We start from the raw sequence: 57,200 nt of genomic DNA, 5'->3' as shown, positions 1-57,200 counted from the left end.
CCACCTTGGTATTGCTTATAAATAATAGAAGCAATCAAGTCGGTACTAAATCCTGGGCCCCCCTTAGTCATTGCCCACACTAAATCAAATGAACGTAACCCACCGATAAAAGCTAGAATAATAACAGAGTTCATGGCTGGTCTGCTTAATGGAACAATGATATTCCAAAACTTATGGAACGAGTTTCCACCATCAATGGCTAGAGCCTCATAATAGTCCTCTGGAATAGACATGATTCCTGCGATAAAGATGACGGTTGCCATCCCTACCCCTTTCCAAACATCTACTAATGCAACAGATAGTAGAGCAATCGTCGTGTCTCCTAACCAATCCGGCCCTGTAATTCCTACAATCTTCAATGCCGTATTAATCAGTCCTTGCGTTGGATGCATCATCATCGCAAAGGCCATCCCAACGGCAATCGTACTTAAAAGGGTTGGAAAGAATACCATAGACCGTACAAACCCGATCGTTTTTAGCTTTTGGCTTAAGAAGACACCTAGTAAAAGTCCTAAGATTACCTTTAACGTACAAGTCACTATTGCGTAAATGATCGTATTTTTAAAACCAATGTTTAACGAAGGTTCTGTTAAAAAAGTTATGAAGTTTTCAAGTCCGATAAATTTCCAATCTGTGAGGGTCCACCATGTCATACTAAAGAAAAATGACATGATCGTGGGCAGTAGGAAAAACACGAAGTATATAATTCCTGCGGGCAATAAGAAGTAATACGTGTACGAGCGATTGGTAAGCTTTGTCATAATGTATTCCCCTTTTCTAGTCTGGTTAGATTAGAAGCCCTGTCTCAATGGACAGGGCCTCATCTCATTTAACCAGCTGATTACCAGCCTTCAAGGCCAAGTTGTTTTGCTTGTTTTTCAACGTCTTTATCGTATAGTTCAGCTCCAGCTTTTGCGTCAGAAATACCGCTTCCTACTTCAACAGCAATTTGAGGAAGGTTCGGACCCTTAACAGGACTTAAGAATTCTAGAGCAGGTGCTGTTTTTCCAGATTCGAAGAATGGGATCATATCTTTTACTGCACCATACACATCATCGGAAAGCTCCACTCCTTTAACTGCTGGAGGTCCTTGTGGCTTAATCTTTTCGTTGTAGAGATCAATTCCTTCTTGCGATACAAAGAATTCCATCCATTTCTTTGCTTCTTCTGGATGCTCAGTGTTTTTATTAATATAAACACCACCTGGTACCCAGACTGTTAATCCATTCTCATCTGCACTATCACCTGGTTGAGGAAAGAATCCAATATTATCTAATTCCTCTGCGTAATTCGCTGATAACATAGGAAGAGCGAAGCTTAACATTGGGTAGTGTGCGCCTTCCCCTTCAGCTAACTTCTGTAATCCTGCTTCATAACCAGTAGCAAGGAAATCTTCATTTAAGTACCCTGCATCAAACACTTCAGCTAACTTTTCAAAGCTACGAAGTGCTCCCGGTGTCTCTGCAATTTTTGCCTTATTTGCTGTGAAATCCTCTGCAAACGTTGGGTGTTGTTGAAGCACATTGTAATTATCTGCAAGTACGACAACTTGTGCTGTCCAAGAGTCTTTGTAAGAACCGATAACTGCTGTTTTTCCAGCTTCTTTTATCTTTTCATTATTAGCCATTAGCTCACCCCATGTTTTCGGAACAGATAGGCCTAGCTCTTCATAAATCTTTTTATTGTAGAACCAGCCTCCTGCCATAAAGCTAGTCGATGGAATACCGTAAACTTTTCCGTTTGAAGACAATGCGTCCTTTGCATCATCCATAATGGTTTCTACAAAAGGTTCTTCTGAAATATCTAAAAAGTTCTGCTCAGGGTTCAATGCTTGGAAAAGAGAACCTGAGTTATACGCCATTAAGTCAGTCATGTCTCCCGTTGCTAAGCGTGTCTTAACGAGGTTGTCTCCTTCTCCCCCACCCGGACGTAATTCATATTCGGTTTTAATGTCATATTTTTCTTCGATCGTATCTGTTACCGCTTTCATTCCATCCAAGTTTGTTTGGTTATCAACGAGGATGGTTAGCGTCACTTGTCCTGAATCTTCTTCTTTGTCTCCTGAAGCACTGTCGTTGTTGCTGCTGCAGCCTGCCATAATTCCTGCGAATAACGCGGCACTTGATAGCACGGCAAAAATTTTCTTTTTAGCCTTCATCTTTTAACTTCCCCCTTATATATAATGATGACCTAAAATCCAATGACAGCTGTCTCGCTTCCTTGTAGGAAGATCAGATTCTATTTTTATGTTTTCCTAGGTTGTTGTCCTTGGATCTATCTTTATTGTAAGTGCTTTCATCGCAATTTTTAATTGTCTCATTTTTTTGATTACGTCCGTATTTTTTGTTTATGTATGAATTTTTCGTACAAAAAAGTCCTGTTCCATTGAACAAGACTATTTCATTTCCTTAAATTGACCTGGCTTGATTCCGACATGCTTTTTAAAAAGCTCGGAGAAATGTCTATAGCTATGATAACCAACTAACTCACTTACCTCAGCAACCTTTTTCCCCTCCGTCAAGAGCTGCTTTGCTTTTTCCATTCGTAACTGAGTTAAGTATTTGATATACGACTCACCCATCTCTTCTTTAAATAAAAGGCTAAGATAGGTTGCGTTCATTCCCACATGCTCAGAAACATCCTGAAGGGTCAGATCTCTAGTAAAATTCGCTTGGATAAAGGAACAAGCACGTTCAACCGCTTCATGCTTATAAGTAGACCGAATAGTAATAGAAGCATCCATGATCTTCTCCAGTTGATCGAAAACCCATGAGAACATATCCTCCTTTGTTTGACATTTGCGAATATCAAGATGCGGCATATAGGTTGGCCATGTTTTATTTGGGTCAAACCCGGTCTCTTTTAGTACTTCTAAACCGAGATAGACAAGCTTTAGGATATCACGTTCAATGACGTCCGGATGAATCCTCCTGCTTTCGATTTGACTGATTAAAGTATTCAGCTGTTCCAGTAATCCCTCTTTATCACCTGCTCGGATATGGAACATAACGGCTTGTTCATGTTTCGATAAGTCGGTGCTATAGCTTGGATGTTCACCAATATCCTCGAATCGATACCAATCTAGTTCATTCATAAACTGGGCGTATCTAAGGGCATGGAGGGCTTCATGATAACTTTTATGGATGTCTAGGAGGTTGGAATATATTTTTCCCGAGCCTACGGTCACTCCAGCCTCTTCCGACCATTTCCTTAATGTCCCCCATAAGTTCTCTTCATCTTTTACCAAATGGCACAGTACCAACAAATTCTCTATTCCATTTTGGAGAGGTATCATTCGATGGTCCTCAATCGGTTCAGGGAGTGGAACAGGTGAGGAAAGGGCCAGAACAGTTACCCCTTCAAGCGTTTTTTCCCCTTGGCCAAAAAGCTCTCTCCACTGTAACACATCACCTTTTCCAAGTAATAAATGTAACGTCTCCTTCTCTAGCCTTTCTTTCTGACTGTTATCTTTTAACACATTGACCGTTTCTTGTTGAGTGATTCGGGTGAGTGTTTTTTCTAAGGCTTCTTTGATGATAGGTATCGTAATTGGCTTCTCTAAGTAATCTACTACACCTAGCCTTAAGGCCTTTTTCACATAGTCAAACTCATTGAATCCACTGAACACAATACATTGCGTCTCAGGTGCTTCCTTTATAATCTCTTCAATAACTTGTAATCCATCTTTTCCTGGCATTCGAATATCTGTAAAAACGATATCTGGTCGATGCGCGTGAAAGATTTTCAGGGCCTCTTCCCCATCAGCAGCAGTTCCCACTAACTCAACATCATACTCAGCCCAATCAATCATTCGTTCTAGACCCTTTAGTACGATAAATTCATCATCAAAAATGACTGCCTTCCGCATGCTCTTGACCCCCTTTAAACTCTCGAAAACGAATTTCTACTTTTGTCCCTTCGTTCACTTTACTTGTAACGGTAAGCTCACTCTCTTCGCCATAACAGAGGAATAAACGCTCCCTCACATTTTGCATACCATAACCCGTTCTAGTGACATCGAGGTCTGCAATTCCTACCCCATCATCCTCTACGGTAAAAATAACCCAACCGTCCTCGAGGCGACCGGTTAATGTAATCGTTCCTTTTCCTACCTTAGGCTCGAGACCATGATAGATTGAATTCTCCACTAATGGCTGAAGAAGTAATTTAAGAATTTCTTTATCTAATAGAAGTGGATCTACTTCCTCCACATACATAAAGCGGTAATTAAATCGTAGGTTTTGAATCGTTAGGTAGTGTTTTATATGCTCCAGTTCTTTGGAGACAGGAATCATATCCTTCCCATTATTTAAGCTTAGCTTAAAGGTTTCTGAAAGGGCCACGGCCATCTTTGCTACCTCATGATTATTTTCTAGCTCCGCCATCCAATACATAGAATCTAGAGTGTTATAAAGAAAGTGCGGCTTAATTTGCGCTTGTAACGCTCGAAGCTCGGCCTCTCTTTCTTTTAATTGCACACGGATTAATTCCTCATTCAACGCTTTATTCTCACCCGTTATTTTTTGAAAGGTTTGCCCAATCGCTCCGATTTCATCTGTTGGGGTATCGGTTTCAGACGGGTGAATCATTCCATTCGTCCAATCAGCTGCCATTTTTCGTAACCTCATAATCGGATTCGATAGAGTTTCCGATAATAAAAATGAAAAGACAAACGCAACAATGGCGATGACTGATGCAATGGAAATCGTCACATTCCTAATTTGATTCGACTGCTTTAATAATTCCTTTTCATTAATCACGTGTGAAAAAGTCCAACCCGTCATGCGATTTTTGTAGTCAGTGACAATATATCCTTCCTTTTTCAAGTCCTTTAATGGAGAGTCGGATTGCTCACTTATTTGAAAGGAACTTGGATATCGATACACATCACGCATGATTCCCTGATCATGGTCAAAAATAAGGAAGGCACTATCTTCACTCTTTTTAAATACCCTTGAAAAAATCGATTTGTTAATATTCACCACTAATATCCCTGTAGTGGCAGGATCGTAAAATTCCCCTGGATCTTTCAATAGTTTGACAGAGGAAAACGTTTTGGCTGATTTATTTCCTTGAAGCACATTATATCCGTAAAAGATCGCCTTCCCATCTTTCTTTACAACTTCTTTATACCAATCTGTATCTTGTATATATTCGTGAAAGCCACCATTTCCATACCGCCCGTAGCTTTCTGACTTTCCATAACACATCCCTTGGAATTCTACATTAAAGATACATACCGACTCGATATCCTGAGTGTCTATAAAACTGCTAGCAATATGATCCTGCAACCGTCTGAGGGACCCATTGTCTACTAATCTCCCACCAGCCACATCAAGCGAAACACTTTCCTTCAACTCTTTTTGAACATCCTTATTCCAAGTGATGATTCGTTCCATATTAATAATGTTGCGGAATAGTAAGTCTGCTACCTCACTCGACGTTTCTAAATGATTTTGAATGGTGGATGTCTGATTCTCGATTAATAGATTCTTCGTAATATTAAAAGAAACAAACCCCAAACCCATTAATGGACCAATGGAAAGAGCCAATATTAAGATAAAATTTCTATAGCGATATTTTTCGTTTTTAACTTTTTTGATAAGCGCTTTCATTTTTATCATCACCTTTTGAGCGAAGAAGTTGTCGAATCTTTTTAAGTAACTATAATACATAGATTTCGGGAATGCTATCGTTTTTTTCAATAAAAAATCTGTCCGAAATTACATTCGGCCAGTACTTTTGTTGCTCTAGAGAGCCATTTAACCCGAATTCAATCACTTTTGAACAAAAATGTTTTCCTTTGAGCTCCTCTTTAGGTGTTTATTTGCGATTCTGATAATTTATTTGCGATTCTAAAGATTTATTTGCTATCCTGAAATTTTATTTGCGATTCTAGAAATATATTTGCTATCCTGAAAACTTATTTGCGATTCATGATTTTTATTTGCTATTATCGGAGCTTATTTGCTATCTCTCATTCCCTTTATTTTTCCAGTCACTTAATTTTCAAAATCCATCAAAATGATTGATTAAAAATGATTAATGACTCCAACAATAAAGAGCTTACAGACATGACCTGTAAGCCCTTACCAAAATTAATATACTTCTTTCCACTCCGCAATATTGCTCGCATCAAATTTGAACGGATCGCCTAGCATGATTTGCGTGCCATCTCCGTCTTCCACTACTTCCTTCTCACCAAGGTCACCAGCTGTGAACTTGTCGCCCACTTTTCCAGTAATCGTTTCGTTCACAAGAGCATCCGCTGCGTATCCTGCTAAGTATCCTACATCAATTGGATTCCATAGGTACATCCAATCACAGACACCGCTTTCAATATACTCTGCCATTTCACTAGGTAAGCCAAGACCTGTTAAGTGAACCTTATCTTTTAATCCTTTATCTGTTAATACTTTTCCAGCAGCCGCAATCCCAACTGTGGTAGGTGCGATGATTCCTTTTAAATCTGGGTATGATTTTAACAGTGCTTCTGTTTCAGACACACTCTTGTCTCGTAAGTCATCACCATATGCTACTTTTACAAGTTCAATATCTTTATATTTTGGATCCTTTAATGTTTCCTTCATTTGCTCAATCCAAGCATTTTGGTTCGTTGCCTGAGAGGTTGCACTAAGTACGGCAATTTGTCCTTTTCCGCCAATCATTTCAGAAATGGCTTCAATTTGTACACGTCCAATCGCAACAGGGTCCGCTTGGTTTACGTGAACCATACGGCTTTGCGCGTTAACAGCAGAGTCAAGAGAGAGAACTTTAATGCCTTGGTCCATTGCTTTTTTCAAGGCTGGTTGAAGAGCATCTGGATCATTTCCTACGATTGCAATGCTATCCACTTTTTGCGAGATCAGCTCTTCAATCATTTGAATTTGAGCTTCAGCTGTTGGCTGGTCTGGAGCTTTTAAAATCGCTTCATGTCCAAGTGCCTCAATGGCTTGCTTAAACCCATCCATTTGTTTTTCCCCATAAGGGTTACCGGTGTTTTTAAAGACGATGGCAAAACGCTTCTTCCCATCCTTGCTACCAGAATCGCCAGATCCCTCGTTTGAGGATGTTTGCGAACAGGCCGCAAGCATTGAGAATACTAGAAAAATTGACAAAAATCCTAGGAACAGCTTTTTCATTTTGTTCTCCCCTTTTTTGTATTGATTTATTTATCTACAAACAGTCGTTGACTGCATTGTATTTATCCAGCGATCTGTTGGTCTTGACTCTTCGGTGGCTTTCCTTTTGCCTTCGCTTTTGGTTTTAGATTAGGAACCATGACTGCTACAATGAGCAACAGTCCAATAATGATCATCAGCACTTGCGCGGGCATATTGATTAGTCCCAGTCCATATCGTAAAAATCCGATGAGGAAAACAGCGATAATGGCACCAATCATTTTTCCTTTCCCACCAGCTGTACTAATCCCACCTAACACCACCATCGCGATCACATCTAACTCGTATCCGAGCGCCACATTGGGTCTTGTACTGCCCATTCTTGATGTTAAAAAAAGAGCCGTAATGGCCGCCATCACACCAGCAAGCGTAAAGACGATTATTTTGATTTTATCTACTTGAACACCCGAGAAACGACTGGCTGTTGGATTATTTCCAATGGCGTATATTCGTCTCCCAAAGGTCGTTTTGTGCAGCAATAACCCAAACAGCACAGCCATCACAACAAAGGCAATCAAGATAAACGGTACGCCGCCAATATATCCCCAACCTAAGAATCCAAACCATTCAGGGAAAGAACCGGCTGATTGATCTTCTAGAATGATATAAGCAATTCCGCGATAGATAATCATCGTTGAGAGCGTAACAATAACGGCTGAAAGCTCCTTAAACCTTACAATCAAGAGCCCATTAATCAGACCGCAAACAGCTCCCACTGCTAGGCAAATCACAACCGCTAACTCCATCGGAACGCCTAAGGTATACAAATGAGCCATCACGACCGAAGCCAAAGCCACTGTAGATGAAACAGAAATATCAATATCACGTAAAATCATAATCATCACCATCGGAAAGACCATAAATGCTTTATCCAGGAACGTCATGGTTGCATCCCGTAAGCCAACACTATCTAAATAGAAGGGTGATAGATTCGTATTAATGACATTAACAACTAGAAACAATAGGATGAGCATCCATTCCCACTGTAGGAAGAAGCCTTTCCATGAAAATGGTTTTTTGTTTACCTGATCCATTGTTAGATTCTCCTCCTCATGAGAGCATTCATATCTACTCCTCGTTTCACAAGTGCATTTAAGACAACAGCGATGAGGATAATGGACCCCTGTATTCCTGTCTGCCAGAAGGGAGAAACATTAATTAACGGAAGGGCATTATTCATAATCCCAATTAACACCGAGCCTAGGATAATTCCTGAGATTTTCCCCGATCCTCCCGCAATATTTACTCCACCAAGTACGCATGCAGCAATGACTGTTAACTCATAACCAGACGCTGTATCTCCTTGTGCAGAAGCGAATTTCGATACCCACAACACTCCAGCCAAACCAGAGAGACCACCCATGATCGTGTAAACAAGCCAGATAATTTTATCATGGTTAATTCCGCTTATTTTTGCTGAATCTGGATTGCTTCCTACCGCATAAATTTGTCTGCCTGTTCTTGTATGATTGATAAAATAGTAGAATGCTACATAAATGAGTACAGCGATTAAAATAAGATTATTGATTCCTAAAAACGAACCCGTTGCAATGCCTTTAAAGCTATCTGGCATTTGATGAGCACTCACCCACTGTCCACCGCTCACCATAAAGGTAAGACCACGGAAGATATACATCATCCCCAGTGTTGCGATGATGGGAAGGACGCCTCCCTTTGAAATAATCGCCCCTAAGATGACCCCACTGACCAACCCAATAAAAGTTCCTAATAAAATGGCCAAGATGGGGCTCAGATTCGGAAAAGCTCCCACCGTTAAGGCAGCAATCATTCCTGATAAGGCAAGAGTTGCCCCGATAGATAGATCAATTCCTCTTGTGATAATAACGAGCATCATCCCCACCGCAAGAATGCTTAAGATTGCCGTATTCGTAATCATGTCATTTATGTTTTCCAAGGTTAAAAAGCTTGAATTTCTCCATTGAATGACGACCGATAGGATGATAATGAAGCCGAGTAATCCGACCTCACGGAACTTTGCGATATTTTCTATGAGCGTTCCTTTTTGTCCATTATTTGCAGTCATACTTCTCCCCCCTTATAAGCCGGATGCCTCGAGCGATTGACCGTCTGTTGGTTCCTTACTCGCCATCGCTGCTTCAAGAATTGCTTCCTGTGTCGCCTGCTTTGCTTGAATTTCTGCTGTAATTCTTCCTTCTCTCATCACGAGAATTCGGTCACTCATACTGATCACTTCTGGCATCTCCGAGGAAACCATGATGACGCCGTATCCTTGTGCAGCCAGATTGCTGATAATTTCATAGATGGCCGACTTTGCTCCAACATCGACACCCTTCGTAGGCTCATCAAGGATAATAATGTCCAAACCCGTCATCAAAAGCTTTGCCACAGCCACCTTTTGCTGATTTCCCCCTGAAAGAGAGCTCACCAAGTTGGCCACACTCGGTGTTTTCACATTCACTTTTTTTGATAGATTGTTAGCATACTCGTCTTCCTTCTTCCGATTCATCCACCCTTTTTTGGATATTAAAGGCAAGGAGGATAAGGTAATATTTTTATCAATCCCCCATGAAAGAATGAGTCCTTGCTGTTGCCTGTCCTCAGGCAAGTATCCTATTCCTTTGTTCATCGCCTGAAGCGGAGTTTGAATGGTTGTTTCTAGCCCTTTGACAAAAATTTTTCCTTTGTCTGCCGGCTCTACACCAAAGATGGCTTGACATACCTCGCTTCGTCCCGCTCCAACTAGTCCGGTTATCCCAATGATTTCCCCCTTACGAAGCGTAAAAGAGACATCTGCAAAAAAGCCTGTTTTCCCTAATCCCTCGACTCTTAGTACTTCGGGTCCAATAGAAGCTTCTACTTTTGGAAACAACTGCTTAATTTCTCTTCCAACCATCGCGACAATTAAGTCTTCATTGGAAATATCATGAACACCCCATGAGCCGATATATTTGGAGTCTCTAAAAACGGTTACCTTGCTTGCCAATCGGTACATATCCTCGAACCGGTGAGAAATGAAGATAATCGATGTTCCACTATCTCTTAACTTCTCCGTTATTCGATAAAGATCTTCACTCTCGTTTCGACTCAAGGCTGCCGTTGGTTCATCCATAATGATGATTTTGGCATTTGTGGACAAGGCTTTTGCAATCTCAACCATTTGCTGCTGTGCGACACTGAGCGTTCCCATAATGGTTTTGGCATCAAAGCTTGCACCTAATTCCTTTAATAATCGGTTGGCTTCCTCATGCATTTCCTTCCATCGAATTCTTCTTGTCCCTTTTTGTATTTTTTCGTGACCCATAAAAATATTTTCCGTTACACTTAAGTCAGGGTAGCAGGTCACATGCTGATAGATAGCAGCAATTCCAACTTTTTGCGCTTCTGTTGGATTTTTAAAATTGACCTCTTTTCCATTCAGGAACATCTGCCCTTCATCTGGCTGATGAACGCCGGTAATGACCTTGATAAAAGTCGATTTCCCCGCTCCATTTTCCCCCATTAATGCATGAATCTCTCCCGGCCCTAACTGAAATTGAACATTATCAAGTGCTTTTACACCTGGAAAGGTCTTCGTAATCCCTCTCAGTTCAAGAACAAAATCAGACATGTCTTTCACTCCTAACCCCTTTTCGTTCTCTATGATCAATACCACTCAACCTTGTGTTGTATACGCTTACACATAGCTTACTTGTTCCTCTCCTATGCGAAAAGGAGAGAATCTTCGGGTAGGGGGGATATTCTTCGGGAGTTTTTGTAAAAATGAAAAAACCTCCCGGATAGGAGGTTTTTTACGACTCGGTTTTTATTTTATCTTTAAATTTAGATGGCACTTCCCCGTAATACTTTTTAAATAACTTACTAAAATACTTTGTGTCTGCGTAGCCAACTTGCTCTGCAATATCATAGATTTTAAGGTCCGTAGTTATAAGGAGCTCCTTCGCCTTTTCTATCCTCGTTTTGGTTACATAATCAAGAATGGTTTCTCCGGTCTGACTTTTAAAATACTCACAAAAATACGTGGGATTCATCGGGATCTCACGAGCAATCTTTTCTATGGTGATATTTACACCCAAATGTAATTTAATCCACTTCTTCGCGATATGAATGGGATCAATTTCATTTTGCTGGATACTATTTTTTCTTATTTGAAAAATTCTTGTCAGCCATCTAGACAGTTCCTCTCGTAAACTCGAAAAGCTTGTTGCCTTCCTAGTGAATTGGATGGCTTCTTGGATAAGGCTAACATCTCCTTTATTACTAGAATCCTTTAAGAGAACGTTGACCAGTTGAACGGAAAGGGATTGTATATACTTCTCTATATCTTGAGGAGACGAAAGACTTTTAAGCTCAAGTAAGTACTTCTGTAATAAATCAAATGCCTCCTCTTCCCTTTCTCCTTCCAAAGAATGAACTATTTTACTGATGACGGAATCCATGCCCTTTATTTCTTTGCCTTTCACAGCTGTTAATTGCTGAAGTTGAGAAAACGTAAAGACTTTATTTCCACCATATAATAACCGGAGTTGCATGAGCGTTTGTAAATGGTTCTTCATGGAAGAAATGAGGGATACCTCCTGAAATTCATCACTTACGGCCAAAGTATGCGTAGACGATCCAGATTGTTTCAACTGAATTTGCAGTTCTCTTGCGACATCCTGCTCCCCTTCATCACCCTCCGTAAGAATCCAATACGTTGACTCTTCTCCTTTCCAAAACCAATACCTACACTTCTTTTTAAATACCCGGTGAATCGTATCCTCAACCGTATTTTTCCATTCTTCTATGGATCCATATTCAAGCGAATGATCCAAGGCTAGATAATAGAGTTTGTAAGCTCCATACGAAAATTTCTTCGTCCACTCAAGCTCCGATAAATCGATTTCCTTTTCTTTTGTCAAATCACTTAGTTGCTGACTTTGCTTTAGAAAGAGTAGTTCCGCATCGGTTTCTTCGTTTTTCTCTTCATCAAGCCATTTTTGTTTTATTTTTGCTTTTACCTTCCCTAACTGCTCTTTGAAATCTTCCCTAACAATCGGTTTAACCAAATAGTCAACGGCTCCTGCACGGATGGCTGTTTGTAAGTATTTAAAATCATTGAATCCGCTAATAACAACCGCTTCAAAGGAAGCCCGTTTTCTTAATGTCTCAATTAAATCCAGTCCATCCATTCCTGGCATTTTAATATCTGTAATTAATAAATCAAAGGCAAACGCCTCTTTTTCGTAGGCATTCAATAATTCAAGCGCACTTGAAAAACTTCCAATAACGTGAAAATCATCTTCATTACTTTGAACTAATCGTTCGATTCCCCTGCGAATTCGATTTTCATCATCCACGACAAGTGTTAGTATCTTTCTAATTTGCCCTCTCCCCCTCATTAAGCAAATCAATTGGTAGCAAAGGAATCCGGATCGTTACCTCCGTCCCAATACCTCCCTTACTCTCTATACGAAGTCCATATTGTTCTCCAAACATCATCGTGATTCGACCATGAACATTGATCAGTCCAAACTTCGAATCTCTTCGACCCATTGGATCCATTTGTAAATATTTACTCAATTCAGCCATGACGTCTCCATTGATTCCGGGACCATTATCTTTTACTGTAAAATGAATCTCTTGGTCTTTTATTTCTATAAAGATTTCCACTTTAAATTGATGAGAATGATCTAGTCCATGCTTCATACAATTTTCAACGATCGGCTGAAGAATGAATTTCGGAGTTAAAAACCTCTTCGTATCCATATGATCTTGAATAGAAAACTCAATTCGGTCCTCAAAACGAATTTTCTGTATCGTCAAGTAATCTTTCATATGCTGCACTTCTTGATCAATGGAAACCATTTTCTCTTTATTGCTAATGGAAAAACGGAGCATTCGTCCAAGAATCGATACCATGTCGACAACCGTATCATTTTCCCCTTCCTCTACCGCCATCCCAATTGTCTCTAATGTGTTGTACATAAAATGTGGATTGATTTGCGATTGTAGCGCATATAGCTCCGCTTCTTTCTGCTGAAGCTTGATTTGGTAGTTCAACCGTATCAAGTCTTTAATTTTTGCCACCATGGAATGAAAGCTTTTTGCTAGCATCCCTACTTCATCGGAACTATTACTCGTTACGTCCACCTCGAAATTCCCTTTTTCCACTTCCTTCATTTGATGAGTTAATCGATGAATAGGACGTGAGACGGTCCATGCTAAAATAACAGAAATGAGTGTCCCAAGAAGGATAATAACTAGAAATACAATGATGGTCGCATTTCGGACAAGGTCCGTTCGTTCGGTTAAATTTTTCAATTTTACACTATGTAGTAACACCCAGCCATCTGGCCCAGCACGACTAATGCTGATCAGTCGATTTTCCTCTTCTCCGGTCGTTCGAAAGCTTCCATTAATCTCAGGATATTTTTGAAACTGTTCATCCATTAAACCAATCTTTTCCGAATCGGTATGATAGATCATTTGACCTTCTTCACTTAAAAGAGACAAATCAGCATTATTAACCGTCTCTAGATTTTCAACCACATTGCTCATAAAGCTTAGGTCGACGGCAATAAACATCGTTCCGAGGTTCATCCGGTTCTCTGTATCTGTTATTTGCCTCATTAATAGAATATAAGGAGGATTTCCTTTAAATGATAATGGCACCTGACTTGGCAAAAGAAAGGATTGTTTCCCTTTTAACTCCAGATCCTGTCCGAACGGAAGCATATCCTCTCCAAAGCCCGAATAAGGAATCTTCGAACTTTCAAACAGTCGATTTTTTGATAAAATAAACGCGCCTAACACATCCGCCTCTCCATTAATATAGGTGCGTGTTAAATAACTATTTACGATAAAGCGATCTTGCAGCAGTGATGATTTATTTTGATAGGAATCTTTTCTTAGCACTTCGATGACTTGATTGGAGTTGTAAAGAAGATCTGGAAGTTGTTTGACGTCAGCTAAATAGTAATCGATGCTCTCATTTGCTTGATCAAGGACCTTTGGGATATACTCACCCACCTGCTCCTCAATCGATTTCGTATATTGAGAGTAGGCAACATAGCCAATGAGACTCATGGGAAGAACCGTTAGCAGCATGTACGTAAAGATTAGTTTGGTCATTAAGCGATAGTTCTTAAAGCTTCTCCACTTAAAAGTCATATTGATCCACATTTTCCTTTGTAAAATCCATGGGTTCGCCCATAATCACCGTGTCTTCTATAACGTGTATCCTCCCTACCTGAGGGACATCTTGTTGATTAGAGGGGTGGACCCCATCGACTAGATTCGTAGCCAGGGCGACTGTTAAATATCCTAATTTTTTCGGACTCCAAAGTGTCACCACTTGTGCGGCACCCACCTTTAAGTATTCGTTCATTGGGTTCGGTGACGACAAGCCTACAACGGCCACTTCTCCCATCTTTCCTTCTTCCTTCACTGCCTGAGCGGCTGCAGGTGGGCCAACGGAAGAATTCCCGATAATCCCCTTGATATTCGGATACTTCACTAGCAGATCTTTGGCTAGCATATACGCTTTATGTGGATCATCATCAGAGGCAACCACTTCAACAAGCTCCATATTCGGGTAATAATCTCTTTGCTGAACCTTGATCCAGTTAAGCCACACATTTAAATTGGCTGCTGATTTTGAACCAGTAATAATCGCAAATTCCCCTTTTTCATCCACATTCCATGCGAGTGTGTCCATTAGATGTCTGCCCAACGTTTCCGGGTTCACCATATTAATAAAAAATTCCCTAGAGTCAGAATGTGTGTCAGAGTCCCATGTGATCACCTTTATGTCCTTCCTTTGGGCTCTTTTTAATACGGGGACCAGTTTGTCTGGATCATTGGCAGAAACGGCGATCACATCCACTTTTTGATCAATAAGCTCTTCAATCACTTTAATTTGCTGAGTAGAATCGGCTACTGTTGGACCTTTATAAATGACCTTCACACCAAGTTCTTCCCCTGCCTCTAATGCCCCTTCTTCCACCGCATTAAAATAAGGAATATTCACGAGCTTAGGTACAACAGCGATCGTATACTGACGTTCCTCTATTTTCTCTGTCTCTCCTTTTACATCCCCTTTAGAATAAACCACTTCAAATTCACCTTTGTTGTTAGTGGTGTTGGTGCAACCGCTTACAAAGACAAGAATAAACAAACCAACAAGCGTCATCGTCCTTCTTGCCATTCTCTCTTCCCCCTTAGAGATCTATATATTCATAATTTTCTATCTAATTTCTTTCATTTTAGCACAGCCTATCCCTGTTTACACTACTAAGAAAAAGGTGTTCTCTATTTTGAACACCTTTTTCTTTGCTTTCCTAATCAGGCTGTCAGTTAGACTCTGAGTTGGTTATCGAGGCCTTTGCTGTCCGAATCTACCCCTCTTTCGGACTCAAAAATTACTTGCATCCACTTTCCTGGCCGATTCAGTCCCTCTTTCGGACTCAAATCTTACTCGCATGAACTTTCCTGGCCAAATCGGACCCTCTTTCGGACTCAAATCTTGCTCGCATAAACTTTCCTGGCCGAATCAGACCCTTTTCGGACTCAAAACCTACTCGCATCAACTTTCCTGGCCAAATCGGACCCTCTTTCGGACTCAAAACCTATTCGCTTGAACTTTCCTGGCCGAATCAGACCCTCTTTCGGACTCAAAACCTACTCGCATCAACTTTCCTGGCCGAATCGGACCCTCTTTCGGACTCAAAACCTACTCGCATGAACTTTGCTGTCCGAATCCACCTCTCTTTCGGACTCAAAACCTACTCGCATGAACTTTCCTGGCCAAATCGGACCCTCTTTCGGACTCAAAACCTACTCGCATGAACTTTCCTGGCCGAATCGGACCCTCTTTCGGACTCAAAAATTACTTGCATCCACTTTGCTGTCCGAATCCACCTCTCTTTCGGACTCAAAACCTACTCGCATGAACTTTCCTGTCTGAATCGGACACTCTTTCGGACTCAAAACCTACTCGCATAAACTTTCCTGGCCAAATCGGACCCTCTTTCGGACTCAAAAATTACTTGCATCAACTTTCCTGTCCGAATCCACCTCTCTTTCGGACTCAAAACCTACTCGCATGAACTTTCCTGGCCGAATCGGACCCTCTTTCGGACTCAAAACCTATTCGCTTGAACTTTCCTGTCTGAATCGGACCCTCTTTCGGACTCAAATCTTGCTCGCATGAACTTTCCTGTCTGAATCAGACCCTCTTTCGGACTCAAATCTTGCTCGCATGAACTTTCCTGTCTGAATCAGACCCTCTTTCGGACTCAAATCTTGCTCGCATGAACTTTCCTGTCTGAATCGGACACTCTTTCGGACTCAAAACCTACTCGCATCAACTTTCCTGGCCGAATCCACCTCTCTTTCGGACTCAAAACCTACTCGCATCAACTTTCCTGTCCAAATCGGACCCTCTTCGGACTCAAATCTTACTCGCATCAACTTTCCTGTCCAAATCGGACCCTCTTTCGGACTCAAAACCTATTCGCTTGAACTTTCCTGTCTGAATCGGACCCTCTTTCGGACTCAAATCTTGCTCGCATGAACTTTCCTGTCTGAATCAGACCCTTTTTCGGACTCAAATCTTACTCGCATGAACTTTCCTGTCTGAATCGGACCCTTTTTCGGACTCAAATCTTACTCGCTTGAACTTTCCTGTCCAAATCGGACCCTCTTTCGGACTCAAAACCTATTCGCTTGAACTTTCCTGGCCGAATCAGACCCTCTTTCGGACTCAAAACCTACTCGCATAAACTTTCCTGGCCGAATCAGACCCTCTTTCGGACTCAAAACCTACTCGCATGAACTTTCCTGGCCGAATCGGCCTCTCTTTCGGACTCAGAATTTACTTGCATCAACTTTGCTGTCCGAATCTACCCCTCATTCGGACTCAAAAATTGCTCGCATCAACTTTCCTGTCCAAATCAGCCTCTCTTTCGGACTACTTTAAATAAAATACCTCTCGTAAAGGTTGGATCGTTTCCGCTTCTTTAAAATCGAAAGATCCTTTTACCATTTTTGAGGTGATGGCATTCCAACGATTACACGCCTCACTCTTTGCGATATAAGCAAAGGCAGCTTCTACATTTTCACATTCAAAGCAATAAAAGAACTGTGTTCCATTTTGAAAGATGGAATAGTTAGTTATACCTGCTTTGCTATGCTCCTCGATAACCTCCTGCCATGGTTCTAAATGCATGTTTACATACTCTTCTAAGCAATCTTCTTTGATTTCCCATGTCCATGCAAATTTATTACTAGCTTCCATGTTTCATAACCTCCTTTATAGTACGACTGTATGACAAGCCATTAGTTCCCCGACTTTTTTAAATAAGGAAGAATTTTCTCCAATCGACAACGCACAGTGATGGGTTGGTGCTTCTTGGAACCATCTCTCCATGTACACGTCTGGATGCTCCTTAAATTTTACTGGTGTTTGTGTATTCCCAATTCGCATGATAGGGCCGTTTGTAGACATTCCTTCGCTGACAATCATCTTTAGCTTTCCATCCCCAGTTTGCGTGACATTTAGTGTGGTAATCGCTCCCGTTTTAACCTTTGCTTCCACACTAACTCCCGATCCTTGCTTTCCATGGTATAGTCCCATTCCACGGAGGATCGGTTTTCCCTCTGAAATAGCTAAATGGAATGGCCCATCATGTCCGAGTAGAATCGTTTCATCCACATAATCCACTACGACAATTTCAGAAAAGCTTCCACCTGTCCCAAGAATATCGCATACTTTCATAGCTATGGCTGTTTTTAAGTCACCCTCACCTGAACAAGGGATTCCTTTCGCCGTTAACAATGAGTGACCGACGATAAAACCTGACTGAAGCCTCTCGTATTCACTGTTAGGTGCTCCATGATAATAGTACGTGAGCGCATCGAGGTCGAATTCCTTCACTAACTTTTCTTGAGCAACAGCCACCTTACATGACCATTCAAGCTGTTCTTGAGTTGGTTTTTTTGCAATTGGATCGGACGGCGAATCTCCACTGATTTCAAAGAAAGTTGTTACTTCATCCATTTTCTGTTTTACCTCTTTGGCAGTTACATCTTGAAGAATACGGTTCAAATCGCACATTTCTAATACTTCTACATGTAGGCCCGTTTGTGCTTGAATCATTGTAAAATCACTATACATATCTAGCATCCCGCTATATGTGTTTCCTAAAAAACCGAAACGACTATGTCGCAATGTGCGAGGAACGGCAGCTGCTCGAACCCATTCGGTAATTTGCTTCCAAGCAGCCACCGCTTCTTTTCGTTCACTCGTGTTCTCATTCGTCAAAGAAATTGCTGGAGTGTAATCAAGTCCAAGCAAACCATTCACCACTCGAAAGGGAATGCCACTACGGTTAAAAGCATTGGCGATTTCAGGAGTCGGGCAGGCACCACAATGGGCAAGCCATTCTCCTGTAGTGGTCGACTCATAATTGATTCGTTCAGTTGGTTGTAAATTCAAAATCACGGCTGGTGCCTTACAAATTTGGTGAACAGGAAGAATGGCAGAACTTGTTGAGTATGTACCTGAATGACAGAATACCAGATCAACATTTTTCTCGTTGAACCACTCCCCCGCACGTCTTGCTGCTCCCTCCGAATCTACCAACCCAAAATTAAAGACTTCGCTGTACACGCTCATCTTTTTTTCAATAAAGCTACCGTACTCAATCAATCTTTCCTTTAATCCTTCAAACTGTCCCCAATACGCTTGCAGACCAATCGTATATAATCCGACTCTTGCTTTTTTTGCCGCTTTAATAGGTGATAAAAACTCCATACTAATGCCCCCTTTAAACTCTAAAAATACCACTCAACCAAATGTATTCGCTTACAAACAATAAAAAACAAAAATCTAGCATAGAATTTTGTCTTTGTTTGGTAACGTTTGTCGATTCTATTTCAAAATGATTAAAATCTAGTATAATTATTTTAAAGAATTACTAAATTTCTTAACTAGGAGTTTACTTACCATGGACAATATATCTCTTGAATTATTACTATTAAATCAAATAGATAAAAAGAAGAAGAAAATGGTTGAAGTAGCTTCTATTACAGGTATGGATAGCTACCAAACATTAAAATGTAGCCAGGAGTTAGACGAGCTATTAAACCTGCATATGAAACACTTTTCTCTAAAGGGAAGTAATGCGTTTAACAGTGCTTCTTGACTCCAAGAACTCGTTCAGGATTATTCCTGACTTTATTCTGATTTAAATCGACAAAATTTTACTAAAATTTCTCAATAAAAAGATAGTAAGGCTATTCATCAATCCTTACTATCTTTTTTCATATCATTCAAATTATCTTGTAAATGCAGCAGGTACTCCACCATCTACAGTAATCATACATCCTGTGGTCTTATCTGATTTTGAAGAAGCGAAGAAGCAAATAGATTCTGCAATATCTTTCGGATAAATATTAACTAGTAATGTCGTACGCTTGCGGTAGTGTTCTTCTAATTGATCTGGCTCAATTCCGTAAGCTGCTGCACGCTCTTCACGCCATCTAGATCCCCAAATAGCAGATCCTTGTAACACTGCATCTGGAAGAACAGAGTTCACACGAATGCCGTACTCTCCGCCTTCCGCAGCGATACAACGAGCTAAGTGTGTTTCAAGTGCTTTTACTGAGCTGTAAGCTGCTGCGTTTTTCCCAGCGTACACTGAGTTTTTCGAACCAACGAACACCATGCTTCCACCAATTGCTTGCTCTTTCATTTGCTTGAATGCTTCACGAGCAACAAGGAAATAACCAGTTCCAAGTACATTCATGTTTAAATTCCACTCTTGTAGAGTTGTTTCATCAATTGGGCTAGAAGTAGCAAGTCCTGCATTGTTCACAATAATGTCTACGCCACCAAATGCTAACGCGGTTTGATTAAAAGCAGCTTGAACCGCCTCTTCATTGGTTACGTCCATTTTCACAGCAAGTGCGCGGTTTGCCCCATATGTCTCATTGATTTCAGCTGCTATCTTTTCTGCTCCTTCAAGGTTTAAGTCAGCAACAACGACATGTGCCCCTTCAGAAACAAAGCGACGGCATGTTTCACTTCCAATTCCACCTGCTCCACCTGTTACAAACGCTACCTTTCTAGAAAACTCTGCTTCTGCTGGTGCAAGAGAGAGTTTGTATAATTCTAATGGCCAGTACTCAACATTGTACGATTCGTTCTCGCTTAATGAAACGAACTGTCCAAGTGTGGTTGCCCCTTTCATAACAGAAATGGCACGGTGGTATAACGCTCCACTTACACGAGAGTTCGCCACATCTTTCCCAGTATTCACCATACCTACCCCAGGAATCAGGATCACACGTGGGGCTGGTTCAAACATTTTATCGCCTTCATGCTTGTTACGCTCAAAATACTCTTTGTATTCAGCCTTAAAGCTTTCTACCCCTTCTTTAATGGCTGAAACTAGTGCTTCTACATCCTGAGATTGTGGATTCCAATCAATATATAAAGGCACACGCTTGGTATGAACAAGATGGTCTGGACATGCAGCCCCAACTTGAGAAAGCTCCTTCGCATCACGGCTATTTACAAACTCTAGTACATCCTCCTCGCGGTCATAAGTTAAAAGCATTTTCTTTTCTTCGCTAACCGCCCCGCGAATCACAGGCATTACTTTTGCTAGTAAGCTAGTAGCTTCTTCTTCGCTAAGAGATTCATATTGTTTTCCACCAAAAATCGTCTCTTCATTTAAACGATCATTAATAAATTGCTCGGCTTCGTTAATGATTTGAATCGTCTTTGCATATGCTTCTTCAGATGTTTCACCCCAAGTTACAAGACCATGCTTTTCCATTAGAACAAGCTCTGCATTTGGATTATTTCTTACGCCTTCTGCGATCATTTTTGAAAGTGTGAAGCCTGGGCGGATATAAGGTACCCAAACAAAACGATTCCCAAAAATCTCTTCTGCTAACTCTTTCCCATTGTCCGCACAGCAAAGGCTGATGATCGAGTCTGGATGCGTATGATCGACATGATTATATGGTAAAAATGCGTGCAATAATGTTTCAATTGATGCTCTTGGATGTTTGCTATCAATCATGCAATGTGAAAGATACGCAACCATCTCTTCATCTGACATTTCATCGCGCTCAAATAACGGACGAATATCCTCAAGATTTAAACCAGTAAAATTATGCGCTTTCATTGTAGCTAAATCTGACCCGCTTCCCTTCACCCACATCACTTCGATGTCGCGTCCACGGAAATCCTTCTCAACTGTCTTCATAGATGTGTTGCCGCCACCCCAGTTACATACGGCACGATCTGACCCGATTAGATTTGAACGATAAACTAACTCTTCTACCCCTTTTTGTACCTGACTAGCTGCTTCAACATCCCAATTGTTCTTAACCATCCGATTACCTCCGATTGCTATTTGTTATTTTCTGATTTCATTATAATACATGTTTGTTTGTTTTTGAATATAAAAATAGTAAATTTGTTTATTTTTGTTTTATATGAGGTTTTTCAACAAATAAAAACTCTATCGTTTTATTTATATCAACTACTTTTCGACAACTTTCACTAGTCTGAGAAACTATAATTAAATTAGCTACTAAATTAACGTCGGTTCTTAGGGGGTTATGTAGGTGTATGTAGTGAAAAAGAGTGATCTATACAAAACGATTCCTTATTCCATAAGGAAAGCTCAGTCATTTGGAACGAGGTTAAAAGGCTTGATGTTTCGAAAGCAGCCGTTGCATGAGGAAGGTTTGTGGATTGCACCTTGTAACTCCATTCATATGTGCTTTATGCATTTTCCGATCGACGCCGTTTTCCTTGATCAACATCATAGGGTGGTTCATTTAGTAGAAAACTTAAAACCATGGAAATTTGTGTTTCCAATCAAACAAGCACATTCTGTTCTCGAGCTTCCTCCTGGAACGATCTCAAAGTTTCATATCGAAGTAGGCCAATATGTGAATTGGATGTAAATATAAAAGGCTCACTCCTCATTCATTGGGAGTGAGCCTTGCTTTATCCAACAATCTTACGGTATGTTTCATCATCACAAATAATAAACAGCTTTGAACCCTCAGGAATTTTCTCCTTATGACGCCTCGCCACATCAAGAGAGCTACCATCTGAAAGAAGAGTTGCTCCTTTATCAAACAGTTCCATTGCCGCATCCTTATAGGTCTTCCACTCAGGCTTCGCTTGTATTTCATAAATATTGTCGCCATCTGTATTACTTAGCATTTGCTTAAACAATAAACTTGAGCCATGATTGATCGCTGCTTGAGCCATTAATCGAGATACCGAATCATTAGATAGAATAAATTCGTCGACCTTGGCATGCTCGAATAAGGTGATATGATTATCTTTTTTCACTTCAACAATCGTATAAATATTTCGATCAAATTTTTTAGAGATATGTTCGACTCGGGAAGCGGTTAGAAGGGTTTTTCCATCTGAGTACTCGGCGTGGTCATTTCGGTCATCTGAAAAAATAGCCACTGATTTCGCCTCTAAAATATTGGCCTTCATCAAGACCTCTTCTTCTGCTGGATTTCCACTTACAAAATGAAGCCGATCATCTTCCAACGGTAGCTTGTCGGCATGATCCACGACAACGATATCTCTAGTTCGTTCACTTGTAAAAATTTCACCCATCACCTTCTCAAGCTTTTCCTTGGAAGGACTAATTAATATGTAATGACCTTTCCCTGTATAAGACAATTTCCCTTCCTCCTTCAGTTTCCGGTATTTGCTGAGGCTTTCAAAGATCTTCCCAATAATAATCCCCATGGCTCCAATTCCAATGGTATAGATTAAGAGCATGGTAAAGATTCGTCCGGCATCGGTTACCGGAAAGAAATCACCATAGCCAACCGTGACAAGCGTGGTCATGGTCCACCAAAGAGCGTCAATAAATCGCGGGAAGGTCTCCGGTTCGAGTATTCTCATCGTAACGCTACTTACAATAATAAGGAGAATGGCCAATATTCCAGCATGCGTTAAGCTGAGCTTAGACATCTTTGAATAAATTCGGTGCAGAATCCACAAATTCTACCTTCCTCCTTTCATTCCAACCGGAAGATAATACGATAGATTATCCGTTATTTCTCCCCCTACTCGGCATCCAAGGGCAGCGGCTTTTCCGTTTAAAAGGAAGCTTCCTATCAATAGCTTTCCTTTTTGAAGACCCTTTTCACTTTTAAAGTTAACCGTTTGTGACTGCACATATTTCTGATAAACCGCATCATAATTCGTATAATTGCGTTCAGTGTTCGCGTGAGCTAATTCCCCGCCACTTCGAAAAATCTCCACTGTATCTCCTTCTCTTCCAAACGAAGGCTTTTTCACATAGGACAGGTCCTTTTGTAAAAATAGTTCCGCTTCTAGGTACGTTGGAAGGAAATATTCTTCAATCCATTGATGCTCTTCCTCTGTAAAAAAGGGATGTTCCTCTTCATGTAGTCCCCAAATGACTGCTTGCACGGCTTTATTTTGCAATAAAAAGGCAGACGGAGGATTAATGAGAACGAGTTTCCCCTGCTCAACAAGCTCTAATAGCCAGACACCAATCGGATTGTTCTCCTCATCTCGATCAAATAGTAAATTTTCAATAGGGAAGGTTTGACGATACAGCACATCGATTCGTCTGCCTTCTTCGTCGAAAAGACCTGTTCCCTTTTGAATTTGGAGTTGATGAAGGGGTGTGAACTTGGAGGGAAGTCCTGATAATTGCATAAGATATTTGACGGTTTCACGATCTTCGATATTATCCTCGTGTGCGGTAAAAACAATATGAGGCGTAATAAGTCCTTTTCCTTCTAACCCTTCCATAATACTGCTTCTAACGGCTTGCCGTAATCGCTCTTCCATTCCTTCATTTGGATTTTCCAGCGAAAATTCACTGCACACCTCCCCATTCACCGCGAAAAGCTCTTTAATAAAAGTGGGAGTATCCGCATTGATTTCAATACATTTGTAGCCTTTAGTGGTAGGAATGAGGTCAAGCCGAGCGATCACACTCTCGGCTTGATGAGTTTTTAATCGAAGAAAGGAAAGAGTTTCAATCGGAAAGCCCATTTCAATTAGGGTTTCATCCGGAACTTCACGTAACAGTTGACACACCTTAAAGAACACATGCCCTACCCGGTTACTCACCAGTCGAATGGTACGAACTTCTTCCTCTTCTAGCATATGAACATCAAAAAGGGCATACTCTTCCCCATATAAATCCGCCCAAAAGTCGGCAATTCCTTTATAAAACTCTCTTCTTTTTTCCTGATAACTCTTCATCACTCTGAATCCTCTCCAACTTCTTTCACATACAAGACATAAACCCCTCGATCTTCATCAATCTCCGTAGAGGTTACTTGCTTATATCCTAGCCCGGGTACATCTACAATGTCCTTTAACAAATAACGAATCACATCAAAATGGCTATCACACGGAAGTGAGGTAAGGAGCTTGTAGTTCTCTTCCTCTCGAAATCTACGAATCTCTATATGTAGACCCTTTCCATGGTATCCTTTCTCATCTAAAACATGCGGATTTCTCCCCTTATCTCTGATGATTAACTGTTCTTCGTCTCCATCCATTTCAGTAGAAAAGAGCTCATACTGTCTGCCACGCATAATAAAGTACGTGCAAAGCTGTCTAGCATATAGCTCATCCACACCAACTGATGCAGTCGTATATTCATATAACGGGGTATACTCGTCATTTCCCTTATCTAAGTAATACGTTAATCGCTTCATAGGAATCTCCTTTTAGTACGATAGACACTTCGCTACAATAATCCCAATCGCCAACGATAGTGACAAGAGCATCACACCGACGGCACGATTATCTTCCTCAATCGCCTTGGAAATGCTAAAACGAATCGTAATGACCTCGGCTAAAATAAACACCACAATTTGAGCGATGATTCCGATAGCACCCCAAATCACCATATCCACTAAAGAAATCGAATATTCAGCGGCCGCACCAAGGACAATCGCTAAACCGATCACTTTTCCTCCAAGCAAAAGGGCAGCTGATACGTTCTTTTCAGCGATTAGCTTGAACTCCCTAAGCTTTGGTGTACTAAACATAAATAAAATGATCCCTGCGACCATCAGAAGGACTGCCACTCCTAAGTAAGAGGCAAAATTCAAATATAAGTTCATGTATAATCTCCCTTTCTATAATGGGGCTTGGCATTACCCTCCTGAGCTTGTTGTTCCTTTTCCAAATCCATTACTATTTTTCACGGTTCCACTTGACGTACTTCCTTTAAAGGAAGAGCTGTTTTTGTATGAGATATAATCCTTGCTTGCGTAAAGAGCACTTTTTCCTTTGTAATAGCGACCGCCATAAAAATAATGCCCATAATAATTCGAATCGTAATCATCACATTCCCATACACCATCTTCCGCATCCCATTCCCAATCTGAACAGCTTGTGTCCTCTGGTGGATCAGGAATATCCTCTGTATACGTGTACTCCTCCGTAGCCGAGCTACAACCTGCCATTCCTAGGACAAGAGCCGTTGATGTAATACCTGTCATCATTCTTCTTGTTTTTGACATATACTCACCCCACTTTCCTTACTGATAGTATTACGAGGAAACTGCAAAAAAGATTCGAATATACAGAAAAAAGTCCATCCTATTTAGTGAACCTTTTGTATAGGGCGATTCTTCTTTAAGGATAAGACTGAGAGGGAATGAAAATAATATAAGTAATATGCAATAAAAGAGGTAGATAACTTTGCTAAATAAAATATTATTATGGACTATATTAATCGCTCCGTGGTTCACACTATTTTTAATTAAGAAGGAAAATATTAAACGCTTTATGCCTGCAGCATTTTGTGCCTCTTATTTAATGATTATTTATAATGTGGTCGCCAATAATCAGAAACATTGGGTAATTAATGACACAATTATTCCGTGGTTAAAACCCTTATTTGTTTCTGGTGTATTTGGTGCCTTTCCAGTGATAACTTTATGGGTTTTTCATTTCACTTACGGGAAGTTTTGGAAATATCTGATTACTAACATCATCATAGACTTCATGTTTGCTGTTTTTCCTTTACATTATTTGTTTCAAGAAGTTTTAAATATCTATACTTTAGTTACCATTACTCCATGGTGGCGGTTTTTACTATTTGTCTTTTTTTCCCTAATTATTTATGTCTATTATAAATGGCAAGAGACGATGTTCCATTCAAAACTTAAAAGTACATAATGAAAAAACGCTTGGTTATTATCCAAGCGTTTTTTGTTATTTATCATGCTATTTATCTTATGCAAAAGCCGGGATTCTTTCTTCAATCTCTTCTGTTGGTAACGCTCCGATTTTTTCAAGGGTGGTTAAGATATTTCTTCCTTCTCTTACACCGTCCATGATTTTCCGGACTCCCCAGCTGTCGCCAATATTGAGTACTTCAATATGCGGGAAATACGATTGAAGGTCGGCAAGGATTGGATTTTCCGCCTTCATTCCTAAGCAGACAAATCCATAATCAAAATCAATTGTTGACTCTTCTCCTTCGTAGGACACTTTGAAGTGATCCTCAGCTACCTCCATCAGAGAAGTATTAACTCGTACGTCTACGTTTCTTTCTTTTAGCATCGTCATCATGGAAATGCGTGTAATATGGTCTAAATCCTTCCCAACGAGAGGCATTCTCTCAACCATCGTGACTTCTGCTCCTCTTTCTGCAAAGAATTCAACGACATCCAAACCAACAGCGCCTCCACCGATAACAGCTACCTTTTTACCGATGAACTCTTTAAAGGAATCCACTTGTTTTAATAACCCAAAAATCGAAAACAGCTTTCCATTTGGCTTGTCGATATGCTCGTGAAGCCCTTTGATTGGTGGTAGAAGAGGCGTGGATCCCGTAGCATTCACGATCACGTCCGGCTTATAGCTTGCGATTAGCTGTATATCTGCCTTTGTGTTTGTAAAAGGAATCAAGTTCGGTAATCTTTCACTTCGTTTCACCAAGTAATTAGGGAAGTCCTCGATTCTCTTCTTCTCTGGTAGTCTTGAAATTTCTCTCGCTAATCCACCTAAATAAGGCTTCTGTTCAAAAAGAATCGTTGTGCAGCCAACCTCTGCTGCCGTACAAGCCGCTTCAAGTCCCGCTGTTCCACCACCTATAACAACGACGTTCACTGGTCTAGTGATTTCTCTTTCCTTGTACTCATCACCATGGAATAAATCCGGATTGATCGTACAGCGAATCGGACGATTCAAAGCAATACGATGTCCTGCACAGCCAATATTACAAGAAATACATTTTCTTAAAAACTCTTCCTCACCTGCCTGAACCTTCTTGACCCAGTTCGGCTCTGCAATCAAGCCACGTCCCATCCCGATTAAGTCGGCTTCTTCATTTTGTAAAATCGATTCAGCTATTTGTGGATTTCGAACATTTCCTGTTGCGATCGTCGGCTTATTAAATTTGTCTCTTACTGCCTTTGCCATATAAGAACGCCAGCCATCAGGTAGGTTCATCTGGTCAATTTGGAATTGAAGCGTATCGTTCAGTGCAGCAGACACATTAAAAATATCTACTCCTTCACTTAAATACTCAAGGATATTTAACGTATCTTCTAACGTGTTTCCACCCTTTACAAATTCCTCGGCGCTAAATCGTAAGCTTATTGGGAAAAATGGACCCACTTCTTCACGAATACGGTCAATCACCATTCGAACAATTCTTGCACGGTTTTCATAACTTCCACCAAACTCATCTGTGCGCTTATTGTAGACAGGAGATAAGAATTGGCAAAGAAGATACGAGTGTCCTGCATGGATTTCTACCGCATCAAAACCAGCTGCCACTACTCTCTTGGCTGCCTTTCCGTACTGATTCACGATTTCTAAAATCTCATTCTTATCAAGAGATCTCGGAATTGCGCCACCCGTCTTCGATGGAATATGGGAAGATGACACCGGCTGACCACCAATCCGATCAGGTACCGCTGAAGCTCCAGCATGGTTAATCTGAATGGCTACAGATGCTCCATACTTATGCAATCTTTCCGTTAATCGATATAAGCCCGGAATAAATCGGTCTTCATCAATTCGAAGCTGTGTCGTGCCGTTTGATCCGAGTGGAAACGCCAAACACGCATTTTCAAGAATAATTAATCCTGTTCCACCTTTTGCTCGTTGCTCGTAATACGATATATGTTCATCTGTGATTTCTCCGTTCGGCCCTGCAAAATTTGTTCCCATTGGAGGCATAACAATACGGTTTTTCAACGTCATTCTTTGAATCGTTATTGGTGAAAAAAGCTTTTCATAATTTGACATTTTTTAGCCCTCCTATAATTTATGCTCAATCATTCACATACTTTCACTCATGTTGCTCAATACTTCACAAGTTCTATAAAGTTATTATAATCCTGTCAAAAGCATAAGACTAATTGATATTTTAGGAGGGATTGATAGGCTCTACCTATCAAAAAAAGCCACTATGGTCAGTGGCTCATTTCGTCTCTTTCCCATGGTAGCTTAGTACTTTCTTTCGAACATACTCTAGATGGAGATACATTTTTTGAAATGCTTCTATCGGATCTCTTTTTACAAGTGCATCGTAAATTGCTTGATGATGCTCAAGCGTTAATTCTTTTTGTCTTACCTTTATTTCACTATCAATTTTTTTATGTGTGATGATTAATGAATCAATCATCCCCTCGACCACTGGGTTTTCTGCGCTCAAGGCAATAATGCGGTGAAAGTCCTCGTCAGCCTGACTATATTGATTGTATTTACTTTTTTCAATATCTTCTATTGTATCCTTCAATCTCGCTAAATTCTCTGCACTAATTTTCTCCGCTGCTAACGTAACGAGTCCTAACTCTAATGCCATCCGTGCCTCTACGATGGCTTTCAGGTTGTTCGAGGCTAACGCAAGCATCACAGAGAAAGGATGACTGCTAATTTTATTGTTTATAAACGTTCCTTCTCGCGTTTTTCTATGAATAATTCCAAGTGTTTCTAAGGAACTTAGCGCTTCTCTTAAAACGGGGCGACTCACGTTTAGCTCTTCCATTAATTGCATCTCTGTTGGAAGTTTATCACCTGGATGTAACTGGCCATTGCTTAAAAGTTCTACAATTCTTTCGGTTACCTGTTTGGATAATGTGTTTCTATGGACTGATTCAAAATTGATTCGTTTAGGATTTTCCATCCTCTCGGCTCCTTGGACATAACATGTTTGTAAATTTATTATACCTTATCGCTATAAGGGAAAAAGATGAAATAAAGGACAATATTTTAATAAAACTGACCGGAATTAAGTACTTTTTGATACTTTGGAGGGCTATTTTACCGAATGAAACTACTTTTTGGCTGGTTTCCCCCTCGAGCTCACTCCTTTTAGGTATTTATTTGCGATTTTTGAAATTTACTTGCGATCCTGGGAAAATATTTGCGATTCCCGGATTTTATTTGCGATTCTACGAATTTATTTGCGATTACCGATATATACTTGCGATTCTACAAATTTATTTGCGATTCCCCATGACCTCCTAAACAAAAAAGCGTAGCTGTCATCACACCACAGCTACGCATACGATCATCTAAACAACATTAAAACTCTACAAACATTTTCCACTGTTCTACAAAGGTTTGTTTCTCCAGAGGCTAATACTTCATCCACAGAAGCTACTCCATTTACAATTCCAAAGATCGCAGTAAACCCATTTTCGTACAATACTTCTACTCCATCTCCTACCCGTCCGGCAAAGGCAATGACTGGAATATTATATCGATTTGCGACGGAAGCAACTCCAAAGGGGGTTTTTCCATACAGGGTTTGATGATCAATGCTTCCCTCACCAGTAAAAACAAAGTCTGCTCCCTCAACTTTTTTGTCCAGTCCCGTAAACTCAATGACCAAATCGATTCCTTTTAGTAGCCTTGCATCTAAAAAGGCAATGAGTCCGGTTCCAAGACCTCCTGCTGCACCAGCCCCAGACACAGTGGCTACATCCTTTCCAAGCTCTTTTTGAATAAGCGTGGCATAATGAGCCAGGTTTTCATCCAGTTGTCGAACCATATCCGGAGTGGCCCCTTTTTGCGGTCCAAAAATAGCAGAAGCTCCATTTTCTCCCGTTAAAGGATTGGTCACATCACAAGCCACATCCATTTGGACATCCTTGATTCTAGGATCTAATCCACTTACATCAATAGAATGCAGTCTGCTTAAAGCACCACCGCCAAAGGGTAGCTCAGCACCTGTTTCGTCTTTAAACGAAACCCCTAGTGCCTGAAGCATGCCTACACCACCATCATTTGTTGCACTTCCACCAATTCCAATCAAAATCCTTTCTGCCCCTTGATCTAAAGCATGTTTGATGAGCTGGCCCGTTCCGTAGCTAGTGGTCACTAAGGGATTTCGATCGGCTGACTTAATCATTTGTAAGCCACTGGCACTTGCCATTTCTATAATAGCTGTCTTTTCTACCATTCCATATTCCGCAAGAACTGTATCTCCTAAAGGTCCAGCGACTTCTGTCTTGAGCAACCGGCCATTTTCCAAGCTAACCAGTGATTCCACGGTTCCCTCTCCACCATCAGCCATTGGGACAATGACACATTCGGCGTCAGGAAACACTTTTTTTATTCCTCTTTCCATCGCTAAGGCGGCTTGTTTTGCTGTTATACTTTCCTTAAAGGAATCCGGAGCTAAAACAAATTTCATACCCATCCTGTCCTTTTCTTCAATTTCTATTTCTTAGTATGCAAGGTGACTCTTTGTCACCCTGTGCAATTTATCGCACTAGACAAGGACGCTTGTTATCAAACTTCCATCCTGGAATTAAATATTGCATACCAACCGCATCATCACGAGAACCTAATCCCATATTGTTGTACACTTCATGTGCCTTCATGATTTGATCCATATCTACTTCAACGCCCAAGCCTGGCTTGTCAGGTACAGTAATATCACCATCAACAATCTTAAATGGTTCCTTAGTTAAACGTTCAATTCCTTCCTGCCAAATCCAATGCGTATCGATAGCCGTAATTTCTCCTGGTGCTGCAGCAGCAACATGAGTAAACATGGCTAATGAAATGTCAAAATGGTTATTAGAATGTGAGCCCCACGTTAATCCCCACTCATTACACATCTGTGCAACACGTACTGATCCTTGCATGGTCCAGAAATGTGGATCCGCAAGTGGGATATCGACTGACTGTAAGGAAATAGTATGACCCATTTGGCGCCAATCTGTTGATATCATGTTCGTAGCAGTAGGAAGTCCCGTTTGTCTTCTAAACTCGGCCATAATTTCACGTCCAGAGTATCCATTTTCCGCTCCACATGGATCCTCTGCATAGGCTAAAATACCATGCATATCCTTACAAATCTCAACTGCTTCTTTTAAAGACCATGCTCCGTTAGGATCTAAAGTGATTCTTGCATCAGGGAAGCGCTCCTTCAATGCTTTAATCGCTTTGATTTCTTCTTTCCCTTCAAGAACTCCACCTTTTAGCTTAAAATCCTTAAATCCATATAATTTCTGAGAAGCTTCCGCTAATCGAACAACCGCTTCAGGTGTTAATGCTTCCCCATGACGAATGCGATACCAATCTTCACTCGCTTCAGGGTCAGCATAATAAGGTAGATCCGTTTTATTGCGGTCACCAATATAGAAGAGGTATCCAAGTGTTTTTACTTTGTCTCTTTGTTGTCCTTCGCCCAGTAATGCAGCAACCGGCACATTTAAGTGCTTTCCTAACAAATCTAATAATGCGGCTTCGATGGCTGTTACAGCATGGATGGTAATACGCAAGTCAAATGTTTGTAACCCACGCCCAGCTGAGTCTCGCCCAGCGAATGTATCACGTACCTTATTTAAAATATTATTATAGTTTCCAATTGATGAGCCAACTACTAAAGGTTTTGCATCCTCTAGAGTTTTTTTAATTCCTTCTCCACCTGGCACTTCTCCTACACCCACATTGCCATTGCTATCCTTTAAAATAACGACATTGCGAGTAAAATAAGCTCCGTGAGCTCCGCTTAGATTAAGAAGCATACTATCATGACCAGCAACCGGGTATACTTCCATTTCAGTAACAACAGGAACCACATTGACTTTATTCAGCACTGTATTCATCTCAACTTTCTCCTATCATATGGTTTTGGTTTTTATCCGGAGGAAGTAGCTCCTGCTCTTCCTCCTAGAAATTCATTAACGCTTAACTTCTACATTCGCTAATTTTTCGTAATATTTTACTAGACTGCTATGATCTTCAAACTCATAACCATCCGCTTTAAGTGCCTGCATCATTTCCATTACTGAAGAGGTAAGTGGAAGAGGAACTCCAACCTCATGGCTTGTTTCCAATACGTTTGCTAGATCTTTTATATGAAGATTAATACGGAAGCCAGGGTCAAATTTACGATCTAAGACAAGTGGAGCTTTTGCATCAAGAACGGTGCTTCCTGCAAGGCCTCCACGAATCGCTTGATATACCAATTCTGGGCTTACTCCCGCTTTTGTGGCTAAGACAAGTGCTTCACTCATAGCGGCAATATTAATGGCAACGATAATTTGGTTGGCTAGCTTCGCAATGTTTCCTGCTCCAATTTCACCGACATGAACGACAGATCCAGCCATTGCCTTCATCAGGTCATAGTTTTCATCAAAGATTTCTTTATTCCCACCAACCATAACGGATAGTGTTCCATCAATTGCTTTTGGCTCTCCCCCACTAACAGGTGCATCAAGTAGATACATGCCTTTTTCAGCTAATTTCTCACAGACCTCTCTTGATACAAGTGGTGCAATGGAACTCATATCAATAATGGCTAAGCCTTGTTTTTCTGCTTCAATGATCCCGTTTTCACCTAGTACGACTTCCCTTACCTGCGGAGAATTAGGAAGCATTGTAATGACAACATCACTTTTTAGTGCAATGTCTTTTGGAGTTGTTGCCACTTCTGCACCAAGGGCTGATATTTCATCTATCACCGCTTGATTTCTATCTAAGACAACTAATTGGTACCCTGCTTTAATTAAATTTTTACTCATTGGTTTTCCCATAATTCCTAATCCAATAAATCCAATCTTCTTCATAGTAAACTTCACTCCTAGTATTATTTTTATTTGGTATTAAATGAATAGATTTAGTAGTAATACTCCAGCCAAGCCTAAGATAGCAAGGGCAGTTGTATACGTGGTTCTCGTTTTAAGCGCTTCTGGAACAGTAAGATTTAGATATTCTTTATACATCCAGAATCCAGGGTCATTTACGTGAGAGAATGCTACACTTCCACTTGTAACCGCAAGAACCATAAGCTCCATACTAATGCCTGATGCTTGTGCAATTGGTAATACAATTCCTGCAGCTGTCATAACAGCTACTGTTGCTGACCCAAGTGCAATACGTAAAATAACCGCGATCAACCAAGCCAAAACAATCGGTGAAATATTCCAGCCACTAGTTAGTTCTTGGATGTAATCAGCTACACCGCTATCCACTAACACTTGTTTAAAAGCTCCGCCCGCACCAATTACGAGGATAATCATCCCCATTGGTTTAATGGCATTCGAACAAGAATTCATTACATCCTTTAAAGAACGACCCATTTTAGGTCCAAGAATATAAATGGAAATCAGTAAGGCAATCAGTAGAGCAATTGGGGCTGATCCAAAAAACTCCATATAATGTCTAAATGCATGATCTTCTGGTAAAGTGATTTCTGTTACGGCTAATATGGCCATTAATGCTACTGGAATTAATGCGGCAGAAATACTCGCTCCAAAGCTTGGCATTTCATGTTCCTCAAAGATTTTGCTTGTGCCTAAACCAGCTGGGATGCTAGGGTTTAAGTTTTTAACAAATGGTAATCGAGGCCAAGTTAAGGCAATAAAGAAACCTACTGGGATGGCAATGATTAGACCGTATAATAGTGTTAAACCTTGGCTTGCACCAAAAACTCCTGCCACTGCTGATGGTCCTGGATGTGGCGGTAAAAAGCTATGTGTAGTGGATAATCCTACTACTGTTGGCAAAGCAACCCAAAGCAAGTTCATTCCTGTTTGACGTACGATCGTGAAGACTAGAGGAATTAATAGAACAAATCCCACTTCAAAAAACATGGTAATTCCAAGAATATAAGCGGCAAGTAACATCGCAATTTGCACGCGTTTTTTACCCATTTTGTCAATCAAGGTATTAGCAATTCGCTGAGCAGCCCCAGCATCTGCCATTACTGTTCCTAACATCGCACCAAAGCCCAAAATGAGAATTAAATCATCGACCTGTCCGCCAATTCCATCTACGATTGTTTCGAGAATGGTGTTTATATCCATTCCCTGCAAAATTCCTACAAATAAAGAAGCTAATAATAATGCGATAAACCCATTCATTTTTAGCGGAATCATAAGAACTAGTATTAGCGCAACACCCAATGCAACATATAATAAAGGCATTTTTTATCTTCCTTCCAACAGGATTATATTGTTTGGTAGATCTCTAAATCTTTTAAGACATTTTCTAATTGTCTTCTGCTTTCTGGAGTCATTTCTGCAGCTGGCTCGAATGCATAACCAACATCAACACCAACCATACGTAATCCCTCTTTTAGAACAACCGGGAAAGTAGCTTTGTCGATACAGAGTCTTAATGGAGCAAGCTTGAACTGTAACTCTAGTGATTTCTTATAGTCCCCAGCCATAAATGCATTGTAAATATCTGATACAAGCTTCGGTGCAATATTAGCTGTACTTGCAATCGCTCCTGTTGTGCCATGGCATAGTCCTGCGTAAATGAGAGTATCTCGGCCAGCCATTACAGAGAATGTATCTCTATCAGTTACTCGAAGATATTCTGCCATCCTCGTCATATCACCACTGCTGTCCTTAATTCCAATAATATTTTCAAATTTACTTAGTTCTTCACAGGTCGCCACTTCAATCTTCACCTGGGTTCGTGCTTCATTTCCGTAAAGAATAATTGGTAGATTGGTAGATTTTGCAATCGTTTTAAAATGCTCTGTAAGTTCGCTCTGAGTTGGAGTCATGAAATATGGAGTGAGAACAGATAGAGCTGAAACTCCGCCTACTTCTTGAACCATTTGAGCGGTTTGAATACAATCTCTCGTAGTAATTTCACTTGCTCCACAATAAACAGGGACTCGACCATTCGTATGATCGACTGTTATTTCAACCACTCGGCGCTTTTGTTCATTTGTCAGTCCGTAGATCTCCCCGCTACTTCCTAAGATAAAAAGGCCATGAACTCCTCCAGAAATCGTGTAATCGATTACATTACGCAACGCATTCTCTAATAAATTTCCATTACGATCCAAAGGTGTAACTAATGCAGGAATCACTCCAGTAGGTTTAAACACGTTTGAACTCCTCCTTGGTTTTTCATTTTAATTTGATAAGCTGATAGCTCTTGGTTATGTGACTAATTTGTGAATTTATTCACAAATTATGTTTTATAAAGGTTATTATTTTTTACTATTTCAATACTAGTAATCTAATAATAACCTTATTAAAAGCGTATTTGAGTGTATAAAACGAACAAATTGAAGAACGATACGGTCTAGTAAACGGTTTGAAATTTTAGATTTATCCTTCTTCGGCTGGTATTAGTCATTTCAAGAGCCTTACTAATAATCGATCGACTAAACATCTTACCGGAAGTCAAGTGACTTCTTTTCAAACACTTCTCTCAGTTTTTTCATCTTTTCATGAAAAACGCGGTAACCGTTTACAACACCTATTGTATAATTGTCTTACAAATAAATCATCAGTCAATTTAATAATGTTTGGATCTTTTTTTTAGGCAAATGACCAAAAGAAAAATCAACCTTACATTTATGAGGGGGGCGAATGCTTTGAAGATAACGCAAACACTTGCTCAAGAGATCACAAGGAAGGTTATGAATGTGATTCCTTACAATGTTAATATTATGGATCACATGGGACTCATCATCGGAAGTGGAGACGCACACCGAGTCGGAACCTTTCACGAAGGAGCAATGGAAGCCATTCAATCTAGAAATATGGTATCCATATGTGACTCAGGTCAGTCTATCAAGCCAGGAGTCAATATCCCGTTTCAATTTAGAGACAAAATTGTTGGGGTTATTGGAATAAGCGGGGATCCTCAATATGTTGCACCTTTTGCAGAACTTGTTAAAATTACCGCTGAGTTATTAATTCAACAACAATTTATGTACAAGGAAAGAAGAATCAAGGAGCAGATGAAGGAGGAATTCTTATATCAATGGGTTTATCGAGTTGACCGATACGATTCACCCTTTATGGAAAAAAGTAAGACTCTTGACATCGACCTTTCATTAAAAAGATTCGCCATGATTGTAAAAGGAATAGATGTAACGGACAAAATACAGCTAAATAATCAGGAGTTTCTCTTTCGCCTAAGTACAGATACACTTCTCTATATTGTTCCAGAAAAAAGTGAAATGCTAAAACGAATAGAGCCCATAGTCAAACAAGTTAAAGGAAAGATTGGTATTGGTACTAGCCATCAATTGATTGCCCGATCGATCGCGGAGGCAAAAAGAGCACTTGAGATTTCAGAAAAGCTCTCTATAACTAACGAGCTATCCTTTTATCATGATTTCCAATTTATTGATTACTTAATTAACAGTGAAATAGATATAGAGGATACTGTAACGCGCTTCAAAGAACTTGAGGGAAATCCAAAAGGAATAGAACTGATTGAGACATTAATGTGCTTTATTGACAATAACGGAGATATGAACACGACCTCAAAACAGCTTCATATTCATCGAAATAGTTTAACCTACCGCTTACAAAGGATTGAATGCTTAACCAATAAAAATCCAAAAAATTTTACCGACTTATTTCAGCTTTATACGGGATATCTCAAATATAAAATAAAATAATAAGCAAGGTAGCAAAAACGTCTACCTTGCACCCTTTTAGTATGTTTTTACCGGAGGTGCCTCATAATTCCTAAATTGATCTAGTAACCCTGCCGGTTCTTCATTAATTAGTGACATGGAGCGATATTGATCCTGGAGGAACTGTTCTTTATTCATATGATTAAGTAAAGCGACTAGGGGATCATAATACTTGTTTATATTTAAAATACCAATCGGCTTTTTATGTAGTCCGATTTGTGCCCAAGTAAAGACTTCAAAGAACTCCTCCATCGTCCCAGCCCCACCAGGTAACGTGATAAAACCATCTGCTAACTCCGCCATTTTTGCTTTTCGTTCATGCATGGTGTCTACAACAATCAGTTCTGATAGGCTTTTATGAGAGATTTCTCGTTTATCCAAGATACTTGGCATGACTCCAATGGCCTTGCCACCAGCTGCTAATACAGAATCAGCTACCGCTCCCATCAGACCGATACTGGATCCACCGTAAATTAGAGTAATGCTTCTTTTAGCCAATTCTTTTCCTAGTTCCTTTGCTTTTTCCATATAAATATCTGAAGCTCCGCTACTTGATCCGCAATATACAGCTACTGATCTTATCATCTTGGTACCCCCTATCTGTTTACCTATAACTGCCTGAAAAAAGGTCCTCATATTACAACTTATTCTGTGTCCATTTATTTTTTCCTTCTATATTTAGTTCAGAATGTTTTTCACATATAAAAAACCATAATACTAAAAAGTATAGATGGCTTATGTACAGATTATTAGGGTCTTAGAGAAACGATTTCTGGTTACTGCCCTTTTCTACAATCTATACTTTTTAAAAAATTTCGAAACATACCCCCAAAACCTAAAAATGATTCCCTAAACTTTTAAATGATAGTCAATTTTTGTCGAAAATTATATGAAAGAACAAAAGGATATATTCAATGCTTTGGATTTTTTACAGATGTTAATTATATAAAAATCTTAAAATAGTAATACATTTCGGCACTACACCTATGAGGAGGAGTCTATGTGAATCGAATTTTCAGGTGGATTGTCAGATCATTGTTTGCACCCGTCACTGGAAATGCAGGATCGGTTGCTAGTACACTGGGTTTTTTTCTGGCCTTTTTACCCTTTGATTATTTAAGAATTCCATTATTGGTTGCTTTTTCACTTTTGTTACGTCTGAATATCATTGCCTTATTTCTTGGGATGTTGATTACAATTTTTATTCCTAACATTAGTCACTTACCATTTCTAGAATTAAGTTTTTTAGAAGATTACTGGCTATTTTCTTCCCTACTAACGAAAATACAAGCTTCACAAGTTATTGTATCAGGGGTTTTTGGAGGCTTGATTGGTCTTGTCTGCTATTTCTTCTTCCATTGGTTTTACAATTTAGGGCTAAAAGAAAGGGAACGAAATCAAGAGCATGTTTTTCTTGATCCAGCAAAAAGACGTTGGTCTATTATTAAACGGATGGGTGTAGGATTTACTATTTTAACTGTATTAGTATTAACTATTTTTATTGAAAGCCTCACTACGAATCCAGTATTTCCTGAGCTGCAAATGAATAATAGCACAGCAAAGAGCGAGATTGAGCCAATTAATACAAGATTCAGTGAAGAAGAGCTTCCTTTACAGATTCAAAAAAACAATTCTCCCCCCCTTCTTCAACAACCATTGAACGAGAAACAAATGACGAGTAAACAAGAAGTGTATGGTTTTTACGTCAATTGGGACGAAAATAGCAAAACTTCTTTCAAACAGAATATAGAAACTATGACAACAGTCGTACCGGAGTGGCTGCAGCTTACATCTGACCTTACCCTTAAAACCAGCACTGATCGCTCTATTGTTGCAGAGGCAAATGCACATAATATAAAGATTCTCCCATTAGTTAATAATTATATTAATAATAAATGGGATGGAGAAGTAATGCATAGGTTATTTACTACTCCTGGCGCAGAAGATCATTTTATTAAAGATCTATTAGCTTATGTGAGAACAAATGACTTTGACGGTATAAATATAGACTTTGAAGAAATCCATCAAAATGATAGAGATCATTTTACTCATTTTATGGCTAAAGTGTATAAAGCATTTCATCAACATGGTCTCATGGTGACGTTGGATGTCCCGCCAATGAACAATAGTTATGATTATGAATCTTTAGCAACTAGCGCTGATCGCATGATTATCATGCTCTATGACCAGCACCATCCTTTGAGTATTCCTGGACCTGTTGCTCCATCTGATTGGGTAAAGGAGAGCTTAAATCAGCTGGCTATCCCATCCGAAAAATTAATTGTGGGCTTAGGAAGCTACGGTTACGACTGGGAAGAAAACTCCAACCAACCAGCAGCTCCGATGACGTTCAGCGATATTATGGATTTAGGGATTGGAACCAATCTCAAAATCCATTGGAATCAACAAGCTGGGAACCCTTATTTGCGTTACAAAAGAAATGGAAAAAATCATACAGTTTGGTTTTTAGATGCTGCCACATTTTATAATCAAATGAAGGTATCAATTGATAGTGGGTCAAGAGGAATAGCCGTTTGGCGTCTCGGTTCTGAAGATCCTTCTATCTGGAATTACATCAATCAACCAAAGGAAATGATTAATCCATCAAACGCCGTGGAAACCTTAGTTAGCCCTGAGCACGTTCACTATTCAGGTGCTGGGGAGATATTAAAAATTGATTCTTCATCGGGAAACGGGAAAAGAACCATTCAATTGGATTCATATGGGATGATTCAAACCGAAAACTATAGTAAATTACCAAAGCCTTTAGAAGTGGTTCGGTATGGAAAGCCTCAAACGAAGGAAATCGTCCTAACCTTTGATGACGGCCCGGATCCAAGCTATACACCACAAATATTGGACATTTTGGACAAGCATCATATTAAAGGGACCTTCTTTATTGTTGGAGAGAATGCTTTGCTCCATCCAGAACTTGTTAAAAGGATGCATAATGAAGGTCATGAAATTGGAAACCATACCTTTACCCATCCTGATGTCTCCTCCATAACACCATTTCAAGCAAAGTTGGAGCTAAATGCAAATCAGCGTTTATTTCAACAAATTACAGGTCACTCGATGACCCTTTTCCGCACACCGTATATGGATGATATGGAGGCGAACTCAAAGAGCGAACTTTCACCTATGTTACAGGCACAAGAAATGGGTTATACCATGGTCGGAGAAGCGATTGACTCTAACGATTGGCAAGGGCTTACTAGTAATGAAATTGTGAATCAGGTATTGAATCAACTGCCAGAAGGAAATGTAATTTTGCTACATGATGCTGGCGGTGACCGATCCAACACGATAGAGGCCTTACCAATTATTATTGAAAAACTTAAAGAGCGAGGCTACACTTTTACCACTATTGCTGATCTAATTGAAAAAGAGGGTAATCAGGTCATGCCCCCTGCTGATTCGGACAGCCCTTATTTGGTCTATGACAAGGCTGCATTCAAAGTCATACAAGGTTGGCGCTCAGTACTAGGCTTCCTGTTCTATTCAGCTATCGTTTTAGGAATCTTGCGGTTGACTATCTTCGTTTTCCTTTCGAGAAAGCAAGTAAAAAGGTATAAAGAAACCCAGATTGACCCTAGCTTTACACCTTTTGTCAGTGTTGTTATTGCTGCCTATAACGAGGAAAAAGTCATTTGTAAAACAATTGAGTCTATATTATCTAGTGATTACTCAAATTTTGAGATCTTAATTATCGACGATGGGTCAAAGGATCATACTGCTACTGTGGTTGAAGAAACGTATGTAAACCACCCCCTCGTAAGATTGATAAAAAAAGCTAATGGTGGGAAGTCTTCCGCTGTGAATCTTGGATTTAAAGAAGCAAAGGGAGATATCGTGGTTGCTCTTGACGCTGATACACTCATCGCTGAAAATGCCATCTCATTGCTTGTTAACCATTTTAAAAATGAAGATGTTGCGGCTGTTTCAGGTAATGTTAAGGTTGGTAATAAGGGAAATCTCCTAACAAACTGGCAGCATATCGAATATGTAACAGGCTTTAACCTTGAAAGAAGAGCCTTTGCTGCTCTTAATTGCATTACGGTTGTACCCGGTGCGATTGGTGCATGGAGAAAGAAAGCGGTGGAGGAAGCAGGATACTTTAAAGAGGATACACTGGCAGAGGATACCGATATCACTCTTACGCTTTTACGCAATGGGAAAAGGATTGAATTTGAAGAAAAGGCTTATGCCTATACAGAAGTACCAGAAGATATTAAAAGTCTGGCAAAACAGCGTTACCGATGGGTTTATGGTACTTTACAATGCTTATGGAAACATCGTGAGGCATTATTCAATAAAAAACATAACTCATTAGGTTATATCGCGCTTCCGAACATGTGGATTTTCCAATATCTTTATCAAACCATTTCACCTATTGCGGATATTTTATTTATTCTGGCCCTTTTTAACACACAACCTGAAAAAGCAGCCATTGGATTTATTCTTTTTTACTTGCTGGATTTCTTTACCTCTTTATATGCGTTTCGATTAGAGAAAGAAAGTCCTAAGCCATTAGGTTCATTGTTTCTGCAACGAATCCTGTATAAGCATCTAATGACTTATGTGGTGATAAAATCTATCTTCTCAGCCATAAAGGGAGTAACTGTTGGTTGGAATAAACTAAAACGAAAAGGTAATGTCGTTCAGGAACCCTCTATTGTAAAGATTAAGGAACATGCTTAATTTGCACAGGTCTTCCCAGTTTTGGGAAGGCCCTTTTTATATTTATCTATAAAATGAAAAGGATCAACCGTTTTTGGGTTGACCCTAATGATAAAGCAAGGTATTTACTTTCTGTTTCCTTCCTTTTTATACGATTGACTTTCACTTTTTTCTTTTGCACTTTCAGAAACTTGTAGTCCACGGTTGTTTGTCTTATTGGTTGTTATTGTCGTATCAGTTCCTGTCGGTGTTTCAGCAATTGTTTTCGGTTGTTCTTCTATGCTTGTTTCAGTTTTCGATTCTGTAGGTGCTGCGGTTGACCTTAATGTATTTGTTCCCTTCGGTTTAGATGCAGTCGTTGTGGTTCTTGCTTCACTCGTACTAGCAGGAGTTGGTGTTGTACTGATGTTTATTTTTTTCGTATTCTGTTGAGTAGCTTCTATAACGCTATCATTCTTATTTGTGTTGTTAACAGCTACTTGGAAAGTATCTGTATCATTAGAAACCGTGGTTTGAACCTCTTTCTCATTCGTTGTTATCAATTGATCTTGCACCGTTTTATCCAATTGCCTGATTACATCCGCCCTTATTGGATTTCTAACGGTTAAAGTATTTTCTTCATTTATTCTTTTAGAAGATTGATCGATTAACAAAGCGTTGGTAACAGAAAACGTAACAGATCCCGCTAATACCATGGCAAGAGCCCCCTTGGTAATACTCCCCATATAATCCCCCTTATGTACTTTCTATCATATAGTTAAAAAATTCGAACAAACAAAATGGGATTATGGGGGTATAAAGTCGAATTTTGTAACCATGTAGAGGAATTAAAAAGAGATACCCACCTCAGTGAAGTACCTCTTTAGAGAAAAAAATCAATGCATCCCTTTCCATTCGCCTTGGTTTTTAGATGCTTTTTCTTTTTTCGCCTTTTCTTTGTGTGCTCGGTTTGCAGCAGCACTTCCATGCTCTTTACCGAATTCTGTATCGGTTTTGCTTGATTCAAATCCTTGCTTGTTTTTTTGCTGTGCGTCTGTTTTTCCACTTCGTTTTGCCATAAAAATCACCCCTTCTTTTCTTATTATGAAAATAGAGGGAAGAAATCTTTCATGACAAAATCTGTATTAAGCAAAACTCTTGCCATTTAGATAATAATTAGACTCCCTAAACGTAGTAAAAGCAACTTCTACTTCTGGAATCCCGAGGGAATGAACCTGTTTCGTTATGAGGTTTGCAAATTCATCCTGAATTTCCAACCCGCGTTCAAACATTTTACTTCAATAAATGGATATCCAGGAACCTCTTCTCCATCAAAAACAAATGTGGAATTCATAACTTCCAGCGTGAAATTATCTGTTCCACAGGCACAAAGTTCTGCCAATTCTTGGACCAATGGTTTACTAATGGTTTTGACCTGATCAACTGAAATTCCTTTAATTAATAATTGTGGCACCTTGTAAACTCCCCCCGAATCGAATTACTTGTATGTAAATCCTTGCTGTTTCAACATAGGACTAGAGTTTTTGGCATATTGCTCAAATCCTTTGTCATAAAAATGAGCTACTTTACTGGACCAATTACTTGAATCCTGACCATTTGACCGCTCACCCATATAAGTTGAAATGGTCTGGTCGTATTCGTCAATGACTTGCCTTTGGATGTTAGCATGATATCGTTCTTTGTGGTGTGTTGCCTTCAGAGGCAGTCTTGGTTTTTGATCCGGAATCATTCTCGGATGACCGATAACCAGACCCGAAACTGGGAAAACATACTCTAGCAGATCCAGAAGATCAATAAAGGTTTGCAGATTTCTCCTTACCCCGCCAATCGGAACGGTTCCAAGTCCCATCGATTCAGCAGCGACAACCGCACTTCTAGAGCAATTCCTACATCTGTTGAACCAACAATCACCGCTTCAATATCATCAACAAGTTGAAATTGATGTCCGTTTTTCTCAGCAGCCAATTTCGCCCGATAAAAATCGATGCAAAACACCAAAAACACAGGTGCCTCTACAATCCATCGTTGGTTACCTGCAGCATTAGCTAATGCTGATTTCTTTTCCGAATCTCTTACTTCAATAACACTCACTTGTTGGCCATTAATCCAATTTGGAGCAGCCATTGCAGCCTCCATAATAGTTTTGACCTGAGATTCACTCACATCTTCTCCAGTTTTAAATTCCCTTACTGAACGATGATTTTTCAATAATTCAATGGTTTCATTCATGGTATCACCCCTTATGAAATACCTTACAACACATGTATCTAAATATTCAAACAAGGAGTATCTGAAAATAAGATTGTAATGGCGTTCATTAGCTGGGTGAACTTCGTTTGCTTGATCTTTTTTCATTACAATGAAGTTCATTTCTGAGATGAACTTCATTTCCTCGATCTTTTCTCATTAAAATGACCTTCATTAGCCAGATGAACTTCATTTCCTCGGCGTTTTCTCTTTATAATGACGTTCATTAGCCAGATGAACTTCGTTTCCTCAGTCTTTTCTCGGTGTAATGACGTTCATGAGTCGGGTGAACCTATATAAAAAAGAGGCGAGCACCAAAAAGTTACACTTTTGGAACAGCCTCTAAGTAATACACGGGTACATATGCTTAATACTATCTAAAATACGATACCTATTTTTGCAATAGTGCCCGATTATAGAATCTTTGAATATGCATGCTAATATACATAAGTTCTGCCTCTGGATATTCTATACGGTATTTGATTTCCAGAAATTCGCCAACTTCTTGGGCACAGGAAAATGCTTCTTTAAAATTCTCCTTGATGACGGCTGCCATTTGTTGATCATATTCATGTTTCGATTCATGAGATAACAGGCTTTTAAGTGAAAAGCGCAAATGGGTGATTAATCGTTCATAAGACATCGAATCTTCGACAATATTTACATGTAAACGGTTCTCGATGATACGGGTAATTTCTTGAATGGTGGTCGTAATATCAATCGTTTCTTCCATGTTACCAATATTCATTCTTGCTGTATGCATGTGCATAGCAATATTGCCTACTTCATCTTCGGGAATTTCTATTCCGAGTTTCTTCATAATTAGCTCTTTAGCCCAGAGCCCTATTTCGTACTCTTTCATATACAGTATTTTTATCTGGTCAAGAAGCGAATTTTTAATCGATATTCCGTTGGTTAATCGTTCAATGGCAAAGGATAAATGGTCAGAAAATGCAACATGTACATGTTCGTTGATCGTGACGCCGAATTCCTTTTCCGCATAGCTGATGATTTCCTCAGCCAACTGGATATGCTCTTCTGGGAGCAGCTGCAATATTTCCTCAAATTTTTGATGTTCATTTGGGTCTTCCATGACAAAAACTTTATCAATTTTTGACGGGTTGACCCTATCATTCTTTCTCTTCTGAAACCCTATGCCCTCTCCCATGACAATCTTTTCGCCGTCTCTATCTTTCACGACTACCGCACTGTTATTCAAGATTTTTTTAATTTTCATCTTACTTTCACCTTCCTGTGTATCGTGCAATCGAGGTCATTTCTGTTCTTCTGTACTTTCCTTTACCCACAAAATCCAGGTAGCAATAAAAGCGGTCATGGCAGATATACCAAGGCCAATCAGATAATTAACTAAATTATAGCTTCCTAATGGCGCTACAATGGCAATCATAGGAATTCCAGTTAGACCATATGAATTAGCGGTAACATGAGTAAATACAACATACGATCCCCCCATAGCACCACCGATAGCAGCACTAATGAATGGTCTCATAAGCCTGATGTTCACACCGAACATAACAGGTTCAATAATGCCTAAAAATGCTGAAAAAGCAGAAGGAATCGCGATTTTTTTTATTCTCTTATTTTTCGTCCTGAAAAATACAGCAAGTCCTGCAGCTCCTTGAGCAATATTAGCCATTGACCAAATCGGCAACAGAAAATTGACACCAATGTCCGGATTTGCAAGCAGTTCCATCTCAACAGCATGCAACGTATGATGCAGACCCGTTACCACGATAAGTGAATAGAGACCGCCAAATAAAAATCCAGCAACGGTGCCTCCTGATTTATAGACGAGTTCCAGAGCCATAGTGATCCAATCACCAATCAACAATGAGACGGGCCCGATGACTAACAGTGAGACACTCCCAATACAGATCATTACTAGAAACGGGATAAAAAATATATCCAACGACCCAGGCACCATTTTTCTCAGACCCTGTTCCATCTTACTCATGAAGAATACGGAAATTAGGATCGGTATCACTGTTCCCTGATAGCCTATAAGCGGGATATCAAGTCCTAAAATTTCCATATATTGCGGTACTTTGTAGCCAAGCAAGGAAGGATTCAGCAGCATGGGATGAGTCAAGATTCCTCCGATTACGGCACCTAATATTTGGCTGCCTCCAAACTCCCTGGCGGCACTGAATCCTATTAAAATTGGCAAGATGATGAAGGCTGCGCTCGAAAAGATATCTAGCATGATCATAATCGGGCTTTCTGGGTGCACCCACTGAAACACCTTGATCATACCTATAAGCCCCATTAACAGGCCGCTTGCAACGATGGCTGGGATGATTGGGACAAAGATATTGGACAAAGTCTTTGCTAGTTGCACAAGCGGGTTCATTCTTCTTTTTTTCATATCCTTTATACCAGGTTCAAAAGCAGGAGTGAGTTCAATGATAGACCTGTAGACACTATTGATTGCTACGGACCCGATGATGATCTGAAAAAGTCCGAGCCGAGAAAAGGTACCGTGTACATAAGGCAATGCCTCTAATTCTGCTTTTTTTACCCGGCGGTCATCGTGAAGTTCAAAGCGTAACCGAGTCGTACAATGAGTCACCTTTGCGATATTTTCTTTTCCGCCTAGTAATAAGACCAGCTCTCGTGCAATCTCTATAGGCTGGTTCTGTCCGTCCTGCATGTCCATCTTTCCACACCCTACTAACTTTTATTTAAATACTCCCTGCTTCTTCTCATGAACGATCTTCGTCTGATCACGAGTAATGGCTAACTTTATGGATGGTGCAAGCATACCGCCAAAATGCTCGATTTGATACTCTGGGGATTGCTCGCCAATTTCATGAATGTCCAGTCCATCCACATTCGTATAATTTACAAAACTAGCCACCGTGCCATTCGGCATGACGATCCAAGAATAAGCTTGATATGGCTGATTGATCGGATTGGCAATAACCAGCCCACTTTCATTAAGCGGCTGATAGGCTCCACGAAGTGAACTGGAAACAAATCCATATAAACCTTCAGGCGCGTTAAGACCCGGAGCGAATTTCTCGCTGTGTGTCTTGGCAAAAAGATAATAGTCATTGCCCTTTACTATTACACTTGGACGTTCAAGCTCTTCATTTACATAGTTAGCCTCGAGCAATGGAGGCAACAATTCAAAATTATTAAAATCTCCATCCACTGCTTTGGCGATACCAATGCTGCCATTGAAGGCTTTTGAGTCCTCGGAGATTTCATGGTTGCTGCCAAAGCCCGCTGAACCAATATATTCATCCTTTAAAAAACGGTCCTCTAATCTGCCAGCTGAGTTCGCTTCAAATAGTAGATATTCTTCACCAGTCTTTGGATCCTCGAAAAAATACGGATCACGGAATGCGTAAGATTCCTCTCCTTGCCCCGTCTGCTCTATTGTCTGATAGAATTCTCCTTCAGGCTCAAGGATGACTTCATGTTCAGACCAGTCCTGAAAAGTAACGCCGCCTTTCGTTGTACTGATTTCTGCTGAAGCTACAGCGATTCGCTGTTCGTAGCTTAATTGCTCTTCACCTTTTCTACCTGTGGCTGTGTAGAACATATGCAGCCTACCATCCTTATCGACAATCGAAGAGCCTGCCCATTGTCTAGAACCCAATGCGACGCCATCCTCGAACACCTGACCGCCTGGCTCCCAGCTCTTGCCGTCCTTTGAATAGAAGTAAACAATTTCAGCCGTATCATGCCGCTTGCCTGGAAGGACATCATTGGGAACAGATAAAGCAAAAATGATTTTATATCCATTTACCACAGCAGGGTGTCCATTTTTATCCTGAAGGGGCCACGTATCCCAAATATAAGAATCTGATGAGATTTCCACAAGATCTTGAGTATCGATTTCCGGCGCTGTATTCGTGTCATTCATTACTAAATGGCTTACACTTTCACGAGTCCAGTTGAATAATTCTCTATTTTCATCGGCAAAAACGCTTGTGCTAATCATAGGTGTAAATAGAGACGAAAGTCCAATGAAAGTCGCTATTAAAATTTTGCCAGTTTTCTCTTTTTTTCTCTTCATTTATGTATTCCCCCATAGTCGAGTCCTGATTTTTGTATCATTTTTTATAACGCGAGAACGAACTTGCTTCTGCACAAGTTCGTTCCCCTCCCCATATATACAGATAGTCAGCCGATCCTGCGAAATCAGCTGACCAAAAGCATTATTGTTTGATCCAGCCTTGGCTGAATTCTTTCTCGATCTTTGTTGTAGATCCATTGATTGATATTTTTACTGTCGGAGCTAGTGTACCGCCAAAATGGCTGAACTGGAACTCCGGATCCTGGTTTCCAACATCGCCAATCGACATATTACCTAAATCACCAAAGTGGGCGAATCCTACGACATTCAAATTCGGAAGGACAAGCCATGAATATGCCTGGTAAGGATTTTCTGGAGGATTGGCCATGACTAGTCCACTGCCATTAAGCGGCTCATATCCGCCCGTCAAGGTATCAGATACAAACCCATACAGTCCTTCTGGTCCTTGCAGTCCTTCAGCATATTTATTGATATGACTGTCGGTGAACAGATAATATTTTTTATCCTTCACAATGACATGTGGTCGCTCTAGCTCTTCATTTACATAATTCGCTTCCAAAAGCGGTGGAAGCATCTTCAGATTGGAAGGATTTCCATCCACGACCTCTGCAATTCCAATATTGGCATTTGCGTGGACAGCGCCTGCAGGTACCGGGTTCTCATCGGTATAGTTCGTTCTTCCCGCGTATTCCTGCTTGAATGTGCGTTCCCCTACTGCACCACCTGAATTACCTTCAAACAGAATGTATTCTTTTTCTGTCTTTGGATCCTTGAACCACATCGGATCACGGAAAGCATAGCCGCCTCCTTCACCTTGCTGTGCCTGCTCCTTCGTTTGGTAGTGCTCTCCATCTGGCTCTAGGATGATCTTGTGATCTCCCCAGTTTTCAAAACGAACACCCTCGCTGTCAGCTACGATATCACCTGTAGCCATTGCCAGTCGCTGTTCAAACGTCAGCGGAGCTTCTCCTCTTTGACCTGTTGCTGTATAGAAGGCATGAATTTTGCCATCATCCATCATGGCAGATCCTGCCCATTCACGTGAACCCAGTGACGCTCCTTCTGGGAAGAGTGTTCCGCCTAGCGTCCAATCCTTTCCGTTCTTCGAGTAAAAGTAACGAATGGTCGCAATGTCATGCACTTTACCAGGTAGTACATCGTCTGGAGCTGATAGTGCAAACAATACCTTCCAGCCTTTAATGGAAGCAATATTCCCATCGCGGTCGGTTAATGGCCATGAATCCCATACATGATAACCAGGTGCGAATTTTTCCAATTCAGAGATATCCGTATATGGCAAGGTATTATCTTGATTCAGTTCTATTTTTGAAGCCTGTTCCCTTGTCCAATTCGTAGTCGTCACGGTTTCATCCGCCTTTGCTGATAAGCCGTTAAAACCAGATATAACCACACTTGCTGCTAATACTACTGCTGATAGTGCTTTCTTGTTATTTAGCATTTCAATCCCCTTTCTGTTTTGAATCAATTAGCGATTCGCACCAAATGGCTTAATTTCGCCTGTCTTTCCTTCTTTCATAATTTTCGAAGTATCTCCATCAAGCTTTAATTTCAAGGTAGCAGCGAATGTACCCCCAAAGTTCACCTTTCCGTTCTCATCAACTGGTTCATTAATAAAGCTAATGACCTGCTGATTTGGAAGGACCATCCATGAATAAGCCTGGTAAGGATTCTCTGCTGGGTTCGCGATCACAAGACCACTCTCATTCATTGGCTTTTTATCACCAAACAGTCCATTGCTGACAAATCCATATACACCATCAGGTCCAGTTAAACCAGGAGCGTATGTAAAGGTATGGCTGATAGTAAATAGATAATATTCATCGCCATTGATCACCATGTGTGGGCGTTCTAACTGATGATTTGTACCAACTGATTCAAGCAATGGAGGAAGAAGCTTCAATTCACTTACATCTTCATCTAGTACTTCGGCAATACCAATATTTCCGTTGTATTTTTCTGCGCCTTCAGGAACAGAATGTGTGCTGCGGTATTCTTCGTCCCCAATATTCTCTGGTTTGATATAATCTCGGTCGCTTCCAGCTTGTCCTTCAAAGATGATATATTCTTTTCCTGTATTCGGATCCTGGAAGAAGAATGGATCGCGGAATGCTGTGATGATTGGGCTATCTGCCTGTTCGATCGTTTCATAATGTTTGCCGTCTGCTTCAAGAATAATTTCATGCTCGCCCTCATTTGTCAGCTCGACGCCATCTTTATTGGTCTCGATATCAAAAGTCGTTTTAGCAAGACGCTGAACGGCTCTTTTATCCCATCCGTTATAATCCCAGTTGTCTCTGTCCCCAGTTGCGGTATAGAATAAGTGCACTTTTCCATCTTCATCAAGCATGGCTGTACCCGCCCATTGCATGTATCCTTTCGCATTCTCATATTCATAAGGAATTCCTGCATAGGTCCAATCCTTGCCGTTCTTAGAATAAAACATTCCAATTCTTGCTTCCGTATGTCGCTCTCCCCATCCTAGGCTGCGAGGTGCCACCAAAGCAAAAGCCACACGATAGCCGTTCACGATTGCGAGAGAACCATCTCTTTCCTGTAGCGGCCATGTATCCCATACCCATTGGTCAGGTGCGACAAGATCAAACTCCAAATCGACCTCTGGTGCCGTTGTTTCTTCTGTAAGCTTCACTTTTTCCGCTTGCTGGCGTGACCAGACGGACGTTTGATTCTCCGCGGCCATTGCTGGTGTAACAATTATGCTGCTTGCAGCAATCACCGTTGCCAAAGCAAGGCCTTTCCATTTGCTAGTTTTCTTCATCCTTATTAACCTCCATTTTTCACAGCAGGGTTACAGCTTACAGACTTGTCATTTCTAAATTTTGACAACAAAAAAAGACCTAAAATGTGCAGGGAGAAGTCTACCACAAAGGTACACTTTGCCCTTACACAATTTAGGTCTTGCCTGCTTAACCAGTCACAATCCTGCATAATTCTGTTTACAGTGAACATTCTATTCTGTTCAAATATCTAAATCAATAGGATAATATTCCTTTCATCCATTTGTTTACAGTTAAATTGGCATCGGCCAATTCTCATACGAATATGAATCTATTCACATCTGAAAACGCATTCGTAATACTAAAAAAATTTTAAAATTAAGAATTGTGGTTACTGATTTTACATCTCTCCTTTTGTCGTTTTTCCTTAACCAAACTCACTCCAATCAAGCCAATCATAGAAAAGACAACGGGCGTGATGAATCCGTAATAGTATCCATAACCAATAGCACCTGAAGCCTGAAAATGATCCAACACGATTCCAAAAATGCTTGGCAAAAGGACCGCACTTAGAAATCCTCCCGTATTTGCAACCCCAGAAACAATGCCTGATTCGATGATAGGAAACGTTTGCCGAACGAGTGCAAAGGTCAAGGCACTTGCCCCAAATCCAAAGCCAATGATAAAGAACAGCAAGTAAAGCATGAAAATAGGCGGATTTCCATGAAAGAAGAGAAAGCAAACCCACCCCAACAACGTAAGGAGATGAACCATCACATAAGGCCGTTTAATCGTTCCTAATCGACTTGACATCCAGCTAGCTAGAGGGGCTCCGATCAATGCCCCAATCAAACCAATCATGATAAACTGACTCGCATCTGCTCGTGTCATATCATACACCGTCATTCCATACGGTACAGCCCAGGAACCGATAAATCCTACATACGCGCCGACAACCCCAAAATGACAGCAAAATAACGCCCATACCTGTCGATTGGAAAAAGTTCTTCTTAGTAAAGTCAGTGTTTTTTCTCGTGGAATCTCGTTTTTTACAGATGCCGTATCTGTCAGAGAAAGTTGTCTTGGTTTTTTTAAAAGTACGATATAAAGGAGAATGCCACACAGACAGAGTAGCAGTCCTGCTGAAAAAAAGGCTGTCCTCCAGCCAAGCAAGCTAATCCAGGCAGAGAATGGGACCGTCGCCAAAAGGAAACCCAGGCTTCCAGTCATACCCGCAAGGCCAATTAAACGAACAAATTCCTTTCGATTAAACCATTGCCCTAGTATTAACACCAGATTAACCCAGATAGTTGCATCTCCCGTCCCCGTCAATATTCTCGCAAAAAACAGGACAAATTCATGCGTACCAAGACTATAAATAATCGTTCCTACACCTGTAAGGATCGCACCGACAATTAGGAAAAAATTAGGGCCATATCGATCGGCCAAAATCCCCATAGGAATTTGCAAACCCGTATAGACAAAAAATTGTATACTTGTCAGTACCCCGATCGTTGAGGCGGTTACCTGAAAATCCCTCATCACTTGATCTGTGATGAGTCCCGGAGCGGTTCGCTGGCTCGCCATTAGTAAATAAGTAAACAGTACTGTAGCAAAGACAACCCATCTAAATTGGCTATTTTGTTTATCCAATGTTTTTCTCCTGTTGGCTTTTTTACTCATATATATATGGGATTGCTTCCATAGTTATTTATAGGGGATGAAATAAGGACCGGCACCTCTGGAAACTGGACTTGTTTATTAACCCTCTACTTTATGTATGCTATACTTTAGAAAGTTTGTCTTAATGGAGGATCACTTGATGGAATTACTAAAAACCAAAGCATTTACACATTCAAATTATATCTATTTGTTGATCGCTGGTATTGTCCTTATTGCATTTAACCTACGACCAGCCATCACATCATTGGGCCCTTTGGTTGGGATGATTCAAGAGGATGTTGGCCTGGCACATTGGAGTGCAGGGCTATTGATGAGCCTGCCGTTACTCGTATTTGCTGTCATGTCCCCTCTGGTTCCTAAGATAGCGGCTCGGCTGACAAATGAGCGGACCTTATTGATTGGGTTAACCACTCTTTTGATCGGCATTTCCATTCGCTCGATCCCCACGCCTTTTTTACTTTTTACTGGGACTCTTATGGTCGGCTTAGGCATCGCGATCGGCAATGTCCTATTGCCCGCGGTAGTGAAGGAGCGTTTCCCTAAAAAATTTGGGCTGATGACGAGTGTTTACTCTACATCCATGGGGTTGATCGCCTCTTTAGCATCAGGAATCAGCGTGCCTTTAGCTGTTGATTTGGATCTTGGTTGGCAGGGAGCGCAAATCGTCTGGGGGATCCCAGTGATTATTGCTCTTATCTTGTGGGGGGTTCTATTTAAGTATCGGGAAAAAGAGAAAAGTGGAAGTCAACAGAAACAAAGAACGTCTTCTAAGCAGATCTGGCGGTCATCACTTGCCTGGCAAATCGCGATATTCATGGGTTTTCAGTCTTTCTCCTTTTATGTCACGATTTCGTGGTTAACGGAAATCTTACATAGTCATGAGATAAATTTGGAAACCGCGGGATGGCTTCTATCCTTTACACAGCTCGTAGGATTGCCCGCAAGCTTTGTTATACCGGTCCTCGCCGCTCGATTTCAGTCACAGGTGTGGCTCTCTTTTTCCCTAGGTATGTTTGCTGTTCTAGGATATAGCGGATTATTGTTCGGTTCAACCTATCCCGTTCTAATCGTAAGTATCATCTTTATTGGAATAGCATTAGGTGGAAGCTTTCCGTTGGCTCTTACTTATATAGGGCTCCGCACGCAAACCGGGCAACAGACGGCAGCTTTATCGGGGATGGCACAATCAACAGGATATGTTCTTGCAGCAGTCGGTCCACTATTTATCGGATATTTATATGACCTCACACATGCGTGGACAATTCCTCTAATTATGCTGATTGTCGTATCAGTCATTTTAACGGTATTTGGGATGTTATCTGGGCGGGATCGGTATGTGTAGGTGCTATGGATAACTAACGTTCAAGACTTAGTGACCTTAATCTACTAAATTTTGGTATGCATCGGCACTAAATTAAGATTTAGTGCCCTTATTCTACTAAATTCTGGTATCCACGGGCACTAAATTAACACTTAGTGACCTCATTCTACTAATTTTTTTATATTTGAGTGCTAAATCAACTCGGTCCACCCGCCCCCTACTAACTTCTCCCTATAATTAAGAATTAACGCAACACTTCTTATATTATTTCTTCCTTCATTAAATCCTAACCCTGTCAACTAGGGAGGGAAGTGTTCATGACCCCATTGTAATAAAGTAACCCTTGGGTAAGGTGAATCCACTCTGTATTTCTGTCAAAAAGTTTTTAAAATTCCTGACCCTCTAACGCATGAAATTGTTCTATAATTTCAATAGGCACAGCTAATCCCTTTCCCCCTTCTAATTGGATGGGAAAGATTACTCCCCAAGTCATCAAAGCCTCCACCTTTTTCACTGATACATTCCTTGGCAATGGCAGCTTACCAGAATTTTTTGCTATACTTTTTAAAAGAACATACCTTTCTTTGTCAAATCTAGAAAGAATCCTGGGTATTCTAATTCAGTTTCTGAAAGAGAGTTAAGCATTCTTTCTAATCGAAAAGGCTCACTAACATGTCTCCACAACTTTTGCTCCCTTTTTCTTGTAACTCTCTCTCGTATCTTAACCCTTGAGCTATTCCTTTTCTGATCTTATTGATTGTTTTAGTATCCAATCCAGCAACCTCTTATCTATTCTTGCTAATAATCTTATTTTAACAAAAAAAATTCTTTAAAAGACTCTGTTTGGTATCACTAAACCTACATTTTCAACTGTTACCAGCAAATATCATTCTCATCTAAAACTCCCTATACACTATTATTCTCAATTATTCTTTCTAATTTTCTTTAAGATTAGACTTCTTTTGCTTAAAAAAATACATATATATTAAAAAGATAACCCTGCTAATTATGATAGAAATTCAAAAAATATTTTTTCTTTACGAGATATTTCTTTCAATTTAATGAATCTTATTTTATAATAACTATAAAGTAATAATTATATTTTCATAGATGTAATTATTCTAATATAAACATTACAAAAGGAGAGATTTATATAATGGAAGGTTTTAGCACTACAAACGGCGGCAAATGCCCGTTTAACCATGGCAGCACGACTACTCCTAAATCTAGTGGTACAACAAATAAAGACTTTTGGCCAAATCAGTTAAACTTAAATATACTTCGTCAGCATGACAAAAAATCTAATCCTTTAGGAGAAGACTTTAATTATGCAGAAGAATTTCAAAAATTAGATTACGAGGCTCTAAAGCAAGATCTTCGCAACTTAATGACAGACAGCCAAGATTGGTGGCCTGCTGACTATGGTCATTATGGTCCAATGTTTATTCGTATGTCTTGGCACGCAGCTGGTACATACCGTTCTGGTGACGGTCGTGGTGGCGGTGGAACAGGCAATCAGCGTTTTGCTCCACTGAATAGCTGGGCGGATAACGTGAACGTTGATAAAGCACGTAGACTATTATGGCCAATTAAGCAAAAGTACGGAAACAAGATTTCTTGGGCTGACTTATTGCTTTTAACAGGAAACGTTGCGCTTGAATCAATGGGCTTAAAGACATTTGGTTTTGGTGGCGGACGTGCAGACATTTGGCATCCAGAAGAAGACATCTACTGGGGTTCTGAAACTGAAATGCTAGGCGATAACCGTTACACAGGCGAACGTGACCTTGAAAATCCACTTGCTGCTGTTCAAATGGGACTTATCTATGTAAACCCAGAAGGTCCAAATGGCAAGCCAGATCCATTAAAAAGCGCGCATGATATTCGTGAAACATTCGGCCGCATGGGAATGAATGATGAAGAAACCGTTGCATTAATCGCTGGTGGCCATACTTTCGGTAAGGCACACGGTGCAGGAGACGCTGCACAAGTTGGTCCAGATCCAGAAGCTGCTCCTCTTGAAGCACAAGGCTTAGGTTGGTTAAGCACTCATGGTAGTGGTAAAGGTGGGGATACCATCTCTAGTGGTCTTGAAGGTTCTTGGACGGCGAATCCAACACAGTGGGATAATGGGTTCTTCGATTTATTGTTTGGATATGAATGGTGGTTGACTAAGAGTCCTGCAGGAGCATATCAATGGATGGCCGTAGATCCAGCTGAAAAAGATCTTGCACCAGATGCAGCAGATTCATCTAAAAAAGTTCCGACAGTAATGTTTACATCGGATTTAGCCTTACGTTTTGACCCTATTTATGAGAAGATTTCACGTCGTTTCCATGCAAATCCTGATGAGTTTGCTGATGCATTTGCTCGAGCATGGTTCAAACTTTTACACCGTGACATGGGTCCTAAATCAAGATACCTTGGTCCAGAAGTTCCAGAAGAAGATTTAATCTGGCAAGACCCTGTACCAGCGGTTGATTATGAATTAACGGAAGAAGAAGTAGCAAAAATCAAGGTATTAATCCTTGACTCTGGACTCACAATTGGCGAGCTAGTGACAACTGCATGGGCTTCAGCAAGTACTTTCCGTGGTTCAGACAATCGCGGTGGCGCAAATGGCGCTCGCATTCGTCTTACTCCACAAAAGGATTGGGAAGTCAACCAACCAGAACAACTTCAAAGAGTTCTTTCTGTGCTTGAAGAAGTTCAAAGCAATCTAGAGAAGAAAGTTAGCCTTGCTGACTTAATCGTACTAGGTGGTTCTGCGGCAGTAGAAAAAGCGGCACAAGAAGCAGGTTTTGATGTAACTGTTCCTTTTGCTCCAGGTCGTGGTGATGCGACACAAGAACAAACGGATGCAGAAAGCTTTGACGTACTAGAGCCTGTTGCTGATGGTTTCCGCAACTACCAGCAGAAAGAGTACAGTGTTACTTCTGAAGAGCTTCTTGTAGACAAGGCACAACTTCTAGGCCTTACAGCACCAGAAATGACGGTTCTTATTGGTGGTATGCGTGTATTAGGTACGAACCATGGTGATACGGACCACGGTGTATTCACGGATCGTGTAGGATCACTTACGAACGACTTCTTCGTGAACTTACTCGACATGGGTGTAGAATGGAAAGCTGTAGATGGAAGCGTATATGAAGGACGTGACCGTAAGACAGGTGAAGTTGTAAGAACAGCAACTAGAGTAGACCTAGTATTCGGTTCAAACTCCATTCTACGTGCGATCGCTGAAGTGTATGCTCAAGAAGATAACAAAGAGAAATTTGTTCGTGACTTTATCGCTGCATGGGTGAAGGTAATGAACGCTGATCGTTTTGATCTTAAAGTAACGAAAACGAATGCTTTCGCTGAGCATAGTGCTTA

44 protein-coding genes and 1 pseudogene are annotated in these 57,200 nt (G+C 40.4%); 7 read left to right on the top strand and 38 right to left on the bottom strand.

The window, feature by feature from the left end:
• From ACGLXV_RS18340 to ACGLXV_RS18280, 13 genes are all read right to left on the bottom strand, one after another.
• Positions 1–761, bottom strand: a 761-nt coding sequence (locus ACGLXV_RS18340; protein WP_391559778.1) for a carbohydrate ABC transporter permease, incomplete at its 3' end; no start/stop codon positions are given.
• Between the two features lie 80 nt (positions 762–841).
• A complete protein-coding gene (locus ACGLXV_RS18335; RefSeq protein WP_391559777.1) occupies positions 842–2,158 on the bottom strand; it encodes an ABC transporter substrate-binding protein in 1,317 nt (438 codons plus the stop codon).
• A 237-nt stretch (positions 2,159–2,395) separates the two neighbouring features.
• Positions 2,396–3,868, bottom strand: coding sequence for a response regulator (locus tag ACGLXV_RS18330; protein WP_391559776.1), 1,473 nt, complete (start codon positions 3,866–3,868; stop codon positions 2,396–2,398).
• Entirely contained in the window at positions 3,846–5,615 is a 1,770-nt protein-coding gene (locus ACGLXV_RS18325; RefSeq protein ID WP_391559775.1) for a sensor histidine kinase, read from the bottom strand. Before ACGLXV_RS18325 ends, ACGLXV_RS18330 begins: the two co-directional genes overlap by 23 nt.
• A 483-nt stretch (positions 5,616–6,098) precedes the next feature.
• Positions 6,099–7,142 (bottom strand): rhamnose ABC transporter substrate-binding protein, encoded by a 1,044-nt coding sequence (rhaS, locus tag ACGLXV_RS18320; RefSeq protein ID WP_391559774.1) that lies wholly within the window; start codon positions 7,140–7,142, stop codon positions 6,099–6,101.
• Between the two features lie 62 nt (positions 7,143–7,204).
• Positions 7,205–8,215 (bottom strand): ABC transporter permease, encoded by a 1,011-nt coding sequence (locus ACGLXV_RS18315; RefSeq protein ID WP_391559773.1) that lies wholly within the window; start codon positions 8,213–8,215, stop codon positions 7,205–7,207.
• Between the two features lie 2 nt (positions 8,216–8,217).
• Positions 8,218–9,225, bottom strand: coding sequence for an ABC transporter permease (locus tag ACGLXV_RS18310; RefSeq protein WP_391559772.1), 1,008 nt, complete (start codon positions 9,223–9,225; stop codon positions 8,218–8,220).
• A 12-nt stretch (positions 9,226–9,237) separates the two neighbouring features.
• Positions 9,238–10,770: a sugar ABC transporter ATP-binding protein gene (locus tag ACGLXV_RS18305; protein ID WP_391559771.1), complete on the bottom strand. Its 1,533-nt coding sequence runs from the start codon at positions 10,768–10,770 to the stop codon at positions 9,238–9,240.
• Positions 10,771–10,951: 181 nt separating this feature from the next.
• Complete coding sequence (locus ACGLXV_RS18300) at positions 10,952–12,499, bottom strand: response regulator transcription factor (RefSeq protein WP_391559770.1); 1,548 nt, start codon at positions 12,497–12,499, stop codon at positions 10,952–10,954.
• A gap of 19 nt (positions 12,500–12,518) precedes the next feature.
• Positions 12,519–14,312 (bottom strand): cache domain-containing sensor histidine kinase, encoded by a 1,794-nt coding sequence (locus tag ACGLXV_RS18295; RefSeq protein ID WP_391559769.1) that lies wholly within the window; start codon positions 14,310–14,312, stop codon positions 12,519–12,521.
• Positions 14,302–15,348 carry an autoinducer 2 ABC transporter substrate-binding protein gene (locus ACGLXV_RS18290; RefSeq protein WP_391559768.1) on the bottom strand — a complete coding sequence of 349 codons (1,047 nt, stop codon included), beginning with the start codon at positions 15,346–15,348 and terminating at the stop codon, positions 14,302–14,304. Before ACGLXV_RS18290 ends, ACGLXV_RS18295 begins: the two co-directional genes overlap by 11 nt.
• 1,764 nt (positions 15,349–17,112) lie before the next feature.
• On the bottom strand, positions 17,113–17,439 hold the full coding sequence (locus ACGLXV_RS18285; RefSeq protein WP_391559767.1) for an L-rhamnose mutarotase: 327 nt from the start codon (positions 17,437–17,439) through the stop codon (positions 17,113–17,115).
• A 15-nt stretch (positions 17,440–17,454) separates the two neighbouring features.
• Complete coding sequence (locus ACGLXV_RS18280; protein WP_391559766.1) at positions 17,455–18,957, bottom strand: L-arabinose isomerase family protein; 1,503 nt, start codon at positions 18,955–18,957, stop codon at positions 17,455–17,457.
• A 193-nt stretch (positions 18,958–19,150) separates the two neighbouring features.
• Here ACGLXV_RS18280 and ACGLXV_RS18275 point away from each other — a divergent pair, with 193 nt between their 5' ends.
• The gene (locus tag ACGLXV_RS18275; protein ID WP_391559765.1) at positions 19,151–19,348 is read left to right on the top strand and encodes an aspartyl-phosphate phosphatase Spo0E family protein; all 198 of its coding nucleotides are present in this window, start codon (positions 19,151–19,153) and stop codon (positions 19,346–19,348) included.
• A 132-nt stretch (positions 19,349–19,480) separates the two neighbouring features.
• On the opposite strand, the gene ACGLXV_RS18270 is transcribed toward ACGLXV_RS18275, so the two are convergent.
• The gene (locus ACGLXV_RS18270) at positions 19,481–21,550 is read right to left on the bottom strand and encodes a bifunctional aldolase/short-chain dehydrogenase (RefSeq protein WP_391559764.1); all 2,070 of its coding nucleotides are present in this window, start codon (positions 21,548–21,550) and stop codon (positions 19,481–19,483) included.
• 235 nt (positions 21,551–21,785) lie between these two features.
• Between ACGLXV_RS18270 and ACGLXV_RS18265 the strand changes: the two genes are divergently transcribed.
• On the top strand, positions 21,786–22,130 hold the full coding sequence (locus ACGLXV_RS18265; protein WP_240390657.1) for a DUF192 domain-containing protein: 345 nt from the start codon (positions 21,786–21,788) through the stop codon (positions 22,128–22,130).
• Positions 22,131–22,173: 43 nt separating this feature from the next.
• Here the strand turns inward: ACGLXV_RS18265 and ACGLXV_RS18260 are convergent, their stop codons facing one another.
• From ACGLXV_RS18260 to ACGLXV_RS18240, 5 genes are read right to left on the bottom strand one after another with little or no spacing between them, the layout of a single operon-like run.
• Positions 22,174–23,202: a potassium channel family protein gene (locus tag ACGLXV_RS18260; RefSeq protein WP_119706544.1), complete on the bottom strand. Its 1,029-nt coding sequence runs from the start codon at positions 23,200–23,202 to the stop codon at positions 22,174–22,176.
• 3 nt (positions 23,203–23,205) lie between these two features.
• Complete coding sequence (locus ACGLXV_RS18255; RefSeq protein ID WP_391559763.1) at positions 23,206–24,444, bottom strand: glutathionylspermidine synthase family protein; 1,239 nt, start codon at positions 24,442–24,444, stop codon at positions 23,206–23,208.
• Entirely contained in the window at positions 24,444–24,905 is a 462-nt protein-coding gene (locus tag ACGLXV_RS18250; RefSeq protein WP_119706542.1) for an RNA helicase, read from the bottom strand. Before ACGLXV_RS18250 ends, ACGLXV_RS18255 begins: the two co-directional genes overlap by 1 nt.
• 12 nt (positions 24,906–24,917) lie before the next feature.
• Positions 24,918–25,316: a DUF350 domain-containing protein gene (locus tag ACGLXV_RS18245; protein WP_119706541.1), complete on the bottom strand. Its 399-nt coding sequence runs from the start codon at positions 25,314–25,316 to the stop codon at positions 24,918–24,920.
• A gap of 33 nt (positions 25,317–25,349) precedes the next feature.
• The gene (locus ACGLXV_RS18240; RefSeq protein WP_391559762.1) at positions 25,350–25,718 is read right to left on the bottom strand and encodes an aminotransferase yhxA; all 369 of its coding nucleotides are present in this window, start codon (positions 25,716–25,718) and stop codon (positions 25,350–25,352) included.
• 181 nt (positions 25,719–25,899) lie between these two features.
• On the opposite strand from ACGLXV_RS18240, the gene ACGLXV_RS18235 reads away from it, so the two are divergent.
• Positions 25,900–26,379: a hypothetical protein gene (locus tag ACGLXV_RS18235; RefSeq protein ID WP_391559761.1), complete on the top strand. Its 480-nt coding sequence runs from the start codon at positions 25,900–25,902 to the stop codon at positions 26,377–26,379.
• 57 nt (positions 26,380–26,436) lie between these two features.
• On the opposite strand, the gene ACGLXV_RS18230 is transcribed toward ACGLXV_RS18235, so the two are convergent.
• The 7 genes from ACGLXV_RS18230 to dapA all read right to left on the bottom strand — a co-directional run bounded on the left by ACGLXV_RS18230 (position 26,437) and on the right by dapA (position 35,521).
• Positions 26,437–28,461: an oxidoreductase gene (locus ACGLXV_RS18230; RefSeq protein WP_391559760.1), complete on the bottom strand. Its 2,025-nt coding sequence runs from the start codon at positions 28,459–28,461 to the stop codon at positions 26,437–26,439.
• Between the two features lie 175 nt (positions 28,462–28,636).
• On the bottom strand, positions 28,637–29,341 hold the full coding sequence (locus ACGLXV_RS18225) for a FadR/GntR family transcriptional regulator (protein WP_391559759.1): 705 nt from the start codon (positions 29,339–29,341) through the stop codon (positions 28,637–28,639).
• 387 nt (positions 29,342–29,728) lie between these two features.
• On the bottom strand, positions 29,729–30,856 hold the full coding sequence (locus tag ACGLXV_RS18220) for a glycerate kinase family protein (protein ID WP_391559758.1): 1,128 nt from the start codon (positions 30,854–30,856) through the stop codon (positions 29,729–29,731).
• 70 nt (positions 30,857–30,926) lie between these two features.
• Positions 30,927–32,279 (bottom strand): glucarate dehydratase, encoded by a 1,353-nt coding sequence (gudD, locus tag ACGLXV_RS18215; RefSeq protein ID WP_391559757.1) that lies wholly within the window; start codon positions 32,277–32,279, stop codon positions 30,927–30,929.
• A gap of 75 nt (positions 32,280–32,354) precedes the next feature.
• A complete protein-coding gene (garR, locus tag ACGLXV_RS18210; protein WP_391559756.1) occupies positions 32,355–33,254 on the bottom strand; it encodes a 2-hydroxy-3-oxopropionate reductase in 900 nt (299 codons plus the stop codon).
• Between the two features lie 24 nt (positions 33,255–33,278).
• The gene (locus ACGLXV_RS18205) at positions 33,279–34,601 is read right to left on the bottom strand and encodes a gluconate:H+ symporter (protein WP_391559755.1); all 1,323 of its coding nucleotides are present in this window, start codon (positions 34,599–34,601) and stop codon (positions 33,279–33,281) included.
• Between the two features lie 23 nt (positions 34,602–34,624).
• Positions 34,625–35,521: a 4-hydroxy-tetrahydrodipicolinate synthase gene (gene dapA, locus ACGLXV_RS18200; protein WP_391559754.1), complete on the bottom strand. Its 897-nt coding sequence runs from the start codon at positions 35,519–35,521 to the stop codon at positions 34,625–34,627.
• A gap of 495 nt (positions 35,522–36,016) precedes the next feature.
• Here dapA and ACGLXV_RS18195 point away from each other — a divergent pair, with 495 nt between their 5' ends.
• Entirely contained in the window at positions 36,017–37,054 is a 1,038-nt protein-coding gene (locus ACGLXV_RS18195; RefSeq protein WP_391559753.1) for a CdaR family transcriptional regulator, read from the top strand.
• A 36-nt stretch (positions 37,055–37,090) separates the two neighbouring features.
• Here ACGLXV_RS18195 and ACGLXV_RS18190 read toward each other — a convergent pair whose 3' ends face one another.
• On the bottom strand, positions 37,091–37,657 hold the full coding sequence (locus ACGLXV_RS18190) for an LOG family protein (protein WP_391559752.1): 567 nt from the start codon (positions 37,655–37,657) through the stop codon (positions 37,091–37,093).
• Between the two features lie 417 nt (positions 37,658–38,074).
• Between ACGLXV_RS18190 and ACGLXV_RS18185 the strand changes: the two genes are divergently transcribed.
• Positions 38,075–41,773, top strand: coding sequence for a glycosyltransferase (locus ACGLXV_RS18185; protein ID WP_391559751.1), 3,699 nt, complete (start codon positions 38,075–38,077; stop codon positions 41,771–41,773).
• A 104-nt stretch (positions 41,774–41,877) separates the two neighbouring features.
• Here ACGLXV_RS18185 and ACGLXV_RS18180 read toward each other — a convergent pair whose 3' ends face one another.
• The 11 genes and pseudogenes from ACGLXV_RS18180 to ACGLXV_RS18130 form a co-directional block, all read right to left on the bottom strand.
• Positions 41,878–42,477, bottom strand: a complete 600-nt coding sequence (locus tag ACGLXV_RS18180; protein WP_391559750.1) for a hypothetical protein — start codon at positions 42,475–42,477, stop codon at positions 41,878–41,880.
• Positions 42,478–42,627: 150 nt separating this feature from the next.
• A complete protein-coding gene (locus ACGLXV_RS18175) occupies positions 42,628–42,810 on the bottom strand; it encodes a hypothetical protein (RefSeq protein ID WP_391559749.1) in 183 nt (60 codons plus the stop codon).
• Between the two features lie 66 nt (positions 42,811–42,876).
• Positions 42,877–43,205, bottom strand: a pseudogene (locus ACGLXV_RS18170) (DUF1904 family protein).
• 24 nt (positions 43,206–43,229) lie between these two features.
• Positions 43,230–43,601, bottom strand: coding sequence for a nitroreductase family protein (locus tag ACGLXV_RS18165; RefSeq protein ID WP_391559748.1), 372 nt, complete (start codon positions 43,599–43,601; stop codon positions 43,230–43,232).
• Positions 43,568–44,140, bottom strand: coding sequence for a nitroreductase family protein (locus tag ACGLXV_RS18160; protein ID WP_391559747.1), 573 nt, complete (start codon positions 44,138–44,140; stop codon positions 43,568–43,570). Before ACGLXV_RS18160 ends, ACGLXV_RS18165 begins: the two co-directional genes overlap by 34 nt.
• A gap of 250 nt (positions 44,141–44,390) precedes the next feature.
• Positions 44,391–45,236 (bottom strand): PRD domain-containing protein, encoded by an 846-nt coding sequence (locus tag ACGLXV_RS18155; RefSeq protein WP_391559746.1) that lies wholly within the window; start codon positions 45,234–45,236, stop codon positions 44,391–44,393.
• A gap of 36 nt (positions 45,237–45,272) precedes the next feature.
• The gene (locus tag ACGLXV_RS18150; protein WP_391559745.1) at positions 45,273–46,676 is read right to left on the bottom strand and encodes a PTS transporter subunit EIIC; all 1,404 of its coding nucleotides are present in this window, start codon (positions 46,674–46,676) and stop codon (positions 45,273–45,275) included.
• Positions 46,677–46,697: 21 nt separating this feature from the next.
• Positions 46,698–48,044 (bottom strand): glycoside hydrolase family 68 protein, encoded by a 1,347-nt coding sequence (locus ACGLXV_RS18145; RefSeq protein ID WP_391559744.1) that lies wholly within the window; start codon positions 48,042–48,044, stop codon positions 46,698–46,700.
• 142 nt (positions 48,045–48,186) lie between these two features.
• Positions 48,187–49,524: a glycoside hydrolase family 68 protein gene (locus tag ACGLXV_RS18140; RefSeq protein ID WP_391559743.1), complete on the bottom strand. Its 1,338-nt coding sequence runs from the start codon at positions 49,522–49,524 to the stop codon at positions 48,187–48,189.
• 27 nt (positions 49,525–49,551) lie between these two features.
• Complete coding sequence (locus ACGLXV_RS18135) at positions 49,552–50,862, bottom strand: glycoside hydrolase family 68 protein (protein ID WP_391559742.1); 1,311 nt, start codon at positions 50,860–50,862, stop codon at positions 49,552–49,554.
• 337 nt (positions 50,863–51,199) lie between these two features.
• Complete coding sequence (locus tag ACGLXV_RS18130; RefSeq protein WP_391559741.1) at positions 51,200–52,474, bottom strand: MFS transporter; 1,275 nt, start codon at positions 52,472–52,474, stop codon at positions 51,200–51,202.
• A 169-nt stretch (positions 52,475–52,643) separates the two neighbouring features.
• Here ACGLXV_RS18130 and ACGLXV_RS18125 point away from each other — a divergent pair, with 169 nt between their 5' ends.
• Together ACGLXV_RS18125 and katG are read left to right on the top strand one after the other, a co-directional pair.
• Positions 52,644–53,846 carry a CynX/NimT family MFS transporter gene (locus tag ACGLXV_RS18125; RefSeq protein WP_391559740.1) on the top strand — a complete coding sequence of 401 codons (1,203 nt, stop codon included), beginning with the start codon at positions 52,644–52,646 and terminating at the stop codon, positions 53,844–53,846.
• A gap of 1,135 nt (positions 53,847–54,981) precedes the next feature.
• On the top strand, positions 54,982–57,200 hold a 2,219-nt coding region (katG, locus tag ACGLXV_RS18120; RefSeq protein ID WP_391559739.1), incomplete at its 3' end, for a catalase/peroxidase HPI.

This window comes from Robertmurraya sp., assembly GCF_036676585.1.
GTDB lineage: Bacteria > Bacillota > Bacilli > Bacillales > Cytobacillaceae > Robertmurraya_A.
Note: the sequence above shows the minus strand (reverse complement) of the source record. Positions and strands in the feature narration are given on the sequence as shown.

Excerpts from the sequence above, each read along its gene's own strand:
- ACGLXV_RS18250 (WP_119706542.1), bottom strand. The coding sequence starts at position 24,905 with ATGAAGCGATTAACGTATTACTTAGATAAGGGAAATGACGAGTATACC.
- ACGLXV_RS18160 (WP_391559747.1), bottom strand. The coding sequence starts at position 44,140 with ATGAAGTTCATCTCAGAAATGAACTTCATTGTAATGAAAAAAGATCAA.
- ACGLXV_RS18175 (WP_391559749.1), bottom strand. The coding sequence starts at position 42,810 with ATGGCAAAACGAAGTGGAAAAACAGACGCACAGCAAAAAAACAAGCAA.
- ACGLXV_RS18285 (WP_391559767.1), bottom strand. The coding sequence starts at position 17,439 with ATGGAAGCTAGTAATAAATTTGCATGGACATGGGAAATCAAAGAAGAT.
- ACGLXV_RS18245 (WP_119706541.1), bottom strand. The coding sequence starts at position 25,316 with ATGAACTTATATTTGAATTTTGCCTCTTACTTAGGAGTGGCAGTCCTT.
- ACGLXV_RS18205 (WP_391559755.1), bottom strand. The coding sequence starts at position 34,601 with ATGCCTTTATTATATGTTGCATTGGGTGTTGCGCTAATACTAGTTCTT.
- ACGLXV_RS18145 (WP_391559744.1), bottom strand. The coding sequence starts at position 48,044 with ATGAAGAGAAAAAAAGAGAAAACTGGCAAAATTTTAATAGCGACTTTC.
- ACGLXV_RS18220 (WP_391559758.1), bottom strand. The coding sequence starts at position 30,856 with ATGAAATTTGTTTTAGCTCCGGATTCCTTTAAGGAAAGTATAACAGCA.
- ACGLXV_RS18310 (WP_391559772.1), bottom strand. The coding sequence starts at position 9,225 with ATGACTGCAAATAATGGACAAAAAGGAACGCTCATAGAAAATATCGCA.
- ACGLXV_RS18290 (WP_391559768.1), bottom strand. The coding sequence starts at position 15,348 with ATGGCAAGAAGGACGATGACGCTTGTTGGTTTGTTTATTCTTGTCTTT.
- ACGLXV_RS18255 (WP_391559763.1), bottom strand. The coding sequence starts at position 24,444 with ATGAAGAGTTATCAGGAAAAAAGAAGAGAGTTTTATAAAGGAATTGCC.
- ACGLXV_RS18180 (WP_391559750.1), bottom strand. The coding sequence starts at position 42,477 with ATGGGGAGTATTACCAAGGGGGCTCTTGCCATGGTATTAGCGGGATCT.
- ACGLXV_RS18125 (WP_391559740.1), top strand. The coding sequence starts at position 52,644 with ATGGAATTACTAAAAACCAAAGCATTTACACATTCAAATTATATCTAT.
- ACGLXV_RS18240 (WP_391559762.1), bottom strand. The coding sequence starts at position 25,718 with ATGTCAAAAACAAGAAGAATGATGACAGGTATTACATCAACGGCTCTT.
- ACGLXV_RS18280 (WP_391559766.1), bottom strand. The coding sequence starts at position 18,957 with ATGGAGTTTTTATCACCTATTAAAGCGGCAAAAAAAGCAAGAGTCGGA.
- ACGLXV_RS18295 (WP_391559769.1), bottom strand. The coding sequence starts at position 14,312 with ATGACTTTTAAGTGGAGAAGCTTTAAGAACTATCGCTTAATGACCAAA.
- ACGLXV_RS18135 (WP_391559742.1), bottom strand. The coding sequence starts at position 50,862 with ATGAAGAAAACTAGCAAATGGAAAGGCCTTGCTTTGGCAACGGTGATT.
- ACGLXV_RS18275 (WP_391559765.1), top strand. The coding sequence starts at position 19,151 with ATGGACAATATATCTCTTGAATTATTACTATTAAATCAAATAGATAAA.
- gudD (WP_391559757.1), bottom strand. The coding sequence starts at position 32,279 with ATGAATACAGTGCTGAATAAAGTCAATGTGGTTCCTGTTGTTACTGAA.
- ACGLXV_RS18305 (WP_391559771.1), bottom strand. The coding sequence starts at position 10,770 with ATGTCTGATTTTGTTCTTGAACTGAGAGGGATTACGAAGACCTTTCCA.
- ACGLXV_RS18335 (WP_391559777.1), bottom strand. The coding sequence starts at position 2,158 with ATGAAGGCTAAAAAGAAAATTTTTGCCGTGCTATCAAGTGCCGCGTTA.
- ACGLXV_RS18325 (WP_391559775.1), bottom strand. The coding sequence starts at position 5,615 with ATGAAAGCGCTTATCAAAAAAGTTAAAAACGAAAAATATCGCTATAGA.
- ACGLXV_RS18330 (WP_391559776.1), bottom strand. The coding sequence starts at position 3,868 with ATGCGGAAGGCAGTCATTTTTGATGATGAATTTATCGTACTAAAGGGT.
- ACGLXV_RS18190 (WP_391559752.1), bottom strand. The coding sequence starts at position 37,657 with ATGATAAGATCAGTAGCTGTATATTGCGGATCAAGTAGCGGAGCTTCA.
- ACGLXV_RS18230 (WP_391559760.1), bottom strand. The coding sequence starts at position 28,461 with ATGTCAAATTATGAAAAGCTTTTTTCACCAATAACGATTCAAAGAATG.
- rhaS (WP_391559774.1), bottom strand. The coding sequence starts at position 7,142 with ATGAAAAAGCTGTTCCTAGGATTTTTGTCAATTTTTCTAGTATTCTCA.
- ACGLXV_RS18150 (WP_391559745.1), bottom strand. The coding sequence starts at position 46,676 with ATGGACATGCAGGACGGACAGAACCAGCCTATAGAGATTGCACGAGAG.
- ACGLXV_RS18270 (WP_391559764.1), bottom strand. The coding sequence starts at position 21,550 with ATGGTTAAGAACAATTGGGATGTTGAAGCAGCTAGTCAGGTACAAAAA.
- ACGLXV_RS18140 (WP_391559743.1), bottom strand. The coding sequence starts at position 49,524 with ATGCTAAATAACAAGAAAGCACTATCAGCAGTAGTATTAGCAGCAAGT.
- ACGLXV_RS18225 (WP_391559759.1), bottom strand. The coding sequence starts at position 29,341 with ATGGAAAATCCTAAACGAATCAATTTTGAATCAGTCCATAGAAACACA.
- ACGLXV_RS18165 (WP_391559748.1), bottom strand. The coding sequence starts at position 43,601 with ATGGGACTTGGAACCGTTCCGATTGGCGGGGTAAGGAGAAATCTGCAA.
- ACGLXV_RS18315 (WP_391559773.1), bottom strand. The coding sequence starts at position 8,215 with ATGGATCAGGTAAACAAAAAACCATTTTCATGGAAAGGCTTCTTCCTA.
- ACGLXV_RS18155 (WP_391559746.1), bottom strand. The coding sequence starts at position 45,236 with ATGAAAATTAAAAAAATCTTGAATAACAGTGCGGTAGTCGTGAAAGAT.